The sequence below is a fragment of the Lepagella muris genome, assembly GCF_004793975.1.
Taxonomy (GTDB): domain Bacteria; phylum Bacteroidota; class Bacteroidia; order Bacteroidales; family Muribaculaceae; genus Lepagella; species Lepagella muris.
Genome location: NZ_SRYB01000037.1, coordinates 1 through 47862, shown reverse-complemented (window position 1 = coordinate 47862; position 47862 = coordinate 1). Strand labels below are relative to the sequence as shown.

Here is a 47862-nt window from a genome sequence, read left to right as displayed (position 1 = left end):
TGTCTTTTTGCAATCACATACGAAAAGAGACTGCCTAAACTTGTTAGACAGCCTCATTTTTGTGTGTGAGTTTTGTGGTGGGTCAGAGGAGACCGATGGAGTTGAGGAAGATGAGGAATATGGCGGCGGGGCAGAGCCAGCGGAGGCAGAGGAGGAGCGGACGGTAGAGGGGGAAACGGAATTTGCCGAAGTCGGTGAGCTGGTCGCGAAGGAATTTCTTATCGACCCACCAGCCGACGAAGAGTGAACAGATGAAGCCGCCAATGGGTAGGCAGATGTTGGAGGAGAGGTAGTCAAACAAGCTGAATATCGTCATCCCGAATATGGTGAAGTCGCTTAGAGGTCCGAAACTCATGGCGCATAGCACACCTCCCACAAGGGCGATGACTGATGAAAGTATCGTCGCATTCCGACGCGTCATGTGTTTCTCCTCACAGAAATACGTGATGGAGATCTCGCTCATGGAGACTGTGGAGGTCAGCGATGCGAGAAACAGCAGCAGGAAGAAGAGGGTAGACCATATCATACCACCCGGCAATTGGTTGAAGATGTAGGGAAGCACCTCAAACACGAGAGTCGGACCCGCCTCCGGCGACAGGTCGAATGAGAACACAGCCGGAAAGATAATCACTCCCGCGAGTATAGCCACCATAGAATCAAGTATTGCAGTGGTGGCTGCCGTCCTCCCCAGACGGTTACGGTCGTTGAAATATGATCCGTAGGTCATCATGCAACCAAGTCCAAGACTCAGCGAGAAGAATGCCTGTCCCATGGCACCAAGCAGCACGCTTGATGAAATCTTACTGAAATCAGGGGTGAAAAGGAAGTTGATGCCATCCGCGAAACCCGGCATGAAGAATGAATTGATGCAGAATGCCACCAGCAGCAGAAACAGAAGCGGCATCAGTATGTTGGAAGCTCGTTCGATCCCCTTGGTCACTCCGCATATCAGAATCATAAAATTAATGAAGAGAAATATGATGGTCCATATCATAGGACGCCACCCCGTCGTAAGGTCAACAAATTGTCCGTGTCCCGCCGTAGTGTTGGAGAAATCAAGCGACCCCGTGGCGGATGAGATGCAATACTCCACAGTCCATCCCGCCACGACGGAATAGAAACTCAGTATGAGTAGCGACGCCACGATGCCGAGCGGACCAGCCACGCGGGCAATCCTTCCCCCTCCAAGTTTTCGGTATGCCCCGAATATGTTGCTCCGTGTGCCGCGTCCCATGCAGAACTCTGCACAAAGCAGCGGCACGCCTATCAGAAACACAAATATCAGATAACAGATCATGAATGCACCTCCTCCGTGCACTCCAGCCTCGTATGGGAATCTCCAGATATTGCCGAGTCCTACGGCTGACCCTACCGTCGTGGCTATTGCCCCGAACCTTGTGGCAAACACTGCTCTCTCATTGATGTCGTTATGATTCATATTGTAAAAATATACTGTTTGATTAGAAGTCTGCAAAATTAGTGATTATTTATAAATATGAAATGCATAAATTATGAATATTCGCATACGGGGTTGTCATGAATAAAATTTTTAAGTAATTTTGGCATAATTTTGAGAATCTAACCTATAAATCTAATGAATCTTATGGATATTAGGAAAATTATACTGACGTTAGGAATCGCCTCTGTAATGTCGATTCCCGTGGGGGCAAAGACTCCCAAATATGCCGACGTCACCACTCATCAGGCGGGTGGCAACTACTATTGTTATCCTTGGCTTGACGAGGCTCCCCCGGCACAGACTCCGGCTCCGGCAGGCTATGAGCCGTTTCATCTCGAGCATTACGGGCGTCATGGAAGCCGATGGCATATCGGCTACAAGCTGTTTGACCGTTCGTATGAAATTCTTGATAAGGCGCGTGAGGCAGGCAAACTCACCCCACTCGGAGAGAAGACTTATCAGGCTATAAAGAAGATACGCGAGGATGCACAGGGACGCGACGGCGAGCTTTCCGACAAGGGGGCGTGGCAGCATCAGGGCATTGGGAAGAGAATGGTGGAGAACTATCCGCAGATATTCAATTCCAAGACTAATGTGGATGCCCGTTCTACGGTCGTGATACGTTCAATACTGTCGATGTTCAACGGACTTAACGGAATCCAGTCAATGGTGCCCGACATTAAGATAAAGACGGATGCAAGCTATGCCGACATGTGGTATCTCAACTATCAGGACACCGTGGCACGCAAGTTGCGCAACCATGCCGACTCCACAGTGGTCAAGGAGTTCAGCCGCCGCTACAAGGATAAAGGTGACTATCTTAAGCGCATCATAAATGATGAGAAATATGCCAAGGATAGCATAGGAAGCCGTCTGTATCATTCGTTTCTGACGGCTCTTCTCAACTGCCAGAGCCATTCCGACCAGCCGTGGCTCGTAGATGAGATATTCACTCCGGAGGAGGTGAAAAACAGATGGCTTCAGAAGAACGCGTCATGGCTCATGCAGGGGGGCAACTCTAAATATACCAACAACCGTATGCCGTTCACTCAGGCAAACCTTCTCAACAACATCATAGAGAGTGCCGACACGGCGATGACGTCAGCTACTCCGAGTGCCAACCTGCGCTATGGTCACGACACGATTGTCATGCCGCTGACCGCGCTGATGGAACTCGACAATTTCGGCGACGAGATCAACGACCTTGACGCGCTTGCCGATATGGGGTGGCATGACTATCTGGTGGTGCCGATGGCTGCCAACATACAGATGGTGTTCTACCGTCGTCCCGGTTCCACCGATCCTGACGATGTGCTGGTGAAAGTATTGCTCAATGAAAGGGAGACAACCCTTCCCATCGACAGGGGGCACGGACCATATTATAAATGGAAAGACGTGAGAAAATACTATAAGGATAAGATCGCGCCATACGTGACCGGTCCTCTTCCGCGCCACATAAAATAAATCCGATATGAAATAAAATCTGTATAAATATGCAATATCCGGAGTGTGCTTTATGCAAAAAGTATGCTCCGGCTTTTTTTTATTCCATTTTTTATCATATCCGCAATGATTTTTCAAGTGAAAACGTTAACTTTGCGAATTATTTCCACTACGGCAACACATAATGAAGTAATTTGAACTTATTTCAAGCACAGAATGCAAAAATATACCGTAGACCGCCAAATTTTTAGAAATGAACAGATACGATTTCAATACAGTCATTGACAGACGTGGCACGGATGCCGTCAAGACAGACGGACTGACCGATTTCTTCGGGCGGTCTGACCTGCTGGCTGCATGGGTGGCAGATATGGATTTCGCGACACCGGATTTCATAATCGATGCGTTGAGGGAGAGATTGAACCATCCTGTCTTGGGATATACCAGAGAGCCGGCAGACTATCGTCAGTCAATCATGGATTGGGAGCGCGAGCTCCACGGCTGGGAGATACGTCCGGAATGGCTGAGCTATATACCAGGAATTGTGAAGGGGATTGGCTTGGTGATCAACGTGTTTACAAAGCCGGGTGATGATGTCGTGATCATGCCGCCGGTCTACCATCCATTCCGTATCATACCGGAAAGCAACGGGAGAAACGTGGTGAAGATAGCGATGCTGACGGATGATGCCGGGCGTTATTATATTGACTACGATGCCCTTGAACGTCTCGATACGAAGGGGGGCATACTGCTGCTGGCTAATCCTCACAACCCGGCAGGACGTATATGGAGCCCCGAAGAGTTGCGCCGTCTTGCCGAGATATGCCGCAGGAAGAACCTGTTGGTGGTGTCTGACGAGATTCATGCCGATATGGCACTCAACGGCGCGACACACACTCCGTTTGCCACCGTGTCGGATGATGCCCTACACAACAGCATAACATTCTGTGCACCTTCCAAGACCTTCAACATCCCCGGAATCGTCAGCTCCTTCTCTGTGGTGCCCGACGATGAGATACGCAATCGTTTCTACGGCTGGCTTCAGGCAAGCGAACTGGAAGCGGCTCCGATGATGTCGTATATCGCCACTATCGCCGCCTACCGTCATGGAAAGGAGTGGCGGCGTGAGATGCTCGAATACGTGGTGGAGAATATGCGGACAGTGGCTGACTTCTGCGAGAGGAATCTGCCCGGCATACATGCACAGATTCCGGAGGCATCCTTCCTTATGTGGCTTGATTGCCGGGGACTGGGGTTGGATCATGACAGCCTGGTCGACCTGTTTGTCAACAAGGCACGTGTGGCTCTCAACGACGGCGCGATGTTTGGCGAGGAGGGCACCGGCTTCATGCGTTTGAACGTGGCTGCCCCGCGCAGTGTGATACTTCAGATTCTTGACCGTATAAAGGATGCGGTATGTGGGAATAACGACAGCTTATGAGAATAATTGATATAATCAACGACAGTCCCAATCCGGTGTTCTCCTTCGAGATATTGCCGCCGCTGAAGGGCAACAGCATATATAAGGTGTTTGACATTGTGGAGAAGCTGAAAAGATTCGATCCCAAGTTTGTCAATATCACGTCGCATCATAGCGAGTATATCTACAAGCCACTACCTGACGGCACCCACCGCCGGGTGAGCATCGTGAAGCGTCCGGGCACGGTGGCAATCGCCGCCGCCATACAGAACAGGTATGGACTGATACCGGTGCCGCACATCATCTGCAAGGGCTTCACCAAGGAGGAGACGGAGTATGCGTTGCTCGACCTGAATTTCCTCGGCATCAACAATCTTCTCGTGTTGAGAGGGGATGAGAAAGGGCAGGACTCCACGATGGGGCAGCCGAATATCTCACACGAACACGCCACCGACCTCCAGAAGCAGATAAATCTCTTCAATGAGGGTATCGGGTTGGAGGATATGAGGATTCAGGGCATTGAGACTCCGTTTTCGTATGGCATGGCGTGCTATCCGGAGAAACATGAGGAGGCTCCCAACATGGAATCCGACATATACTACATGAAGAAGAAGATGGAGAATGGCGCGGATTATTTCGTTACCCAGATGTTTTTCGACAATGAGAAATATTTCAGTTTCGTGGAGCGTTGTCGGGCAGCGGGAATCAACGTACCGATCATTCCGGGTTTGAAGCCTATCTCCAAGATGTCGCATCTCACGATGCTTCCGAAGGTGTTCCGCATAGACATACCGGAGGAGTTGGCATCGCGTATCCGTGAATGTAAGACCGACACCGAGGTGAAGCAGGTGGGTATAGAATGGGGCATACGTCAGAGCCGGGAACTGCTTGAGAAGGGTGCGCTCGGATTGCATTACTACACGATGAGCGTGTCTGACAGCGTGTCGAAGATAGTTGAGAACGTATATTAATCAACCGTTTCCAAGGTTGTTGCTCCCCATGATTAAAAATGGGGACTTAATCAGATAAGATATTGAAACAGGACCAATTCATACAATTACTCAAGGAACGGGTGCTCGTGCTTGACGGAGCCATGGGCACCATGATACAGCGTTGCGGATTCTCGGAGGAGGATTTCCGTGGCAAGCGTTTCGCCGCTCACGGATGTAAGCTCTCCGGATGCAATGATATACTTTGCCTGACTCAAGGCGACAGGATAAAGGATATTCACAAGGCATATCTTGATGCTGGCGCAGACATAATATCCACAAACTCTTTCAATGCAAACGACGTGTCGATGGCTGACTACGGTCTTCAGTCGTATGATGGGCTGATACGTGAGATCAACCGTAGGGCTGCCGAGTTGGCTGTGGAGGCGGCTTCGGAGTCCCCCTTGCGTAGCTGGGGAGGACGTGCCCTTGTGGCGGGTTCGATAGGACCGACTAACCGCACGGCGTCGATGAGTCCGGAGGTGGACGACCCTGCATATCGGAATGTAAGCTATGATGAGCTTTTCGATGCTTATTCCCGTCAGGTGGCGGGGTTGATAGAGGGTGGCGCGGATCTGCTTCTCTTTGAGACAGTGTTCGACACTCTCAACCTGAAAGCCGGTCTTGATGCCGCCGGGAGGATGATGGAGAGCATGGGACGCGATCTGCCGATAATGATTTCCGCTACCGTCTCCGACAGGTCGGGAAGAACTCTGTCAGGTCAGACTCTCGCCGCATTCGTCACTTCCGTGGCGGATTATACCCACGTGGTCAGCATGGGTCTGAACTGTAGCTTCGGTCCGTCGGATATTATACCGTATGTGAAGGAACTCGCATCGCTCACGTCGCATTTCATAAGCTCGCATCCCAATGCCGGGTTGCCGAATGCCATGGGTGAGTATGACGAGACTCCTGAAAAGTTTGCCGCCAGCATGGAGCGTATGCTCTCGTCCGGTATGCTTAACATAGCCGGAGGATGTTGCGGCACTACGCCTGCGCATATAGCGGCACTCGTGGAGAAACTCTCCGTCGCTGTCCCCCACAGGCAGACTCAGATAATGCCGGCACTCCGCATCTCTGGATTGGAGAGAGTGGAGGTGTTGCCGCAGAACAATTTCCTCAACGTGGGGGAACGCTGCAACGTGGCGGGTTCGCGTAAGTTCTTGCGCCTTATTAAGGAGAAGAAATATGAGGAGGCGATGTCGATAGCCCTGCGTCAGGTGGAGGACGGTGCGATGGTGATAGACGTCAATATGGATGATGCCATGCTCGATGCGCGCGAGGAGATGGTGCATTTCCTGCGCTACATAGCATCCGATCCGGATATTTCGAAAGTACCGGTGATGGTCGATTCCTCCGACTGGGATGTGGTGGAATCCGCCCTGAAGAATCTTCAGGGTAAAAGCATCGTCAATTCCATATCGCTCAAAGAGGGTGAGGAGCCGTTCGTTAAGAAAGGGCGTCGCATCCGTCAGCTCGGTGCAGCCGTGATTGTCATGGCTTTTGACGAGCAGGGTCAGGCAGATACATACGAGCGGAAGATAGAGATATGCCGACGTGCTTACGCCCTTCTGATGGAGAGATGCGGCTTCGCGCCTGACGACATTATCTTCGACGTCAACATAATGGCGGTAGCTACCGGAATCGAGGCTCATGACCGCTACGGCATCGACTTCATCGAGGCGGTCAGATGGATAAAGCAGAATCTCCCCGGGGCGCGCACGAGCGGCGGGGTGAGCAATCTTTCATTCTCATTCCGTGGCAAGAATGCGTTGCGTGAGGCGATGCACGCCGTTTTCCTGTATCATGCAATTGAGGCGGGTCTCGACATGGGAATCGTCAATCCGGCGTCTTCCGTCACATTCGAGGATGTGGAGCCTGGGTTGAGGTCATTGATAGAGGACGTGATACTCGCCCGACGCAAGGAGGCTCCGGCAGAGCTTGCCGATTATGCCGCCCATGAGAATGGGGGTGCGGCAGTGGCGGGAGACTCACATGAGCGCGACATGTCCCGTCCGGTAGCCGTGCGGCTGGAGAATGCCATAGTGAAGGGGAATCCTGAGTATCTGACGGAGGATCTTGACGAGGCTGTTGCCTCCGGATCTTCTGCCGTAGAGATAATAGAGGGTCCGCTGATGGATGGTATGAACCGTGTGGGTCAGCTTTTCGGCGAAGGTAAGATGTTTCTTCCGCAGGTAGTGAAGACTGCCCGCACAATGAAGATGGCGGTCGACCATCTGAAACCGCTCATGGAGGCTGCCGCAGCAGATGCCTCCTCCACGAAGGCGGGGAAGGTGGTGTTTGCCACCGTGAAGGGCGACGTCCACGACATAGGGAAGAATATCGTCTCGATTGTGCTTGCCTGCAATAATTATGAGGTGATCGATCTTGGAGTGATGGTCCCGGCAGAGAAAATAGTTGAGACAGCCTTGCGCGAACGTCCTGATCTTGTGTGCCTCTCCGGACTGATTACCCCGTCGCTTTCCGAGATGGTGAATGTGGCGCGGGCAATGGAGGAGGCTGGTCTCGACATACCGCTGCTCGTCGGTGGTGCCACCACGTCGCGCCTGCATACGGCATTGAAGATTTCTCCGGTCTATCATGCCCCGGTGGTGCACGTCACGGATGCAGCCCAGAATCCTATCGTAGCCTCTAAGTTGCTGAATCCTGAACAGAAGGGGGATTTCGTGACCACGCTTGAGAGGGAATATGAGGAGTTGAGAGAAGGGTATGGCAATAAGAGAGTGGAGATAGTTCCGCTTGCCGAGGCACGTCGTAATGGCATGAAGATTGATTGGGAAGGTTATCGTGCGCCTCAGCCTACAGTAGGGTTGGGCAATGCGGTGGTTCTGGATACGGATCTCGGGGAGGTGGCGGAGCTCATCAACTGGAAGATGTTTTTCCATAGCTGGCGCATCTCCCCCGATAGCGATGAGGCGCAGCGTCTGCTTCGCGATGCCCGCGAATTGCTCAATTCCTTGATTGAGGATAAGAGATTCGATGGCAAGGCGGCAGTGACATTCTATCCCGCATTTGCTGAAGGTGACGACGTGGAGATCGGTGGCGTGAGATTCCCCGTGCTGCGTCAGCAGCGCAAGGGATCAGACTATCTTTCATTGTCAGATTTCATTGCGCCGCGCGGTGTGGCAGAAGATATAGCGGGAGTGTTTGTAGCCACAGCCGGCAATATGCTGGCTGAAGAGGCATCCCGCTTGAAAGATGAGGGCGACTCCTACGGCAGTCTGCTCCGTCAGTCGCTTGCCGACAGGATAGCGGAGGCTACGAGCGAATGGCTGCATTGCAAGGTGAGACGTAAGCTATGGGGATATTCACCCGACGAGAAATGCTCCCCCGCGGAGATGCTGCGCGGGGATTACGTGGGGATTCGTCCCGCCATGGGTTATCCGATGCTTCCTGACCAACTGCTGAATCATTCCTTGGCAAGCCTGCTTCCGATGGATAGTGTAGGAGTGCATCTCACCGAGAATGGGGCAATGATTCCGTCAGCTACCGTGAGCGGAATATATATTTCCCATCCATCTTCACGTTATTTCATTGTGGGAGAACCGGGAGAGGATCAGCTTGCAGACTACGCACGCCGCCGCGGTATGGATTATGAAAGGGTGAGGGAGATATTAAGGATTTGATCCCCAACGGAATGAAAATAAAGGAACGATATATGCAGACAAAAGACAGACAGATAAAGAAGATCGCCATACAGGGCGTTGCCGGTTGCTTCCATGATGCGGCGGCACGTCAGTTTTTCGACGGTCAGGAGGTGGAGACGATACCATGCGACTCTTTCCCCGATCTTTTCGAGAAATTGGAGACGGATGCGTCGATGCTCGGCATCGTGGCGATAGAGAACACCATTGCCGGAAGCCTTCTCGCCAATCATGAATTGCTGCGCAAGAGCAACCATACGATCATAGGGGAACATTCCGTGAGGATAAGCCATGTGCTCTGTGCCCTTCCCGGAGAGACAATCGAATCGATAAGCGAGGTAAATTCGCATCCGATGGCACTTATGCAGTGTGAGCAATATCTACGCCGTCATCCCCACATGAGGATGGTGGAGAAATTTGACACCGCCGGAAGCGCAGAGGAGATAGCGCGAGAGAAACTTGCCGGACATGCCGCAGTGTGTGGAGAGTTTGCCGCCAATCTTTATGGACTTAATATCCTGGAGAAGGGTATAGAGACCAACAAGCGCAACTTCACCCGTTTCCTTATCCTTGCCGACCCACTCCTTGCCGGCGAGCTGAAACCTCGTGAGGAGCAGCTCAACAAGTCGAGCGTGGTGTTCACGCTCCCTCATTCCCACGGCGCACTCTCGAAAGTGCTGACAATCCTCTCTTTCTACGACGTCAACCTGACGAAGATACAGTCGCTCCCGGTAGTCGGGCGTGAATGGGAATATCGTTTCTACGTGGATCTCACCTTCTCATCCTACTTCCGCTATCGCCAGGCATTGCAGGCGGTGCGTCCGCTCACCAACGAGTTCCGCATCCTCGGGGAATATGAGGAGCGCGTAGGCATCAATTGATTCCGATAAATCAACAATAACACAGGTAAAAATGGAAAATAAAATATCACCCGCAGCAAGGGTGAACGAGATAAAGGAATATTGGTTTGCAGGCAAGATGCGCGAAGTGGCACGCATGAATGCCGAAGGGCTCGACGTCGTTTCGCTCGGCGTGGGTGGTCCTGACCGTATGCCTGCAATGGAGGTGGTGCAGACCCTTTGCGAGTCTGCCTCCAATCCCGCCAACCACACCTATCAGATAGCATCCGGACTCCCGGAATTGCGTCAGGCAATGAGCCGGTGGTATAAGCGTCATTACAACGTGGATCTTGACCCCGATTCAGAAGTGCTCCCGTTGATAGGATCAAAGGAGGGTGTGCTCCACGTGAGCCTTGCCTTCGTGAATCCGGGCGACAAGGTGCTCGTGCCCGATCCCGGCTACATGACCTATCGCGGTGTGAGCCGTATGCTTGGCGCGCAGGTGATAAGCTACGATCTTAAGGCTGACGAGGGGTGGATGCCCGATTTCGAGCAGCTGGAGAGGATCGCTTCCGAGGGTGGCGTGAAACTCATGTGGGTGAATTATCCCAATATGCCTACGGGTGCTTGTGCAAGCATGGAGCTTTTCGAGAAACTGGTGGATTTCGGGCGGCGTCATGGCATTGTCATCGTGCATGACAACCCCTACAGTTTTGTGCTAAACGATAATCCACAGAGCCTTCTCTCGGTGGAGGGCGCGAAAGATATTGCCATAGAACTTAATTCTTTGAGCAAGAGCCATAATATGTCGGGTTGGCGTATGGGTATGGTGGCGTCGAATGCGGAATTTGTAGGTTGGGTTAGGAAAATGAAATCCAATATCGATTCCGGTCAGTTCAAACCCGTCATGGAGGCGGCTATCAAGGCTCTCGATATTGACGACAGCTGGTATAAGGAGCTTAATCAAGTATATGCCGGACGTCGCAAGGTGGCGGAGAAGATCATGACTGCACTCAGATGCACGTTTGATCCCGCACAGCGCGGACTGTTCCTATGGGGAAAATTGCCGGAGGGTGCGCCCGACAGTGCCACATTCACCGACCGTGTGCTTCATGAGGCAAGGGTATTCATCGTGCCCGGTTTTATCTTCGGAAAGAATGGCGAAGGCTATATCCGCATATCGCTCTGTGCCACTGAAGAGAAGATGGAGGAGGCTCTCAGGCGTGTGAAGGAATTGAAATGAATGAAATGAAAAAAACTATATAATTATGAATTTTGAAGATTTAAAACCGATTGTGGAGGGTCTGGATCCCTCAAAGCCGCTTGTGATGGCAGGTCCTTGCAGTGCGGAGACAGAGGAGCAGACTCTCTCTACTGCACGCCAGCTTGCTATGGGCGGCATAAAGATTTTCCGTGCCGGAATCTGGAAACCACGCACCAAACCGGGTGGTTTCGAGGGTATAGGCAAGGAGGGTCTTGCGTGGCTCCAGAGAGTGAGGGAGGAGACAGGTATGCTTGTCGCTACAGAGGTGGCTATGCGTGCTCATGTGCTTGACGCTCTTGAGGCAGGCGTGGATATTCTGTGGGTGGGTGCGCGCACTTCCGCTAACCCGTTTGCCGTGCAGGAGATTGCCGACACTCTCAAGGAGGCAGGTGCAACCGACGTGGCTGTGCTGGTGAAGAATCCGGTGAACCCCGACCTTGAACTTTGGATCGGTGCCCTCGAACGTCTCTACAATGCCGGCATACGTCGTCTCGGTGCCATACATCGCGGTTTCTCTTTCTACGGTAAGAGCATCTACCGCAACCCGCCGCAGTGGCACATACCTATCGAGCTTCACCGCCGCATTCCGCATCTCCCAATCGTCATTGACCCCAGCCACATGGGTGGTAAGCGTGAATTGATCTCTTCTCTGTCGCAGCAGGCTCTCGACATGAAGTTTGCCGGACTTATGATAGAGAGCCATTGTTCACCCGATGATGCGTGGAGCGACAAGAATCAGCAGGTCACTCCCGAAGTGCTCAAAGTGATACTCGGCTCGTTGGTACACCGCAACACCGTGCAGGAGACCGAAAGCCTTCAGAATCTACGTGATAAGATCGACCGTATCGATACCGAACTTGTTGAGATGTACAAGAAGAGAATGGACATCGCGCGTGAGATCGGTAAATATAAGAAGGAACACTCAATGCCGGTAGTGCAGGAGACCCGTTACAACGACCTGATCAAGAGTCGCGTGGCAGCAGCCGTGGAGATGGGTATGTCGGCAGACTTCATGAAGACCATCCTTCAGGCAATCCACGAGGAGTCAGTACGTCAGCAGATAGAGGTGCTTAACCAGAACTGACGGGATACCACCTCTCCGTTCAAAGTCAAAATATTGGTTCAAGGCAAGCCGATGATTGCGCTAAGCGTAGTCATCGGCTATTTTTATGAAAATTCTCAAAGATGAAAAACAATCCAACAGAAAAGAAAAAATGTCTAAAAATAGGATTTAATTAAAAAAAATATTAAATTTGCATCGTGATACAACAAATGGCAATATAATAGAAAGTGGATTTGCTCCAAAACAATCCACATACCAAAGTAATGTGACGTATTCATGAACAGCAAAGTTTAATTGGTTTTGATGCCTGGCAATCCGTGAGGACGCAAGGCAAGGTGGAACGTTGATTCGATCCGCCTACAAGAAGACTCTAAAAAAGTCTTTCTCTTTCATAATGATCAATTTTTGGTTTAACATGCCTGACACTCCGTGAGGAGCGAAAGGCTTGTGTGGATAGTTGATTCATTATGTGCGTCATGCTCCGAAAGGAAGCTCGACGAGGTGGAATGTTGACTCGATCCGCCTGCATTTTCCAAAGAGAAAATTCGGCAATAATGCAAAACAACCAATAAACTATCAGAAATGAAAAAGTTATTACTGTTATTATGCGTATTTCTTTCGACAGCAGTTCGCGCACAAGAGTTTTATGAACCCTCAGACCTTGATGTCATGTGGCGTGTATGGGATGATGAGTGGACATTCAACTGGCTCATTGAGAACGGGAATAAAGTAGACGTGTCGGTCAATCCAGCACCCCGTTATTCACACTCTTCGGTTGTGGCACCAACAGAAGTATGTCTTAGTTTTGTAAAAAACAACAAATTCCTATGCCTTACCTTTTCTAAGTCAGAGGGTATCCGAATGTTCACAGAGAATCAGGTATATACCCTTGCCAACCATTTCTCTTCTATAAGCAGTTTAGTTCAGCAATATTGGTTCAATATTGACTTTGACCGCATTGTCTTCAACGAGGTGTTGGGATGGCTACTTATACCATGCGGATATTATGGATACACCGGTTACAATGCCATTGCAATCAATTTTGCAGACATGAGCGCAGTAAATGAAGTCAAATACTTACCGTCAGATGGAGATGTGGAATACTACAATCTTCAGGGTATGAAAATAGATGAAGAAAATGCAAAAGGTCAGATATTGATAAGAAAAGAGGGTGCAAAATCAACAAAGATAATGAGAAGGTAATTATCTTGTCCGGAATAACGTTTCAGGTGTTTCATGCGTTTCATCTGTTTCATCTGTTTCAAGAGAAACGCATGAAACACCTGAAACGGATCGGGATGATTACCGGGGCCTTGGATCCGGCATACTTCGTTCACTGCAAGATGGAGCCAAACTCAGTTTCAAGAATGATGAGGAGGGTAAGCAATTCACCGCAATCCTTTATCGTCCGAATCATGAAAAACTTGATACGATGAACCAGAAAAGAGCAACCGAACAGAAAACGGATGAATTGAACCAGAAAATGAACCAGAAAATTGATGAATTGACCCAGAAAACTACCCATAAAAGCACAACCGAACAGAAAACCGAACAGAAAACCGGCAGCGACCAGAAAACTGTGGGCGATCAGAAAATCTTAATGCTAAAATTAATCAAAGGCAATCCATTTATCAACAGAGATGAATTAGGTAAAAAATTCGGTATTCACCATAGTAGTGTTCAACGTCGTCTTGAATCACTGATGAAAGATGGTCTTATCCGTCGTGTTGGTCCGGATAAGGGTGGACGTTGGGAGGTAATAAATAATTGAGTATTTCAAACATAACATCCGGATAATCCATGCAATCCTTCTGCATGTTTAGATTTACTTTATTATTATTGCATAGTTAAGAACAATGTGCATGATGTCACAACATGATGTGCATAATGTATAGGTTTGCTTCTTTTTTATTATTTTTGCATTGTCAAACACAACATGCTCCAACGAGGATGAAGTGCAGGCACCGTTGTGATTTGCTTCTTTTTTATTATTTTTGCACTGTCAAACACAATCATGTAGTGTGATGTAATGTAATGTATCGGTTGTGATTTGCTTCTTTTTTATTATTTTTGCACTGTCAAACACAATACAATAACAATGTTGACGTACCCCAAAAGGTTGTGATTTGCTTCTTTTTTATTATTTTTGCACTGTCAAACACAATACGTATGGGAAATGGGTATCTGACTTCGGTGTTGTGATTTGCTTCTTTTTTATTATTTTTGCACTGTCAAACACAATCTCCAGTCATTTTGACATAATGTGAAAGGTGTTGTGATTTGCTTCTTTTTTATTATTTTTGCACTGTCAAACACAATAAAAACTTTGGCGAAAGCATCACCTTGAAAGTTGTGATTTGCTTCTTTTTTATTATTTTTGCACTGTCAAACACAATGCAGCCACCCTAAAGGATCTTGGCGCGTCCGTTGTGATTTGCTTCTTTTTTATTATTTTTGCACTGTCAAACACAATAAGGGTGGCAAGATATACGCAGATATGATTGTTGTGATTTGCTTCTTTTTTATTATTTTTGCACTGTCAAACACAATCCATCCGGATAGTAGCATGCAAGGTTCTCACGTTGTGATTTGCTTCTTTTTTATTATTTTTGCACTGTCAAACACAATCGGATATAATTATTAGCTAACATAATTATCCGTTGTGATTTGCTTCTTTTTTATTATTTTTGCACTGTCAAACACAATTATATGCCGACATGATTGATGCTGTAATAGTTGTGATTTGCTTCTTTTTTATTATTTTTGCACTGTCAAACACAATAAAAACTTTCGCCTCGTTTGGATGTTGGATGTTGTGATTTGCTTCTTTTTTATTATTTTTGCACTGTCAAACACAATGCATACTGCGAATGGTATCTCCTCACGCACGTTGTGATTTGCTTCTTTTTTATTATTTTTGCACTGTCAAACACAATCGAAAGTTTTTTGTATTCCGGACTGACACAGTTGTGATTTGCTTCTTTTTTATTATTTTTGCACTGTCAAACACAATACGACCTTCGGTAACAGGGTCAACTTTTACGTTGTGATTTGCTTCTTTTTTATTATTTTTGCACTGTCAAACACAATGTCGCCTATTTCGTGGGCGACACGGTAAGTGTTGTGATTTGCTTCTTTTTTATTATTTTTGCACTGTCAAACACAATACGCGATAGGATGTTTATATCAGCCATAGCGTTGTGATTTGCTTCTTTTTTATTATTTTTGCACTGTCAAACACAATGGATGCGGTGTATTACAAGACAATTACGCGGTTGTGATTTGCTTCTTTTTTATTATTTTTGCACTGTCAAACACAATTAATCTTGCACTTGATAAGGTGATGAGGCAGTTGTGATTTGCTTCTTTTTTATTATTTTTGCACTGTCAAACACAATGCTCCTTGGGAGAATTGTATACATTTTGGCGTTGTGATTTGCTTCTTTTTTATTATTTTTGCACTGTCAAACACAATTAACCGGATGTAAGCAATCCATCAGATACGGTTGTGATTTGCTTCTTTTTTATTATTTTTGCACTGTCAAACACAATCAATCTGTCCACGAGTGTAACGATGAATAAGTTGTGATTTGCTTCTTTTTTATTATTTTTGCACTGTCAAACACAATAGACTTCGTTTATCAAGATAAGATGAGCCGTTGTGATTTGCTTCTTTTTTATTATTTTTGCACTGTCAAACACAATATCTGATGTACCTCTTCCTCCTTTCACTCTGTTGTGATTTGCTTCTTTTTTATTATTTTTGCACTGTCAAACACAATGCATTAGAATCAAACCTGCGAGCGTCATTAGTTGTGATTTGCTTCTTTTTTATTATTTTTGCACTGTCAAACACAATTGATAGATCATGATACACCTCTCCGGGATTGTTGTGATTTGCTTCTTTTTTATTATTTTTGCACTGTCAAACACAATAGAAAACGGATACAAGGAATTGGGCGATGCGTTGTGATTTGCTTCTTTTTTATTATTTTTGCACTGTCAAACACAATGTATTCTATATAACTTGTTGTTAGATAGATGATTTTGAGATTTGATAGAAAATAAAAAAGAGTGGTTTCCAATCACTCTTTTTTATTTTTTTAGTCGGTTTTATATATCTGAATGTACAAATAGAATGGTTCAGAATAATTCCAATTGGATGGCATTTGTTTTAGGTGGAGTTTTAGTGGCTCCTTCAAATACTATTATGTCTCCAAATTGACGGTCGGTTATTGACATGATACAGATTTTTCCGGCTTCAGGTAAAAAGGATTTTACCCGGTTGATATGTACCTGACTATTTTCTTGGGAAGCGCATGGACGTACATATATTGACAATTGAAACATGGTGAATCCGTCAGACAGCAGTCTCTTTCTGAAATCAGAGTAATCTTTCCTCTGTTTCTTTGTCTCTACCGGCAGATCAAAAAATACTATCACCCACATGATCTTATATTGATTTAACCTTGTTGTTTGCATATTATTTCCGGATATAATATTTTCCGACTCTCTCCGTTGAAGCATTTTGACAATGAGGCTGATGTCATTGTGGCTGCAATCATCAACGGTCGTGTCAGTTTGCCAATCTTTACGTCAATAGTTGGAATGGTGAGTAGTTTCTTTTTTATTGCAGGTGTCAGTGATATATCGGTTCCATGTTCTCGGATGATTTCCATGACAACATTATCAACGTATGGACGATATGGTTCCATTATGTCATCTGCAAGGCAATAGGCATTATATCGGTTGTGATGGTGAATGCCCAATGTCGGCAACAGACCGCTGCCTACAAGTGCACGGGCTATTACTGCCCGAAGGATGGCATATCCATAGTTGAACAGGGCATTACAGTCATCAGCATCACGTTGTCGTGTGAAATGTGGATTCTCAATGAAGATATTTCTCCAGTAGAAGGCTGCCGCTCTCCCTTCCAAGTTGTCCGGGTCTCCACTTTTTACGTTGCGGCTCCATACAGCCATGCATTTGCTCTCTTTATTATTCCAGATCTTAAGCACTTCTCCTTGATTGGCAATCTTTGACATGACAGTCTGTTGCCACAATTGTTTTTTCAATGGGAGGGAGCATGAGATTTGAGCCAGGTAACGCTCGCTTTGTATGGTGTTGCCTGACAATGGGAGCAGCAAACCATTAGGCATGTGCCGGGAGTCGCAGGTGATGACCGCGACATTATTTTCAAGTAATGACGAAAGCAATGCCGAGGTCAGTGTCACCTGATGACTTTCGATAATCAGAATACCGATATCCTCAATCGGTCGTGTTATCGGTTGTTTCGGTTTTTCGGGGATGTCGGGCAATTCTATCACCAACTGATTAAGTTTCAGCGACAGATATGCCCGATTCCCGAAGAGGAGAGTCTGTTTTATCATTTTAAGATTTTTATTTGTCCAAGATTATCCACACTTACTGGTATAAGATTGCTTAAAGTTATAGCATTATATGAACGTATACGATATAATGCTTTCATCTCAGTATCCGGTCTTGCATTCTTTGCATCTACATTTGTCCATGTATGTAGCCTGAATCGATAGTCTCCAGTAGATAGGGTTTGTACACGGTAAAGATGTGCAGTCAGAGTCTTCATGTCGTTCATGTCAAGTGCATCCGACAATTGCTCCGGAGTAAGACCGAGCAGACACATGTCGCCTATCTTAAGGGAATATAGGAATCTGCTTCCAACGGGAGGAAGGGTATCGGCTACTTCCCTGACGTCATCAGATTCACGCATATCAATCAGTCTTGTCCATGCCTCATCCGGATCTTTGATTATGACCGGAAGTCCTATGAGTTTGCGTTTCATACCTGTCCATGCCGACACAATAACTTCCGTCACTTTCCCATCCTTTTCATAGAATGCCACATGATGGTTGTTGCCACTGCTTGCAAATGCCACAGCTTTCCCGGTCGAATCCTTACGGATAGGTACAAGATTGTCGTTTGAAAATATCCTTACCCTCTTTACCGGATGTCTCACATCGTTACCGATATATATAGGATTCTCTTCAAAACTTTGTTGATATTTCTTTATGTCATTCTTGCATTCAGCTAATCTGTCCAGTGCAGCTTCCCGTATGCTCTTATCTACGATTCTCTGTATGCCTGGAGCAGTCAGCGCGCTGAGATCGGCACGAGTTACGAAGGTCTCCTTATAGCAATCAATTGAGGTTATCTCTTTCTCCTTTCCATTCTTGGCAATGATCAAGGGGGATCTTTTCAGAGCCTTCAATGCTTTCTTGAAGTCACCGTCTGCCTCCTGAATACGATTTATGACAAGATTACGGATATCGTCATCTGCTATCAGTTCCGGATTGGAGAAGGCATATTTCAGATCTTTTCCATTGTCTTGAAGTTTTATTTTTCCGAATACTGTTTCCTGATGAAGTGCACCACGCGGCACAAGAATGTTATCCTGCACAAGTTTTCTCTTTCCATTCCTGTAGATATATCTTTTACCGGGAGTGGAAAGTTTCTTGCCCGATTTGATAGAGACCGCTATGCTGTCAATAGTATCTGCTGCTATGTTCACAGGGAAATGGGGGAGAAGTTCTGCCCATTTTTCAAGCAGATGGAATTTCTCCTTAAACTCATTACTCTGTCCCTGGATGTCGGCATACATCTTGTCACGTTGCGTATTCAGGTTGCTGAGTCGCTGTATGTAGCCTTGACGGGTCAGGGCTATAACCAGTGCATCTACGGCATGATGCCTGTGGTCAAGGCGTTTGCTCCAATCCTTTATGCGCAATTCCTTGTGTGTCTGCCCTTCATGCTCATAAGATACTTCCTCCACGAGGTCAGCCTGTTCGTAGCGTTTGATGTTGAGATTATGGAGTATATTGTCATAACCCCATGTATGGCGGAGAAAATCTGTGACGGATCCGGATGTGGCATATACATTCCGGCACACCTCAAAAAGAATCTCGCGTGCTTTCTTGGCAATATATTGGCTTTGACGAAGATCTCGGTCAAGGAAATCCTGCGGAATCTCAGACTGCGACATCATGAAGCGGTCGTGTTTTGTACGTGAAATTTTCTTTTCCTTCAACAGAGTGTCGATGTTGGCTACATATCGGTTGAAATCCGCCTCGCTTTTTCCCGACATATAGTCGTAGGCTGTACGGTTGTTTTTCTCCTTATTGCAATGGCTGCAACTGCAAGCCTTGTTGGTCATGCTGTCGTCAAAGAGGATGGATCTCGGCACGATGTGCTCGATTTCACCCCCATGACCACCGAGAAATTCTCCTAAGCTCAGTGTCTTACCACAATATATGCATCTGTGTCCGCTCTCCTCCCACAGACGGTATTTCTGTATGTTCCTGCGAGAAGCCACCAGACCCTGTTCCTTGATCTTTATGGCAATCGCAGCATTTTCCCGTTCACGTTTTGCAATATTGGAAGTGGTCTCTGCCCGCTGATCCTTGCTCTGCTTGAGTTCGCGTGCAAGTTCCACCCTTATCTCGTCAATCTCACCATATTTCTCAATGAGTGCATTTACGATATTTATCATCTGATTGAGAATCTTCTCAACCACGGGTTGTCTCAACTCACCCTTTTCAATATTATCGATATGCTTTTTCAGCACACGACGCTCATTCTCTTCCTTTGTGAGGCTATCGGAATGATTGACTCCGACGAAAGTGCAGGCTTCGCTATAGAGATATCCATCCTTCAGATAGGGTAGCAGTTTCCTCATGAATTTGGCAGATCTGTTGGAATAGCCGGGCTTTACAAAATCTATCTTGTAAAGTCGGTCGATCACCTCTTTATCCGTGATGCCGAATTGTTTCTCAATAGCTTTTGACAATTCCTCCTTCGAGGATGAAGAATAGACGGTATGCCACAAGCGATAAAGTGGTTCATCCTGATATTGGGGATATATTTCTCCATCGTTTTTGCCGGTGGCGGAGTTGCGTCGGTTCATTTTTACACGAGAGATGATTTCTCCGGTATCCTGATCCACGATATCGGTGTTCTCATATTCTATGTTGAAACGTAGAATGTCAGGCATGGATTCCGCCAAATCTCCCAACGCCTCTTTTAGCTGGGTGTATGTGCGGTTCCCTTCAAGTCCGTTTTTCGGTGCGCCTTCCCATCTGAATCCGTCGCTTGCCTTAAGCCCTAAAATCTTCAGCAGTTGGGTTTGGGTCAATTTCTCATTTGTATTCAGGAAATTGAATATCCTTGTGCGTTCCTCCTGATTCGGGATATATTCATATTGTAAAAGTCGGAAATCCTTTGATTGCGACATTTCCTCATCAAATAATCCCGGTTGAGAGTCCTTGCGTACCCTTTTCTTGTTGGAAAAATTTTTCAATCGGATGTTGTTGACGGTTTCCCACAGGCGAGTTTCCTGCGCAATCGGGGATGTGCGTGGTGCCACTTTCGGACCGGTGATTACCTCCTTCCCGTTTGTTTTGTTGATGAATTTAAGACTTTCAAACTCGCAGACGCTCACAAGACGCTTACATGATTTCAACGGACGTTGATAGAATATGATGTCGTGTAGCTTTTTGACAGTGGCATCGTTGAGTATTTCCGGATAAAATTCCCCCTGCACTTCCATGATACGATAGAATTCCTCTTCGTATGCTTTTCGGGGGAGTACGTATCCTTTAATACGGTAATCATACACGTTTTTTCCGGCTGAACTTGTGGTTTCCGATTCTTTGAGTTTTGTAGCAAAGAATTGTCCGGGGGTCATCCCGTTGAGATCGGAATACCGTTGGTTGACATCGGTAACGTAAGATTTCTGAGAGGAGTCGGAATCGTCGGATTTTGAATGACGATAGCCTCTGCGTTGGTTCAGCATCAGCAGGACTCTTCCTATCTCTGCGAGGGAAAGACGTTTGCCGGTGGTGGCTGCATCCGCGCGGAGTTGCCATGTCTGCAATGGTGATAGAGTCAGCAGGCTATTGTCGCTGCTGATCATCCCTAATTTTGCCAATTCCAGAGATAGGATTTTTCTGCGCATCTGATATCTGTCAAGACCTTTGCGGGCGGTGCGCATGAAAGTGCGTTGGCTGCAAACAGTTTCACCTTTCCCTTTGCAGAAATTGTCGGATTCTGTTGGAGATATGCTTAATATGCGGCTTCCTATTGCATGAATCAGCAGGGGATGGTTTTCCTCATCAATCTCAATAAGACACCATCCTACGGATCCTATGCCAAGATCAAGTCCAAGAATTTTCATAAGTGATTATGATGTTAGGTGGTTATACAATTTTTTAATGATATACTTAATATGATAATTGGGTAATTTTTTTGAAGATTGCGTCGGTTATACAACTTCGTAAAATAATTTCCAAAGATAATAATCTTTTTGTTATTTTAGACAATAAATGCTTTCTTAAATCACATTAAATAATGTTAAAATTAAGAAATGGTATTGTAATATGAAAATTATTATTTAAATTTGCAACGCAAATAATAAAGAAGCAAATCACAATAAGGATTTTATCCGTTGTGAAAACATTTGGAGAGGAGGCACTCTGTGCTTTCTCTCGTCTTTTTTATTACCTATTTATCGTGTTCTGTATCGGTTTGTATCGCTTGTTTCACCCGATACAAACCGATACAAACCGATACAAGCGATACAAGATTTGTGTTTGATTTCAATTCAAGTATGATATAACGTACTCTGCATTTCCCATGCAGCTATATTTTTTCTCATCATGAAGTTGATGAAATCTCCCATCAATTCATGGGAACTTCCCCTTGCTACATCAGTAAGTCGAATTTCGGTTTCGAGCGAAGTGTCATGTTTACCTGAGCCTTCAGCAATGTTTGCGCGGATGGAGCGGGCTGTCACAAAAATAGAGATTAAAATTCAATTGCGCAAAATTTTTACTCAGATTTTCTTCAGACTTGTATCGGTCAGAAAAAACGGCAACCGGATATATAAATCCGATTGCCGTTAATTAGTTATACGTTTGTTTTAACACTATAACTTTGGAGTATGTTTCAATTCACGCAACCGTATAGGTTGCGACATCATATCCTTTAACGTAAGGTCACAATGCATTATTGTTTGTTATAGGAGATATCACATCTGTCTGATTTAAATTTTATTAACTCATTTCTGCCTGATTTAGGCAGTTGTGTCGGTTATTTTTGCGAAAAATTTTTTAATCGTAAAAAATCTGTTGGAAACAGAGAGTTTTGTATAAAATTTAGTTTCTAATGATTTTTTTATAATTTTACCAAGTGAAGTTTAAACAACTTCTATTTAAAATCTGCCGTCATGAAGACATCTGATGAAAATATTGTCATATCGCATCTATTCCAAAAAACGGATAATGCTGATTGGGTTATTCAGTCGAATGATAATCATGCAGAGGGTGTGGCTGATTTGGCTGCCGACTTTTGCAGTTGCTTCGGATTCTCAAATTGGGGTCGTCTTTTGGGTCTCATGCACGACAGGGGGAAGGAGAGTGTGGATTTCCAAAGATATATCCGTGTAAAATCCGGATATGATACTCATGCCGGGATATGGAAGGATAAAAGTCATAGCCATTTGGGGGCAAAACTTTTGTGGGATAAATATAGAGGACTCGGAACGATTCTTGCAAATTGCATTGCGGGTCATCATCGTGGACTTTATGACCTTAATGAATTGGAATTAAAGATGGAAACTCCTTATCCTAATGGGTTGAATAACTCGCTTCCATCTGTAAATATAGAGCGTCCGAGATTTTCCATGGTAAAGTTGGATATACCTCACCTGACCCGTATGCTTTTCTCTTCATTGGTTGATGCCGATTATCTTGACACGGAGCGTTTCATGGATCCCTCCGCTTTTAATAAAAGAGGGGATTTCGATGATCTTGCAACTCTTAAATCAAGGCTTGAAAAATATATTGAGAAATTTAAGGAAGCTCCATCATCTCCCTTGAATGAGCTGCGTAGTAAAATTCAGGAATATTGTCTGTCTGCATCATCTCAATCTCCCGGCTTCTTTAATTTGGCTGTGCCTACCGGTGGTGGAAAGACTATCGCATCCATGATATGGGCTATCAATCATGCCCTGAAACATGGAAAAAGACGTATAATCTTAGGCATACCGTTTACGAGTATCATTACTCAGACTGCCCAGACATTCCGGGAAATTTTTGGTGAGAAGAACGTAATAGAGCATCATAGTGCAATTGCCGAACAGAATATCTCACGGGAGAATAAATTGGCTACCGAAAATTGGGATGCCCCGATAATCGTTACTACAAATGTACAGTTGTTTGAATCCGTATTCTCAAATTGTCCGTCAGATTGCAGGAAACTACATTCTGTCTGCGATAGCGTTGTGATTCTGGATGAGGTTCAATCCTTACCGCTGACTTTACTGCAACCCATTGTGGATTCTATGCGTTCGTATGCGAAAATGTTTGGTGTATCTTTCCTGTTCTGTACCGCAAGCCAGCCTATTCTCGACGGTAATAACAAGGGGTTGGGCACAGCATACTTTAAAGGTTTATCAGATGACCAGATACGTTCGTTGATCCCATCTGATTTCTCGTTGCATGATAAGCTGCGTAGGGTAGAGATTAAGATATCGAAAGATAATGAAACGATAGAGGATATATCCCGTCGGATTTCTTCTGAAAAGAAAGCTCTCTGTATTGTCAACACAAGAAGAATTGCAAACCTCATATTCCGTAATCTGCCGGACGACTGTAAGAAAATACATCTTTCAAAGATGATGTGTCCGCTTCATCTCAGAACCAAGATCAATGAGATGAAACGAATCTTGAAAGATACCCCTGACTGCGGATTGAGAGTGGTATCCACCCAATTGATTGAGGCTAGGGTTGACATTGATTTCCCGGTGGTGTTCCGACAGCTATCCGGATTGGATTCAATACTTCAGGCTGCCGGAAGATGCAATCGTGAAGGGAATCTGGAATCAGGTAAAACTTTTGTATTCCAATTGGAAGGTGAAAGAACTCCCGGATTAATTGGAATAGGTATTGATTCTATGCGCCAAATGATTTCATGTTATCCGGATTCGGATTGGTTTGCTCCAGAGACAATGTATCAATATTATAAGATATTGTATTCCAAGACAAATACTTTTGATAAAAACGATATTACCGGAATGTCGATACGTGATGATATTTCATACGAGGTAATATCCCAAAATTTTCATCTTATAGATAACGATGGAATTCCAGTTATTATAAATTATGGAGAATCTCCAAAGTTGATTGATAAGTTAAAACGATTTGGACCCTCTCGAATGCTTAACCGGCAACTCGGTCAGTATAGTGTAAATATAGGAAAATATTTATTTGATCGTATGCTTAAGGAAGGTCTTATCACAGAGCCTGTCAAAGGATTTTACTATATTCCATTGAAAGATCAATATGATGAAGAGACTGGATTGAAAGTGGATAATGAATATCTTGAACAAATTTTTACAATCTAAAATATTATAATATAATGATATATATAGATAAGGAATATGGACTTGAGGTGTGGGGCGATCTTGCGTGCTTCACTCGCCCCGAGTTGAAAGTTGAGAGGGTGAGTTATGACGTAATAACCCCCTCTGCGGCACGCAACATTTTCCAATCAATATTTTGGAAACCGGCAATACAATGGAGAATCACGCGTATTGAAGTGCTTAATCCGATAAAGCATTTCTCAATCAGACGGAATGAAGTCGGTGCCATCGGTGGTGGAAAGGCTGATGCCCCACCAATAATCGCTGCTGATAAACGTCAGCAGAAAAACAGTCTGATGCTGCGTGATGTCCGTTACAGGATCTATGCCGTAATGGAGTACGTTCCGGTAAGGGATCGTAAAGGTGAGCATAAGCATGCTCCGGATGCAAATGAGAATCCTGCCAAATATCAATCCATGTTTGAACGGAGAGCGTCAAAGGGGCAATGCTTCAATATGCCGTATCTCGGCACGAGGGAATGTTCTGCGTATTTTAGTCTTCTCCCTGACAATAGTAAAAATGGGGAGGATTTACTTCAGGAATCAATCGACTTCGGCATAATGCTTTATGACCTTGATTTCTCCAATCCATCCAACATCATTCCGATGTTTTATCGTGCAAAAATGAATAATGGTGTCATTGAGGTGCCACCAATCACAAGTAATGAGATTTTGAGATGATTCTGAAAGCATTATACGATTATTATCAAAGTCAATCGGAATCACTTCCGTCATTCGGCTCTGAATTTAAAGAGATCGAATATGTCATAGTGATTGATGAGAAGGGTGAGTTCAAACGTTTTGAATCCAAGCGGATAGATAAGAGACGTTGTGCCCAATTCATTGTTGCTAAAGCTGTAGGTCGCACAAGTGGGGCTAAAAGCAATATATTATGGGACAACGGTAAATATGTACTTGGACTTGAAGATAGTCATACGGAGTATAATAATCTGTTTATCGAGAAAATAAAGGAGGTTGCTGTTCATAACCCTGACGACATATCGATAAATGGCATGCTCTCATTCTACGATAGGTCAAAGGAAAGTAGGGTAGTGGCATTTGAAAAGGATCCTCTCTTTGCAGAAATAAAAGGGAATTTAGGTGCTAATTTCGCCTTCCAGTTGGAGGGGGATGATGTGCTGATTGCAGAGAAGAGGTATCTATTTACCCCTCTTGTGGAGATTTCTGACGATACAGCCCCGACAGGTGTTTGCCTTATAACGGGAGAGAAGGGACCGCTTGTGCGTCTCACGTCGGCTACTCCGATAGCCGGGTGTACTTCGACGGCTGCACTCGTAGGAATGCAGATTAATTCAGGATATGACTCGTATGGCAAGGAGCAGGCATACAATGCTCCGATATCTGTTAAGGCTGAGTTTGCATATACCTCCGCCCTTAAGAAATTGCTTGACAAGGAATCTAAAAATAAGGTAAAGATTGGTAGCCGTACATATATATTTTGGGGTAAATCTGAATCAAATAAATCATTGCAGTCGACAGAAAAGGATAATTCAATCGACGAAGATGATGACCCGAATGAGAAAGTGGGGAGGGTTTCAAAATTATTCAAAGGTATATGGTCGGGAGAAATAAAAACTCCTTTGACCGATAACTTTTATATTTTGTCGCTTGCTCCGAATACAGGACGAATATCTGTTGTCAACTGGAGTACTCGGACCTTGAATGATTTTGCCGATAAAATATTGGAGCATTTCAAAGATATGGAGATTGTCAGAAATTTTGATTTGGACAAACCATACGTCGGTATATATCCAATTCTGGAAACGGCTGCTATTGGTGGAAAAATTTCTAATTTACCGCAAAATCTATCGGATGCGTTGCTCGATTCCGTCATCAATGGCACACCATATCCCGTTAGATTGTACGCAAGCGTATTGGATAGAATCCGTGCTGATCTACCTAAGCATTATGTTTATCCGGTACGTGCTGCCATATTAAAGGCATATCTTAATAGAAAATATAAAAATAATAAAAATATGGAAAAAATAACCATCATGCTCGACAAGACATATAATAATATTGGCTATCTATGTGGACGTCTTGCGGCTGTATTGCAAAAATTTCAGGAAGATGCGGATGGTACTTCAATCCGTACTAAATACCTTTGTGCTGCCTCCATAACGCCATCGGTAGTATTCCCTGACATGATTAGATTGTATCTACATTATAGTGAAAAACTATCTAATGAAAAATTAAGAAGATATTATGAGAAGATTGTTTGGGAGATATATAACCAAATAATTCCGACCGGATTCCCAACTAAACTTGATTTTGAAGATCAGGGTAGATTCTTTATTGGATATTACCATCAAAGAATTGATCTATTCACAAAAAAGGAAGATAAAACAGTAAAAACAGAATAAAAAATGGAAACTCTAAAAAGAAGAATTGATTTCATCTACATGTTTGACGTGCAGGATGGAAATCCTAATGGTGATCCTGATGCCGGCAATCTACCTCGTGTGGATTTTGAAACAGATAAAGGATTGGTGACCGACGTCTGTATTAAAAGAAAGATACGCAACTATGTGGATGTCGTTAAGTCGGGCATTGAGGGATATGATATTTTTATACGGGAAGGTGCTGTCCTTAATACTGTCGTTGATAAAATTTATGAGACTCCTGCCGTAAAAAATGCGGATAAGAATCAGAAGAAAGTATCTGTAAAAAATGCGTTGTGTGAGAAATATTATGATATTCGCACATTCGGAGCAGTGATTGCTTCAAAGGAGAAACAAGGACAGGTGAGAGGTCCGGTTCAACTTACATTTGCCCGTTCTGTTGATTCGGTCAGGGTATATGACCATACAATCACTTGTATGTCCGTTACGAAAGCGGATAAAGAGAAAGAGCATTCCATGGGTCGTAAGGCTACCGTGCCATACGGACTATACGTAGCACACGGCTTCATATCTGCAAATCTTGCCAAGCAGACGGGATTCTCTGAAGAGGATTTGGAATTGTTCTGGAATGCCCTTGAAAATATGTTTGATCTTGACCGTTCTGCGGCAAGGGGGCTAATGGCTGCACGCAAACTTATAATATTTGAGCATGAAACTGAACTTGGCAATGCACGAGCCGATAAATTGTTTGACACGGTGACGGTCAGCAAGAAGAATGAAGTGACAATTCCGAGAAGTTTCCTTGACTACGATGTGACCATTGACCGTTCCGCCCTGCCGGAGGGTGTAAAGGTGTATGAGCGCATCTGATATTTCACTGGATCAAACTCATCCTGAATTATTGTAAAACATGTATTCAGAGGAAGAATTATTACCATTGTCCGGGATACAACACTTCGTGTTTTGTCCCAGACAATGGGCTCTTATCCATTTCTTAATCACGTATGATGTTGAGACTACGACCACTGAAGGACAACGTAGACTCACAAAAGTAGCAAAATGTTGTAAGAACTATGGACAGCGTGTTCAGAATTCAGTTTTTGAATGTTTGCTTACTGAAAAAGATTTAATAACCCTTCGTTCGGCACTATCCTCTATAATAAATAAAGAGACTGATTCCATAAGAATATATCGTTTGGGGAACTATTACAAGACGAAAATAGAACAGATTGGAAAAGAAACATCATTTGATATTGAAGGAACTCTAATCATATAAAGACGTTTGATCATATAAGATATCTAAGCAACTTTAATTACTTTTAGTAATAAGATAAGTTGCGAACCAATAGCATTTCAAAAAACTCAATGTTTCCGCACTTATTGAAAATCAGCCAATAATCAATAATATTGAAAAATATATTTAAAATTTGTAATAAAATTATTAACTTCGCATATTATATCACTTAACTCATTAATTATCAAAAATCCCAACAAGGTAGGTCGCACCCCGCGTGGGTGCGTGAATTGAAACATCCCACGTCAGACCGAATTGCTGCACAAGTGTGGTCGCACCCCGCGTGGGTGCGTGAATTGAAACGGCATAGAAATCCCGACTGGCGCAGTTGACAACCAGTCGCACCCCGCGTGGGTGCGTGAATTGAAACCAGTTGTTGAGGTTGCCGTCGTTGAGGTTCTGTTTTTTTATCTTTCGTTGGTTGGTGGGTTGTTTCTCTTGTCCCTTTTGGGATTATGGGCTTTGGTCTATGGGATTTTGAGGGATGGCGGCTTATCGAACCTTTGGTCCGATCACTTAACTTGACACAAAAAAACTTTGGCTGAGGTTTTGTCGGTGCGTTTTTAGCGGTTATGGATGAATTTGAGGATGAGACGAAAGAAATTTGTTGGGATGTCGGATTTTTCGTAACTTTGTATGCGGACTGTTGTCTGGTCCGGTTTTATTTAATATCTTCATCATGAAAAAATCTTTGTTTGCCGGTATATTTGGTCTGGCGGCTCTTTGTGCCGGAGCTACTGATCTCTTTTTCTATTCTCCCGAAAATGGCAACGGGGGATTACGTTTCGCTGTCAGTGATGACGGTAAGAATTGGCGCAGCATCGGTAATGGCTTTGACTTCGTGAGGTCTGATTTCGGATCTTGGGGGAGCGGCAAGAAGATGTGGTCGCCGCAATTGTTCCCCACATCTTCCGGTTGGTCGTGTCTCTTCCGTGTGAATCCGGAGGGTACTGCAATAGGTTGGGCGCAGTCACCTGATCTTATCAACTGGAAACCTCAGGAGTATATGCTTGCTGCCGATACCGCTAAACTCACTTTCCGCTCGAATGTGGGTTTCGTGCCGTCGGTGATAGATCTCGATGGGAAGAAGGTGTCTGGTTTCTCAATGAAGACTGATGAGAAGACTGTTAAGTCGCTTGAAGACCATGCGGCGGAGAGAGGTAGACTTGCTGCCCTTTATTCCGAACATTGCGATAAGGATGGGGAACGTTTTGCCGGACTGCAACCGCTGAAGGCGAGTGTGACAGCTTCCGGAGACTCTAAGGAGATCAGTCCGCTGCTGATGGGTATCTTCTTTGAGGATATAAATTATGCTGCTGACGGTGGTTTGTATGCCGAACTGGTGCAGAACCGCGATTTTGAGTATGCACCGGGTGAGAACGGGCATGAGAAGAATTGGGGACCGAAGTATGCATGGAATGTGGAGGGGGATAAGATTGATTTCTCCATATCCACTGATGAACCGCTGCATCCCAATAATCCGCATTACGCACGTCTTGACGTGAAAGGTGGTATCGCCACGATGATTAATAATGGCGGCAATGCTTTTGTCAATTCCGGTTTTGACGGGATAACTGTGAAGAGGGGTGAGCCGTATCGTTTCCGCATGAAGGCACGCAGCAGCAAGAAGATGCCGATGGAGATCGCGCTTGTGTCGGATCATGGCAGGAAGATTGCTTCCGGCAAACTTACGGTTAAGCAGTCAAAGGATTGGCAGGATTATGAGCTTATTATAAATCCGGATGAACATTGTGCTAACGCCACGTTGAGAATCGTGCCTAAGAATACGGGGGTGCTTGACCTCGATATGGTCAGCCTTTTCCCGATGAATACGTTTAAGGGGCGTGAGAATGGACTGCGTGCGGATCTTGCGCAGACGCTTGCCGACCTGAAACCGCGTTTCGTGAGGTTCCCAGGCGGATGCGTTGCGCATGGCAATGGTCTTGACAATATGTACGACTGGAAAGGCTCGATCGGTAAACTGGAGGAGAGGAAACCGTTGTCAAACCTCTGGGGTTATCATCAGACCCGTGGTCTTGGCTATCATGAATATTTCCAGTTCTGCGAGGATATAGGCGCAGAGCCGTTGCCGGTGGTGGCAGCCGCGGTGCCTTGCCAAAATTCATGGAACAAATCGCAATACAGCCATGATGCCATCACGGAACATGGTCAGCAGGGTGGTCTGCCGATGGATATGCTCGACGGTTACATTCAGGATATACTCGACCTTATAGAGTATGCCAACGGTCCGGCTTCATCGGAATGGGGTGCGAAACGTGCCGCAGCGGGTCATCCGGAGCCTTTCAATCTTAAATATATCGGTATCGGCAACGAGGATATGATCACGTCAGTATTCAAGGAGCGTTTCAACAAGATAAATGCTGCCGTGAAGAAGGCTCATCCGGAGATCACGGTCATCGGCACTGTCGGTCCGTTCTATGAGGGTGCCGACTATGAGGAGGGTTGGCGTCTTGCCCGCGAACAGAAGGTGGATATGGTAGACGAGCATTATTACGTGGATCCCGCATGGCTGATATATAATCAGGATTATTATGATGACTACGACCGCAACGGCACGAAGGTGTATCTCGGCGAGTGGGCGGCTCATCTCCCCGGACGTCCTTCGAATATGGAGACAGCCTTGGCTGAGGCTCTTTATCTGACGTCGGTGGAGCGCAACGGTGATGTGGTGACAATGAGTTCATACGCTCCGCTCCTTGCGAAGGATAACCATACCCAATGGAAACCTGACCTCATCTATTTCAATAATAGTGAGATTCGTCCGACTACTGATTACGAGACAATGCGCCTGTATGGTGAGAATGCCGGTAATAAATATCTCGACACAAAACTTAATGTAGAGACAGATAACGATAAGGCAAAGGCAAGAATCGGTGCGTCAGTTGTGAAGGATGATGCAAGCGGCGACATAATCGTCAAGCTGGTCAACATGCTTCCGGTAGAGACTACAATGGTGGTTGACCTGAAGAAGTTCTATCCAGAGGGACAGAAGGAGATAAATTCTGTGCGTACAGTGATGAGCGGTAAGCCTGCGGATGAGAAGGCATCTGTAAAGACCGACCGCGTGACGCTGGCATCTCCATTCTTCACCATGCCTTTGGCTCCATATTCCTTTACTGTGCTTAGGCTGAAATGATATAATCTGCTGAGAAGGCAGCGGATTGGATAATAAGAGCGGCTCACGCGGAAGATTCCCGTCAGTGAGCCGCTATTTTATTTTAGGCGATCTCTGTAGTTGGCTATCTTTGTAGTAATGTAGTCTTTGCCTTTGGAGTTCGGGTTATGCGAGATTCCTGTACAATGCCTTTCCGCAGTAGCTGTAAAGGTTATTGTCGTTGCCGAGCAGGTCGTCCGCCAGACGGGTCGCAAACGGGAGATAGCGTAGCAGGCGGAAGGAGAGTATGTCCGCCTCCTCCACGGTCAGTACGGATGTGGCAAGGGAGTGGGCTTTTTCATAATCTATCTCTTCCGCAGGATATAGATAGCATGCCAGCAGACGCGATTCCCTTACGTTTGTGTCATTCCAGAGAGTGTCAGCAAGCCCGACAGATTTGTCATATCTGCGTGCAATCTCAGCAAGCTGGGGGAGCTGAAGACCGAAGATTATGCCGTAGGGCATACCCGCTTTCCGTAGGGTGTCGGATACGATTCCGTTTCTGAACGCCAGAAAGGAATGTTTGATTTCCTTGATATTCTCAGATGTAGTCATTTATTATGTTTTCAGATGTGTGGATTATGCAAAAAATAGATGCGTTGAAGATGCAAAAATAGTTATAGTTGGTGGATGTTCAAAATATTTTATAAATTTGTAGCGTAAATGGAAAATAGTCTTTTGAAATTACTCTTATGAATATAATATGTCTCGATGCGGAATTTGCAGACAATGAGGAGCTGCTTGAACTTTCTCTTTTCGGACTTGATGGGAAAGAGATATACCATTGTTATTATCGCCCGGAGATGATAGATGACTGGCGCACAGATATCCATCACATTACTCCGGAGATGGTGGCTGACAAGCAGCCGTTCTCGGAGGTAAAGGGGGAGGTGCAGTGTTTGCTTGACGACGCATACGCTCTGACAGGTTTTGCCGTTGACAATGACCTGCGGGTTCTGACCCGTTCGGGCATCTCCGGTCTTGATGATAAGCGGGTGATAGATGTCAAGGATATGTATTGGTATCAGAAGGGGAGAGCGGAAGAGATGAGTCCGTTTGCCGTGCCGTCGCTGATAGTGTGTGCGAATGCGCTCGGACTTGACTTCTCGGAGGCAACGGCACATTCTGCGAGTGCCGACACAGAGGCTACGCTGAAATGCTTCAATCTTCTCCTCAATTCCTACATCGAGGGTAAAGGTAAGTCGGATGCGGCGGAAGAGGATGTAGACGCGTTCATCAATGATATAAACGATGCACGTGCCCTCTTTGTGCAGGATAGCGCACGCGGCTATGTGAAGGTCGGCAAGTACAAGGAATATCATAAGGTGTATTTCGGCAAGTCGTCAGATTCCGGAGAACGCACATTGTTGTTTGAAGTGGAGGTTGCTGACCGTTACAAAGCGGAATACGAGTTGCGCAAACTTCTGAAGAAAAAGGAGGTGCCCGGCAAGCACAACCTCTACAAACTGACCCCGAAACAGCTTGACGACATCCGCCGCTACAAAAACGAATACAACGCCGAAGATTCCGCCTGGTGCAAGAAGATACTCCGCAACCTCTCCCGCCTCACCCTTATGTGATTAAATGTTAATGTTTGTTAATATTATATAGTTTTTTTGATAATTAAAAGATGTTGTTTAATTTTGTCAATAAATTGTGATATATTTTTATATTTATTTGGAAGCGACTTCGTTTTTCATTTGGTTTGAAACTTTGAAATCTAATATTCAAGACATTGGATAAATATGATATCGTTTTAATGTGAATAATTCTCAATGTATTTCAGACAATTGGCATGACAAAGTAGGCCTACGCTTCTTTAAAGTGTAACCTTAGGCTGCATGAGGCTTGGCGGCAATTGGAAAAAATGTTACCCAAGGATTATAGATTATACATATCATCCCATATATCGGATTCTCGTTTTATGTCATTGCCGGAGAAGTTGGCTTCTTATGTGTTGCATGAAGTGTATGCCGATGCGAAGGATGGCAATTTTGCATTGATGGGGGTTGGGGAAGATTCTTTCTCAATATATAAAGTTGTTGTTGAAAAATCCACCGGAGGTTCCGGAAAGGATATTTCCAGACTAAAGATTGTATCAGCGGAATCATATCTTCATGATTTGAAAAATTTTTGGTCAGAACCGCAGAATGAGTTATTGAGAAATAAGGATGGTCTGTTCTTCAGAAAAGAGGATGGGTCTCTTTATATGTTTGACGACTCAATGTTTGAGCAATATACCAGGCCTGATTTTTTGTCAGCCCTTGACAGATGTTTCCGTGAAATCCCGGAAATGAAGGAATATCCGGTGTATGTATATGATGCCGGATGTCATGAAAAATATTCAAAGATTCCGGCAGTGCAGTTCCTTTTGCAAAAGAGGTTTAAGAATGTGATTGAATTGCCCGATGATGCTTTTTCAGGCGGAGTCAAATCATTGTTCAGAAGAGTCATTATTCCACCGGATGCTTTTAAAAAACGGGTGGCAATCAATCCGTCGGTGTCTCTTGCAGATTTGATATTCTCGACAAAGGATAATGCTCCGCTTGTTGCATTTCCTATGACAGAAGAGGTGCTTTCTGCTGATTTGGTTGATGGCGTCTCATGGAATCAGATCTGTCAGGGAAAAGTGATTCCTGATTTTGAGATAGATGGAATTGGAGTGACACATTTCACTCTTAAGGCAGATATCGACGGCTATCAGAATATATATCTTAATGTATATGGTATGGCTGATGATAAGAAACCATTGTGGAGAGGTATTGTTAGAAATGCCATGAATGTGGTGTTGAATAAGGTTGATGATGTACAAGCTGCGCAGCCTCTTGACATTCCATCGGAAAGGGGGTCACATACAACCACAAAACCTGATGTTAAGCCTGCTAATGGTAAGTCGGTGAATAGCAAGCCAGCTAACAGGAGGGATAATCGAACTGAAAATTCAGGCAGAAGAGTGGTGGAATCAACAGGCGTGACGATAATCCCGGATTTTGAGGGTGAGTTCCGTATTGTAAAAGATAGAACCGGTTACAGCTTTAAAAATCTGTTTGAATCAAAATTACAGGGGGCTGAGACAATAGTGTTGGAACATTCCTATCTGTATAAATGGTATCAGATTTATTGGATTGAGGAACTGATAAAACTGATTCTACGTATAGATGATTGCAAGAGATTTATATTGATAACGAATGTTGCCGGTTCCGTAAAAGAGGAGGATGGTTCTTACAGCCGATTTGTCAAGCGGTGGGAAAAATCATTTAAGACGAGAGGTAAGGAGTTTGTTGTGGTTGATATGCCGAAATGTCATGACAGGATATTGTATTCCGGTTCGGATTGGCGTATAAGATTTGGATATGGACTTGATTTCAGAGCCGCACCGACTCATAACCAACGAGAAATTGATATTGAGGAAGAAAAAATGCCTGCAACGCGAGATACTTACATAGATTTCCATAAATTCAATTTCAAGGAATATGATTTTAAGACGGTTTATGCAAACTTTCCTGACATTTGATAGATCTGAAACAGATAGATATGAAAGACTTGAATGAAATATTAGAGAGTGAATCTCTTTCTGATTTCCGGATGGATTTCGATCGCCAGATCTCAGACCTTGAGAATCACCCTAACGGAATGAAACGCTACATAATGCTGTGCCTGATGGCAGAAATGACACTTGCCCGTATTGAGAATGCAGATACCTCCAATTTTGTGGAGAAACTGCAGAAGCAGATTGATGCTCTCAATGAGAAACATGGTCAGATGAGGGAGATGCTACAGGCACATGCTAATGAGAATGTAAGAATATGTGATCAGTTTGATTCTTATCTAGCCATACTTGACAATATCCGACGAGATATAGAGTCGCGTCTTGCTGACTATGACCGTGAGATAGCCGGGATTGTCAGGATGAGGGATTCTCTATCGGTTAATCAGGCGAGAAAAAGTGGGAATGTAATGTCTTGATTTAAGGGAATGGGATATCTTAATCTTTTGAACGCATGCAGAACCGGCACCCGTGCACTCGGTCCCGGATTGAGATATGTGATATGGGTGCAGGGTTGTCCGTTCTCTTGCCCCGGATGCATAACTCCGGAAGGTCGTGAAATTGAAGCCAAATTGATGACCACTTCAGAATCTGTGGCAGAGGATATTCTTTCCCGTCCTTATATTGACGGATTGACTGTCAGTGGGGGTGAACCATTTCTTCAATCAGCTTCACTTTCCGATTTGATAAGGAGGATAAGAACCGTCAGACCGAATTTTAATGTCATAATTTTTACAGGTTATAGGCTTGAACATTTGACGTGGCATGATGCCGAGGATTTATTATCATTGGCAGACGTGGTGATTGACGGGCAATACAGGGAGGATCTTGACGATGGGATAGGGTTGAGGGGATCAAGCAATCAGAGAATATTGTTTCTCTCTGACCGACTGACTTCTTATAAGGATGAGATGGAGAAAGGATGCCGCCGACGGGATATAGAGATACGTGGCGCGGAAACCTTATTTATCGGAATACCTGATAAGAAGGGGCATTGAATATTTACATATAGATTAAAAGGATTAAAAAGATTAAAAAGATTAAAAAGATTAAAAAGATTTTAAAAATTCAAATAAACTGATCTTTTGAATCTTTGAAATCTATATGCTGGATTTTATTAACATAAAAATTTATAGACATCATGAGCGTATATATACAGGGATCATTTGTCCCCAGTTGGAGAGAATTTGTAAACAGGACTAATGCCATGGAGGCTGATTTTGAACGTCAGCTCAGAAATGAACGTCAGCGTGCCCGTCAGGATGCGGAGGTGCAGGCAAGACGTGAAGCGGAGAGGGTACGTCAGCAGATTAACTCACGTATTGATTCCGCCATCAGTGGAGTCAACCAGAATATTCGTCGTATTGATGAGGAAAACCGCAGACGGATGCGTCGTCTTTCCGATGAGGTGTTTGAGGCAGTAGGTGATCTCCGTCAGGATCTTGAAAGGGGATTGAAACATGTCAACAATAGGATTGATTTTGTCAACGAACGTATAAACACGGTTGTGGATCAGGTCAACAGCAGATTTGATGCACAGGATAGCCGTATGGATAACATTGAATCGAATGTAAGAGGGCTTTATGATTATATATCCGACCGTCAGCAACGCGGAAGGCAGGCTGCTGAGGATGCACGTACAATGGCGAGGGAATATATGAGTAAATATCCGATAAGAAAATATGTGCCGGATGCGGCTCAGGATATAGATAATGCATTGCGCAACCTTCCGACAATACCGGAGGATGCGATTGCTCCGGCACTTCAGATCATAATAAGTCTTCAGAATGCAGCCCGACGTGCCGTGGCTCTTGAAGCGGCACATCTGAAGATGAAGGAATATACGGATGCCGTCATTGAGTCAGTTCTCAAAGTTGTTAATGACAACCGCAGTTTTTCATATAATGATAATGGTGAGCCTGTGGATATTGAATCTGACTTTTGGAGCAGAGGACGTTATTCGGAAATTCTCAATGAGATTCAACGTCTTAAATCTGAGATGAATGGAGATCCCGACAATGAAAGGCTTCAACAGATATGCGTGAAAGCTCGTGCTCTTGATGAAGAGGCAGGAGCATTGCGTAAGGCTGCCATAAAGAAAGCGATGGAGAGTGAGGAGAGGATAGCTTTGGCTGAGAATCTGGTGTCAGCATATATAAGGCAAGGGTATCAGGTGAAACTAAATCCGCGTACTCACCATGATGAGATAGGATATATGGGTGGAGATGAGGAGAGCGATTGGCGCGAGGGCGTATATGCCATTGTTCAAGGTCCCGTCGGTGAGGAGATAACAGTAATGGTTAATCCGGTGGAGGGTAGCGATGGCAACCAAATCCTGTTCCATCGTAACGACACTCGTCCAATTACCGAACGGGAATATATTGAATCAATCCGCAGAATATGCGATATCACTCGCAAAGCCGGATATGATGTTGGCGATGTTAAGGCTCCTGCAAATTGCGATGGTAAACGTATGCTGGAACTATCTGACGGTTCAAATATATCTAAAAAAGGTACAGCTAAGAAAGTGCGTGGAATCTGATTTATAACATTGTCGGTCTATGGCAAGTGAGAAACCAAAATATACAGTCAGACGTATCGATGATTTTGATATTGGGCGAAGACCGTTCCTTTCGGGAATTTACGGTAGGAATCTTGATGATCTTTTCATTGATACCGACCTTCATCGTTGCAATATCAAGGAGATATTATACCGCTCATTCAAGGCACAGGGCTATCGGGTAGTATTCTACAATAATAATTCCCGGTTTAATTTTTATAGCTACTGTGAGGATGATCTTGCAGAATTGTTCATGTTGCAAAATCGAAATGGGGGCAATGGAAATGATGCCGGTACACGTAGTGATGGGGATGGAGAATCTGCATCTGCCAGTAATGGCGGATTCCGTTATCATGCAGATGTGGCAAGTCCGTTTGGACATCGGCGTAAAATGTCGCGTGGGGCATCTTCTGCTGCCGGAGCATCCACAAGCAATCCGGTGGGTTCCTCTGCTCAGAATAATGTCAGGGGAGGGGAATCAGAGGGTTCTCATTACGACCAGATACAGTTTATTTCGTCTGTGCATAATCCTGCATATACATACTATCGCATCGGGCATGATACAGATCCATTTGGAATAATATCAAATTTCGTATATCAGAAGCCAAACGTGAAGGTGGTAGTGGTTTTTGATAATGCAGATGTAGATGTTTTTCAGAATGAGGATAGTATTCTTACAAAGTTAAAGTCCATACGTCATGAATATAATGCCTATAAGTATCAGCTTAAAATCGTGGCGATATATGGCTCTGAGTTCGGCTCGATATTTGACAGCAGGGGTTTCTTCTGCAATCAATATTTTCAGGATGCTATTGTAGGCACTACGGATAAGGATAAGCGTCCGGAGAAGAATGTGCCTATACATATCTACAATATCCCGTCGCCCGACTGCATGGAATTCCGGAATATGCTTAACCGCTACAGGCTCATGAAGGGGTATGACGGTATTTTTGATAATGGCGGTATTGAGAAACTTGCGCTTGCCATGAGCCAGAAAATGAATGAGGGTAAGGATGTGGTGGAGTTTGATTATGAACGGATTTCGGACTATGACAAACTTAGTCGTGAGGATTATATTAAAATTATCAGGAAGATGAACACTACAAATGCACGCGAACGGCTCTCGAAACTTGCCGGCACTGAAAGATTGGTGGCGCAGTTTAATGAATTGCTTGAGCAATACCGGGAATCTAAGGATAACCCCAATATCCGTTTCCGTCCTCACATGGCGTTCATGGGAAATCCGGGAACAGGAAAGACTACTGTTGCACGTCTGTTTGCAGATATTCTGCGGGAAGAGGGTGTGCTTGACCGGGGACATCTCGTTGTGGCTACTGTCGGCGATATGATTGCCGAATATGTAGGTCAGACGCGAGTTAAGACCCAGGCTTTATGCGACAGAGCAAAAGGGGGAGTGCTCTTTATTGATGAGGCGTATGGACTGATGAGCGGTAAGAATAGTCATGGGGATGCCGATTTTGGTGCAGAGGCTATAGAGGTGCTGATCCAATTCATGGAGAATAATGATGATTCGCTTGTAATCCTTGCCGGATATAAGGATGAGATAGAGGATCTGATAAATAATGGCAACGCCGGTTTCCAAAGCCGCATACAGCAGGTGGGTCGTTTCCTGTTTGAGGATTATTCTCCGGATGTATTGTATCTCATTTTCAGAAAGCAGTTTGCCGGGGAGGAATTTTCTCCGGAATTTGATCAAGAGATAAGGAAACTCATCTCGGTGCTATATGGCAGAAGAAACTTCCGTTGGGGTAATGCCCGCGAGATGGAAAATCTGGCAAATGAGGTGCGTCGTCGTCATAAACTGAATCATTCCGGAGTTGTATATGAAAAGGAGGATATACCGGTCGATAAACGACGTTATCTCTCGTCGGAGGTTGATATTGATGCAATTCTTGGTGACATCAACAAGATGCGCGGATTGGCAGACGTGAAGGAGAAACTTAGTGATATTCTCAATGAGGCGGCTGCTGAACGCCGTATGGCGGAGGCTCTTGGTGTGACACGTATGGAACGCAAGGATCTGAATTTCCTTTTCTTGGGAAATCCGGGAACCGGAAAGACTACCGTGGCTTTCAAGCTCGCCAATATACTTCATGAATGTGGACTCCTTGAAAAATGCGAGATAAAGGAGGCAAAAATCGGAGAGATTGTGTCGGCTCAGGTGGGTATGACTGCCAAGAATGTTGACCAACTTTTCAGAGATCATGGAGGTAAAGTGATTTTCATTGATGAGGCGTATGAATTGGCACGTCAGGGACAGGAGGCGATAACACCATTGACTTCTATTCTTACAGATGACAGATATAAGGGAACACAGGCATTTGTGTTGGCTGGATATACCGATGATATGAACCGTTTCTTGAGTCAGAATGTAGGTCTTAAAAGTCGCTTCACGCATGTGTTGAATTTTGAGGACTATTCCAATTCCGATCTTGTGGAGATTCTCAAAGATAAGATGAGCGGTGAGATTGTGCCATTGCATTTCAGCGATCCGGAATTGTGTGAATTGCTTGCGGCAGATTGGTTTCAGCGTGTGCGTGACAGTGTGCCAAAGAGGGAGTTTGGCAATGCCCGTCTATGTGGAGAGAAGGGTCTGCTCAATGAATTGAAGAAACGCAGGAGCTGGAGAATAAATTCTACGCGAAGCGGTGACAGGGAATTTCTTACTTCTATTATTCCTGAGGATTTCTCAAATTATGAGTCTTATATGAATCGGCTGGGTATGAATAGATTGGGCATGAATGGAAGAGAAGGGACTATTGAAGATAATCGGGAAGATAATCGAGAAAATACTGTAAGTAGCGTTTCTGATAACCCGATATCTGCAAATGGTAGGATTCCTTCGGTTGTAGAATCGGAAATATCGGCTGACAGGCGCGTAAGTAGTCCCGCACATTTTAAAAATTCTGTCGGACTTATATCCGGAGACAGAAGTTCAGGCACCGGATTTATCATTTCGTTGACAGAGAGGTTTGTGCTGACAGCATCACATGTGATAGAGGATAATCCGAATCTTTCATTTGTGATGTATCGGGGTAGAGACGTTCGTTCTGCTACCGTTATATGGAATAGCCCTCGGCTTGACATAGCGTTATTACGGCTTGATTCTCTTCCTGAAGAGGCGCAGTGGTTTGAACTGGATACATCCGGCACACGTGTGATGGAGACTACCCCGATTATACATTGTGGTTATCTGCAAGGCACGTCAATATCGACAACGTTCAATACTTGCACCTCTACGATAACGGCAGTGGAGGAATTGCGTCAATATGCCGACAGGGAATTTGAGGCATATATGTCGGATATAAATTCAGATCATGGATGTTCCGGAGGTCCGGTTATGAGGGCTGATGATTTTAAAGTTATCGGTCTGTTGCAAGGTGCTTTCACAGAGGTAAATGCCAAACTGATTGTGGATATCCGGCAATTTCTGGATGTATGGGAAAATATGAATAACGAAACAAGATAGACACATAGATAGAAATATGGCAAAAATTATATGCAAGGTGTGTGGAAAGGAGATGAGCGGCAATCAATGCGAGGAATGTGGTTGGGTGCTTGTGCGTCTGCCGCAAAACGCACCATCGTCATTGAGGGATCTATATGACCGTCAGACTTCAAAAATGAAGGAATTGCGGGATAAGGATGTGCAGAATCAACAGAGAATAGCATCTCTTCAAAATGAGATTCAGCAGAAGCGGAATGAGATATCCGGCAAGGAGGATGAGTTGCGTAAGGTGCGTACAGATGATGCAGCTTCCCGTAGGAAAGCAGAGCAACTTGAGTCAGCGAATGAGACTCAGAGAAGAGAACATGACCGGGAATTGAGGCAAGTTAGATCGGAGAATGAACGCCTGCAGAGAGAGATTGAGCGTGCTGCGAAAGATGCAGCAGCGGCACAAAGGCAACTCTCCGGAGCGCAATTGCGGATTGAGGAGAATGGTGGCAGGTTCACGTTATTCGACACATCCGGTCAGGTTCGTAGGTCGAATGGTTCGTTGATTGGGAAGAGTGGAATTGAACTTTATGATGGATATGTATTCAGTATCGGTAAGGCACAGTTTACGGTGAATGTGCCGGATTTTGATTTTGATAATTTAAATTTATAAACATAAAATATAAAACGAAAATATTATGGCATATAAACAATTATGGGGATCAAAAACTCCCGGACATATTGTATATCTTATTGACCTTTCCGGCTCAATGGAGAATAAGATAGATTATACGATTGACGTGCTGAATACAGTGTTCCGTACTATTGTGGCGAGATGCACAAAGGGCAGGGTGGTCATGGAGCGTGTTTCGGTAACTATTATAGGTTATAATAGCACTGTGAAAACTATATGGAATAACCAAAGTGTCAGTGAAATTGCCACTTTGGTTTTGGATAAAAGACGCAGCGGAATGCCATTGTTTGATAAAACTGAAGAATTTAAACCAGAGTATCAAACATTTATGGCAAAGGCATTTGATGCTGCAAGAGTGGATATAGAGAGATGGATTGCGGAAAGAAGAAAGGCTGGCACAGCAATACCGGCACCGATAGTGATCAACATTACGGATGGCTCTCCATACGAGGGTGCGGGTAAGACATGGCAGGAGGTGTTTGCCGCAACAGAAAAATCAGCAAAGGCCCTAATGGATATATCGACTCCGGATGGGAATGTGAGGGTTTTTAATATCCATCATGATCCTTCTAAAACAGATTCCACAGTGATATTCCCTTCCGAAAGGCCATCCGATCCAGTAGGTCAGTTCATGTATAATGCAAGTTCTGAGATGGATGATGATACTGTCGGTCAGACAAGGGTAACATTTGGCTCAAAAAAGGGGGCGCATTATATGGTTTCAAATATTAAGGAACCTGGTAAACTGGTTAGTCTGATAGAATTTGGATCAACACAAGGGTTGGATAATGGTAGTAATGCCGATGGAAGTTATATCTAAATATTTCACTACCCATAAACGTGGGGAGAATGTAGAGGATAATCAGGATAGCATCAGTGTGGATGATACAATCCACAGATATGCTTTGAGTGATGGTGTCTCAAATTCGTTTCTTCCTCATATAATATCAGGGTTATTGACAAAATTATTTGTTGAGAAGGGTATGGAGGAGCCATTCCCTTCTCAACAAATCCCTGACCGTTTTCAAGAGGAGAGAAGCGTATATCTTGACAGCCTGGATGATTTCGGTAGAATGATACAGGAGTGTGCAGAGGAGGAGTTTGTTACCGGTTCTGCCACTTTCGCAGGGGTGGAGGTAATCGGGGATGCGATTACTTGGAGAGTGATTGGTGACAGTTGTATATTTCTGATATATGATGATGGTTCGTATGATTGCCTAACAAGCGATCCCGTGAATCATGATGCTGACGGGCGGTTGACTGTGGCATTTGGCAACCATCCATCTCAAATTTTCTCGAATGGTAAAATGGTCGGGAAAATACAGGAGGGATGTTGCAAGGTGCGTCCCAAAAGGATTGTGATTATGAGTGATGCAATGAGTGCATGGTTTGTGGATCGTCTAAATGAGAAAGATGATGCAATTAATCAGTTGTATTCACTTGCAGATGATGATGAATTTGAGAATTTTGTTCAGAAGGAATACGATGCCGGTCGTTTGAAAGATGACGATGAGAGTGTGATTATATTGGATCTGATAGAGAAAGCGCAACAATCGGAACAAGAGTCTCAGTCTGAGGAGTCGGTACCGGAAGTTCAGCCTGAAGAGCCAGAGGAATCTGAATCGAAAGTTAAACCTGAAGAGCCGGAGGAATCTGCACCGGAAGTTAAGCCGGAAGAGCCAGAGGAGTCTGCACCGGAAGTTAAGCCTAAAGAGCCGGAGGAGTCGGTACCGGAAGTTAAGCCTGAAGAGCCGGAGGAGTCTGCACCGGAAGTTAAGCCTGAAGAGCCGGAGGAGTCTGCACCGGAAGTTGAACCGGAAGATCCAAAGGAATCGGTACCGGAAGTTAAGCCTGAAGAGCCGGAGGAGTCTGCACTGGAAGTTGAACCTGAAGAGCCGGAGGAGTCTGCACCGGAAGTTGAACCTGAAGAGCCAAAGGAATCGGGACCGGAAGTTAAGCCTGAAGAGCCGGAGGAGTCTGCACCAGAAGTTGAACCTGAAGAGCCAAAGGAATCGGAACCGGAAGTACATTCGGAACAGAAATGTTGCATAGAAACGATCTGGAGAAAAAAATTGTATCGGCAACTATTAAGATGTGGATTGATTAGATGTTGGTATTTAAAAATCTTAGAAAGTAAGAGATGAAAAGTATAGAAATTCCTAAAATAGAGGATGCAATAGGGAAACCGGGCAGAATATTGCCTAAATCGCTTGATGGCTATAGTCCAATTGATGGAGCTTATACATTGTATGAGCAATATGCAGGTAGTTTCTGTATTGTCTATCCATTGAAACATGTGCGTAAATCCATACCCGATAAATGTCTGCGAGTGTGGTACAACATTGTTGATATTAATTTGGTAAAGACGGTATCTAATTATTTTAAAAGTCGGCGATGCCCATACGTTATGAATTATGAATATTATGATGAGGCGTTAAGGCTTGACTCTGGAGAAAAGATACCGGGTGTTGTCATGGATTGGGTGCATGGAAAGACATTACATTCTTATGTGAAGGATAACCGTAATAATTCAGCAGCAATAACAAAGGTTGCATCCCAGTTTTTGGAGATGGCAAAGTCAATGAAAAGCCTTGGTATTTCTCATGGTGATCTATCCGGAGATAATATCATGGTTAGGAATGATGGAACTCTAATGCTGATTGACTATGATTCATTTTTTGTTCCGGGAATGGCAAGTAATGTTTTGCAAACCACTATGGGCACAGCAGGCTATCAGCATCCGCGTAGGTCGTCAAGTAGATATTTGACGAATTGGTTGGATAACTTTTCACAACAGGTGATTTATCTTTCGTTGCTTTGCTATGCTAAGAATGGAAGACTTGCTCAGGAGGATTCCGGTTATATTGGTGATAAGGAATTACTGTTTCAAGGAATGGATTTGATGACAGATTCTGCATTTATATCTTCAAAAGGTTATAAAGTTTGCAATGGGATAAAAGATAGCAAGATTCAGAGCCTTCTTGCAGAGTTGAGAAAGTCAATAGGCGCGCGATTGGATCTTGTAAAGTCAATTGCAGATATTGAAATAGAGAAACCTGCTGTTAGGCTTGTCCCTTATTGTATAAAGTGTGGATATAAGTTTCCGAATCCGTCGCATAAGTTCTGTATAATGTGTGGTGCAGAACGTCTTCAGTTTGGGTAGAAATATGTGATAAGAATTAAGATAATAATTAAGATAAGAATATGAAGTGTAAGAAATGTGGTTTTGAGAATCCGGAAGAAGCCAAATTTTGTGCTAATTGCGGAGGGGAAATAGAGCAGGATTGGATTTCACGAGCGATGATAAGTCGTAATGATCCATGTCCGTGTGGAAGTGGAAGAAAATATAAAAACTGTCATGGCAGAGGTTTGTAAACATTGTTTTTAAATATGAATAAGACTTGTAAAAATTGTGGTTGTATAAATCCGCAATCAGCTAATTATTGTGCAAACTGTGGAGAAATCCTATCTCAAGGAGAAGGATATTCTGTAGATTCTGATAAAGTGGAAAATAGTGGATATAATGTTAACTTAATATCCGCAGAGGGTCCTGCGAAATTGCAGATAATAAAAATGATAAAATATTTAACAGGATTAGAATTAAAAGATTCAATCTCGATCGCAAATAATTGTTTGACACATAGCGATGGATTAACAATGTTTTATAATGTTGATTATTCAAAAGCTATGAAATTAAAGAGCGATTTTGAAAATCTTGGTGCTAAAGTGAAGATAATTCCAATTAATGTAAACTCTTGACTTTTCTGAACAATGATAACGTGTGAAAAATGTGGATTTGAAAATCCTGAAGGTTCAAAATATTGTGCTCATTGTGGTGAATCGCTATATATGTCATTGGAAAGAAATTATGAGTATTGGTGTACTCGTACTCCAGGGTATATAGTATATCTAATTGATCTATCAGATGGGATGAAAGAGAAGATTGATGACTTGATAGATGCATTGGAAAGAACATTTATGAGAATGATTTCAATTTGTGTGCAAGGAACTCGAATTAAGGAGCGAGTGGCTATGACAGTAATAGGGTATAATACGTCAGTGAAAGTTATCTGGAAAGATATGCGGATGGAAGATTTGGCAAAAAAACTTATTGAGAGAAGAAAAAGAAAGATTCCGATATTTGATAAGAATGCAGAATTTAAGACAGAATACGATTGTGTTATGTCGGAGGGTTTGGATGCTGCAAAAAGGGATATTCGGGATATGATTCAGAGTAAAAATAAGAGAGGTATGGGTGAGGATATTTTGACACCAATTGTAGTACACATAACAAATGGTTCGTTATCGGATTCATATTATAGCTCATATCAAGATAATTTGGATTCAATACTTAATTCAGCAAGAAATCTTATAAATGGTGGACCATCTGGACGTCGTGTTAAGTTATTTAATATCAAATATGGAAAATTTAATGACAACGAGGAAGAGATAATATTCCCTTCCCAAAGACCCAATAGACCAGTAGATCGTGTATTGTATGATATTAGTACGCCAATGAGTGATATTGATATTAAAGAATTAGGTTATTCTCCTATTGAAGTATCAAAAGGTGCAAGATTTGCGGCTTTAAATGTATCTAAGGGGGCAACTCTTGAATGGTTGCTTAATAGTATTAAATAATACGTTATACGACGATTAGTGTATTGTAATAAGACATAAAATTATAGGTTTAGGAATCAAGTAATATTAAATTATAGATATTATGTGGGAGTGTGGTAGTTGTGGTTGTAAGAATCCTGATGAGGGTAATTATTGCGCGAATTGCGGTAATGTGCGAATCGGCAAGTATGGGATTAAATTATACCAAATAGTCGTTAATAAGAGTCAATATGATCAGTTGGTATCTTCAAAGAATAATTTGAGTCGTGAAAACATGAGACTTAAAAAGGAGCTTGAGGGAACTGTTGGATATAAGGTCAAGAAGATATGGAAAAATTTGAAGGGAAATGATTCAACATCTGAGACAATAGGCGGTATATTTGTAGTAATTGTAATTATTGCAATTGTAGGGTGGCTTGGAAGTTTCATATTTACATGGTGTATGACCAAGAAACTTGCAGTTCAAGAGGTGAATGGTAAGTATGGAATAGGATATAATAATGAGGAATTGCTGGTAAAGGCTATGTATGATTCAATTTCATCTAAACCGATAGGGAATCATTGGAAACTTTATGACAAGAAAAAAAACTTGATTGGAGTAGCTTATGTAACAGATTCTGTTCAGAGAGTGGTTGAACCGGCTTATACTGATGTGAGAAAAGTAGGTAATGATGTTGCTATACTTGGGAAACAGGATGAAAATGGCTCAGAATACAACTTATTTGTGCAAGGTATTCTTAAAAATAAACAGCCATATAAGAAAATTGAGTATCCTAGTTATTCAATTGATGATGCAAAAGTGTTTGTTGCAGAGAAGAAGGATAAAAAGGAAGTGCTACTTGATAAATATGGGAATGTTATATCTCCAGATTATGACTATTTTAGGATAAAAGGTGATAGTGTGATTCTTGCTAAAAAAACATCTGATAAATATCCGTATATTCGGTATGAACTATATGATTATGATGGTGCTAAATTGAAGATTGGAGAAATTTGTGATATATCTAGTTTTTCTGATAAAGTGGCATGGGCAATGTTATCGGAATCAGATTATAGGAATGATGTTTATTCTGTGATTGACAACAAAGGGAATGTTTTATTTAAAAGAAAATCTAAGTATCGTGGTGTGGAAAATTTTTCAGAAGGCATAGGTTGGTGGAAGTCGCAGAGTGGTTCGACAGATAAATGGACGGCAGTAGATAAAAGCGGAAAGGACCTTTTTGAAATAGAAGCTAAAAATTTAATAGTATATCCATATACAATGGGAGTGGCACCGGTGGAAAAGGGCAGTTCCTATAAAGATAGTAAGCTCGGATTTGTAGATAAGCAAGGAAAGACGATTATCCCGTTTGTCTATACAAAAGCATCATCGTATTTGCTTTATTTCGATAAGGACAGCCTTATGTTAGTTTCAAAAGATGGAGTGAAGGGAAAACTGCATAGGAATGGAACATTCACTCCAAATAAGTGATGAGAAGATTAGGCAGCGTTTAAGAAATAAATTGAAGTTGTCTAAACTTATTTTGAGATGTTAAAAATTCGGTAAAATAAATAAAA

General features: G+C 44.0%; 34 protein-coding genes and 1 CRISPR repeat array. Of the genes, 29 read left to right on the top strand and 5 right to left on the bottom strand.

Features of this window, described 5'->3' with window-relative positions; genetic code table 11:
• Positions 1-82: 82 nt before the first annotated feature.
• Entirely contained in the window at positions 83-1438 is a 1356-nt protein-coding gene (locus E5331_RS17675) for a sodium-dependent transporter (protein ID WP_275441288.1), read from the bottom strand.
• A 165-nt stretch (positions 1439-1603) separates the two neighbouring features.
• Between E5331_RS17675 and E5331_RS17670 the strand changes: the two genes are divergently transcribed.
• From E5331_RS17670 to E5331_RS17630, 9 genes are all read left to right on the top strand, one after another.
• Positions 1604-2923 carry a histidine-type phosphatase gene (locus E5331_RS17670; RefSeq protein ID WP_135986055.1) on the top strand — a complete coding sequence of 440 codons (1320 nt, stop codon included), beginning with the start codon at positions 1604-1606 and terminating at the stop codon, positions 2921-2923.
• A gap of 232 nt (positions 2924-3155) precedes the next feature.
• Entirely contained in the window at positions 3156-4343 is a 1188-nt protein-coding gene (locus E5331_RS17665; RefSeq protein ID WP_123481218.1) for a MalY/PatB family protein, read from the top strand.
• Positions 4340-5293: a methylenetetrahydrofolate reductase [NAD(P)H] gene (metF, locus tag E5331_RS17660; RefSeq protein ID WP_123481219.1), complete on the top strand. Its 954-nt coding sequence runs from the start codon at positions 4340-4342 to the stop codon at positions 5291-5293. The genes E5331_RS17665 and metF overlap by 4 nt, the downstream gene beginning before the upstream one ends.
• Before the next feature lie 62 nt (positions 5294-5355).
• Positions 5356-8958: a methionine synthase gene (gene metH, locus E5331_RS17655; RefSeq protein ID WP_123481220.1), complete on the top strand. Its 3603-nt coding sequence runs from the start codon at positions 5356-5358 to the stop codon at positions 8956-8958.
• 53 nt (positions 8959-9011) lie between these two features.
• Positions 9012-9857 (top strand): prephenate dehydratase, encoded by an 846-nt coding sequence (locus E5331_RS17650; RefSeq protein ID WP_123481463.1) that lies wholly within the window; start codon positions 9012-9014, stop codon positions 9855-9857.
• 31 nt (positions 9858-9888) lie between these two features.
• Entirely contained in the window at positions 9889-11058 is a 1170-nt protein-coding gene (locus tag E5331_RS17645) for an aminotransferase class I/II-fold pyridoxal phosphate-dependent enzyme (RefSeq protein WP_123481221.1), read from the top strand.
• Between the two features lie 25 nt (positions 11059-11083).
• The gene (locus tag E5331_RS17640) at positions 11084-12163 is read left to right on the top strand and encodes a bifunctional 3-deoxy-7-phosphoheptulonate synthase/chorismate mutase type II (RefSeq protein ID WP_123481222.1); all 1080 of its coding nucleotides are present in this window, start codon (positions 11084-11086) and stop codon (positions 12161-12163) included.
• A gap of 561 nt (positions 12164-12724) precedes the next feature.
• A complete protein-coding gene (locus E5331_RS17635) occupies positions 12725-13345 on the top strand; it encodes a hypothetical protein (protein WP_135986053.1) in 621 nt (206 codons plus the stop codon).
• Positions 13346-13574: 229 nt separating this feature from the next.
• Positions 13575-13913: a MarR family transcriptional regulator gene (locus E5331_RS17630; RefSeq protein WP_123481225.1), complete on the top strand. Its 339-nt coding sequence runs from the start codon at positions 13575-13577 to the stop codon at positions 13911-13913.
• 118 nt (positions 13914-14031) lie between these two features.
• A CRISPR array of direct repeats spans positions 14032-16155; the repeat unit is 47 nt; unit sequence GTTGTGATTTGCTTCTTTTTTATTATTTTTGCACTGTCAAACACAAT.
• A gap of 130 nt (positions 16156-16285) precedes the next feature.
• Here the strand turns inward: E5331_RS17630 and cas2 (E5331_RS17625) are convergent.
• Genes cas2 (E5331_RS17625) through cas9 form a run of 3 tightly spaced genes read right to left on the bottom strand, consistent with a single transcriptional unit; the run spans position 16286 to position 21350 of the window.
• A complete protein-coding gene (gene cas2, locus E5331_RS17625; protein WP_123481226.1) occupies positions 16286-16624 on the bottom strand; it encodes a CRISPR-associated endonuclease Cas2 in 339 nt (112 codons plus the stop codon).
• Positions 16606-17532 (bottom strand): type II CRISPR-associated endonuclease Cas1, encoded by a 927-nt coding sequence (cas1, locus tag E5331_RS17620; RefSeq protein ID WP_123481227.1) that lies wholly within the window; start codon positions 17530-17532, stop codon positions 16606-16608. The genes cas2 (E5331_RS17625) and cas1 overlap by 19 nt, the downstream gene beginning before the upstream one ends.
• On the bottom strand, positions 17529-21350 hold the full coding sequence (gene cas9, locus E5331_RS17615; protein ID WP_123481228.1) for a type II CRISPR RNA-guided endonuclease Cas9: 3822 nt from the start codon (positions 21348-21350) through the stop codon (positions 17529-17531). The genes cas1 and cas9 overlap by 4 nt, the downstream gene beginning before the upstream one ends.
• Before the next feature lie 1050 nt (positions 21351-22400).
• On the opposite strand from cas9, the gene cas3 reads away from it, so the two are divergent.
• The 6 genes from cas3 (at position 22401) to E5331_RS17585 (ending at position 31409) form a co-directional block, all read left to right on the top strand.
• Positions 22401-24578, top strand: coding sequence for a CRISPR-associated helicase Cas3' (gene cas3, locus E5331_RS17610; protein WP_123481229.1), 2178 nt, complete (start codon positions 22401-22403; stop codon positions 24576-24578).
• 14 nt (positions 24579-24592) lie between these two features.
• Entirely contained in the window at positions 24593-25276 is a 684-nt protein-coding gene (gene cas5c, locus E5331_RS17605) for a type I-C CRISPR-associated protein Cas5c (RefSeq protein ID WP_123481230.1), read from the top strand.
• Positions 25273-26979 carry a type I-C CRISPR-associated protein Cas8c/Csd1 gene (gene cas8c, locus E5331_RS17600; protein WP_123481231.1) on the top strand — a complete coding sequence of 569 codons (1707 nt, stop codon included), beginning with the start codon at positions 25273-25275 and terminating at the stop codon, positions 26977-26979. The genes cas5c and cas8c overlap by 4 nt, the downstream gene beginning before the upstream one ends.
• A gap of 3 nt (positions 26980-26982) precedes the next feature.
• Positions 26983-27828 carry a type I-C CRISPR-associated protein Cas7/Csd2 gene (gene cas7c, locus E5331_RS17595; RefSeq protein ID WP_123481232.1) on the top strand — a complete coding sequence of 282 codons (846 nt, stop codon included), beginning with the start codon at positions 26983-26985 and terminating at the stop codon, positions 27826-27828.
• 40 nt (positions 27829-27868) lie between these two features.
• Positions 27869-28234 carry a CRISPR-associated endonuclease Cas2 gene (cas2, locus tag E5331_RS17590; RefSeq protein WP_420813849.1) on the top strand — a complete coding sequence of 122 codons (366 nt, stop codon included), beginning with the start codon at positions 27869-27871 and terminating at the stop codon, positions 28232-28234.
• A gap of 697 nt (positions 28235-28931) precedes the next feature.
• Complete coding sequence (locus E5331_RS17585) at positions 28932-31409, top strand: alpha-L-arabinofuranosidase C-terminal domain-containing protein (protein ID WP_123481233.1); 2478 nt, start codon at positions 28932-28934, stop codon at positions 31407-31409.
• 144 nt (positions 31410-31553) lie between these two features.
• Here the strand turns inward: E5331_RS17585 and E5331_RS17580 are convergent, their stop codons facing one another.
• The gene (locus tag E5331_RS17580) at positions 31554-31982 is read right to left on the bottom strand and encodes a DNA alkylation repair protein (RefSeq protein WP_135986051.1); all 429 of its coding nucleotides are present in this window, start codon (positions 31980-31982) and stop codon (positions 31554-31556) included.
• A 137-nt stretch (positions 31983-32119) separates the two neighbouring features.
• Between E5331_RS17580 and E5331_RS17575 the strand changes: the two genes are divergently transcribed.
• From E5331_RS17575 to E5331_RS17510, 14 genes are all read left to right on the top strand, one after another.
• Positions 32120-33007, top strand: coding sequence for a 3'-5' exonuclease (locus tag E5331_RS17575; RefSeq protein ID WP_135986049.1), 888 nt, complete (start codon positions 32120-32122; stop codon positions 33005-33007).
• Positions 33008-33294: 287 nt separating this feature from the next.
• Positions 33295-34941, top strand: a complete 1647-nt coding sequence (locus tag E5331_RS17570) for an MIT C-terminal domain-containing protein (protein ID WP_135986047.1) — start codon at positions 33295-33297, stop codon at positions 34939-34941.
• Between the two features lie 20 nt (positions 34942-34961).
• Positions 34962-35393 (top strand): hypothetical protein, encoded by a 432-nt coding sequence (locus E5331_RS17565; protein WP_135986045.1) that lies wholly within the window; start codon positions 34962-34964, stop codon positions 35391-35393.
• A 9-nt stretch (positions 35394-35402) separates the two neighbouring features.
• The gene (locus E5331_RS17560) at positions 35403-35972 is read left to right on the top strand and encodes a 4Fe-4S single cluster domain-containing protein (protein ID WP_135986043.1); all 570 of its coding nucleotides are present in this window, start codon (positions 35403-35405) and stop codon (positions 35970-35972) included.
• Positions 35973-36115: 143 nt separating this feature from the next.
• Entirely contained in the window at positions 36116-37516 is a 1401-nt protein-coding gene (locus tag E5331_RS17555) for a hypothetical protein (protein WP_135986041.1), read from the top strand.
• 19 nt (positions 37517-37535) lie between these two features.
• A complete protein-coding gene (locus E5331_RS17550; protein ID WP_135986039.1) occupies positions 37536-41024 on the top strand; it encodes an AAA family ATPase in 3489 nt (1162 codons plus the stop codon).
• A 16-nt stretch (positions 41025-41040) separates the two neighbouring features.
• Positions 41041-41664: a hypothetical protein gene (locus E5331_RS17545; protein WP_135986037.1), complete on the top strand. Its 624-nt coding sequence runs from the start codon at positions 41041-41043 to the stop codon at positions 41662-41664.
• A gap of 25 nt (positions 41665-41689) precedes the next feature.
• Positions 41690-42505, top strand: coding sequence for a vWA domain-containing protein (locus tag E5331_RS17540; protein WP_135986035.1), 816 nt, complete (start codon positions 41690-41692; stop codon positions 42503-42505).
• Positions 42489-43829, top strand: coding sequence for a PP2C family serine/threonine-protein phosphatase (locus tag E5331_RS20820; RefSeq protein ID WP_275441287.1), 1341 nt, complete (start codon positions 42489-42491; stop codon positions 43827-43829). The genes E5331_RS17540 and E5331_RS20820 overlap by 17 nt, the downstream gene beginning before the upstream one ends.
• Positions 43826-44848: a protein kinase domain-containing protein gene (locus E5331_RS17530; RefSeq protein WP_135986033.1), complete on the top strand. Its 1023-nt coding sequence runs from the start codon at positions 43826-43828 to the stop codon at positions 44846-44848. Before E5331_RS20820 ends, E5331_RS17530 begins: the two co-directional genes overlap by 4 nt.
• 41 nt (positions 44849-44889) lie before the next feature.
• Positions 44890-45060, top strand: coding sequence for a YecA family protein (locus E5331_RS21030; protein ID WP_135986031.1), 171 nt, complete (start codon positions 44890-44892; stop codon positions 45058-45060).
• Between the two features lie 15 nt (positions 45061-45075).
• Positions 45076-45444 carry a ribosomal protein L7/L12 gene (locus E5331_RS17520; RefSeq protein ID WP_135986029.1) on the top strand — a complete coding sequence of 123 codons (369 nt, stop codon included), beginning with the start codon at positions 45076-45078 and terminating at the stop codon, positions 45442-45444.
• Between the two features lie 12 nt (positions 45445-45456).
• Entirely contained in the window at positions 45457-46326 is an 870-nt protein-coding gene (locus tag E5331_RS17515) for a zinc-ribbon domain-containing protein (RefSeq protein ID WP_135986027.1), read from the top strand.
• A 253-nt stretch (positions 46327-46579) separates the two neighbouring features.
• Positions 46580-47776 carry a WG repeat-containing protein gene (locus E5331_RS17510; RefSeq protein WP_168355288.1) on the top strand — a complete coding sequence of 399 codons (1197 nt, stop codon included), beginning with the start codon at positions 46580-46582 and terminating at the stop codon, positions 47774-47776.
• The last annotated feature ends 86 nt before the right edge of the window (positions 47777-47862 follow it).

Bases quoted from the DNA above. Each gene is read 5' to 3' on its own strand.
- E5331_RS17555 (WP_135986041.1), top strand. From the start codon at position 36,116: ATGAGCGTATATATACAGGGATCATTTGTCCCCAGTTGGAGAGAATTT.
- E5331_RS17515 (WP_135986027.1), top strand. From the start codon at position 45,457: ATGATAACGTGTGAAAAATGTGGATTTGAAAATCCTGAAGGTTCAAAA.
- E5331_RS17670 (WP_135986055.1), top strand. From the start codon at position 1,604: ATGGATATTAGGAAAATTATACTGACGTTAGGAATCGCCTCTGTAATG.
- metF (WP_123481219.1), top strand. From the start codon at position 4,340: ATGAGAATAATTGATATAATCAACGACAGTCCCAATCCGGTGTTCTCC.
- E5331_RS17630 (WP_123481225.1), top strand. From the start codon at position 13,575: ATGAACCAGAAAAGAGCAACCGAACAGAAAACGGATGAATTGAACCAG.
- cas2 (WP_123481226.1), bottom strand. From the start codon at position 16,624: ATGCAAACAACAAGGTTAAATCAATATAAGATCATGTGGGTGATAGTA.
- E5331_RS21030 (WP_135986031.1), top strand. From the start codon at position 44,890: ATGAAGTGTAAGAAATGTGGTTTTGAGAATCCGGAAGAAGCCAAATTT.
- E5331_RS20820 (WP_275441287.1), top strand. From the start codon at position 42,489: ATGGAAGTTATATCTAAATATTTCACTACCCATAAACGTGGGGAGAAT.
- E5331_RS17530 (WP_135986033.1), top strand. From the start codon at position 43,826: ATGAAAAGTATAGAAATTCCTAAAATAGAGGATGCAATAGGGAAACCG.
- E5331_RS17585 (WP_123481233.1), top strand. From the start codon at position 28,932: ATGAAAAAATCTTTGTTTGCCGGTATATTTGGTCTGGCGGCTCTTTGT.
- E5331_RS17565 (WP_135986045.1), top strand. From the start codon at position 34,962: ATGAAAGACTTGAATGAAATATTAGAGAGTGAATCTCTTTCTGATTTC.
- E5331_RS17665 (WP_123481218.1), top strand. From the start codon at position 3,156: ATGAACAGATACGATTTCAATACAGTCATTGACAGACGTGGCACGGAT.
- E5331_RS17540 (WP_135986035.1), top strand. From the start codon at position 41,690: ATGGCATATAAACAATTATGGGGATCAAAAACTCCCGGACATATTGTA.
- E5331_RS17645 (WP_123481221.1), top strand. From the start codon at position 9,889: ATGGAAAATAAAATATCACCCGCAGCAAGGGTGAACGAGATAAAGGAA.
- cas7c (WP_123481232.1), top strand. From the start codon at position 26,983: ATGGAAACTCTAAAAAGAAGAATTGATTTCATCTACATGTTTGACGTG.
- E5331_RS17545 (WP_135986037.1), top strand. From the start codon at position 41,041: ATGGCAAAAATTATATGCAAGGTGTGTGGAAAGGAGATGAGCGGCAAT.
- cas3 (WP_123481229.1), top strand. From the start codon at position 22,401: ATGAAGACATCTGATGAAAATATTGTCATATCGCATCTATTCCAAAAA.
- cas2 (WP_420813849.1), top strand. From the start codon at position 27,869: ATGTATTCAGAGGAAGAATTATTACCATTGTCCGGGATACAACACTTC.
- E5331_RS17570 (WP_135986047.1), top strand. From the start codon at position 33,295: ATGTTACCCAAGGATTATAGATTATACATATCATCCCATATATCGGAT.
- E5331_RS17560 (WP_135986043.1), top strand. From the start codon at position 35,403: ATGGGATATCTTAATCTTTTGAACGCATGCAGAACCGGCACCCGTGCA.
- E5331_RS17575 (WP_135986049.1), top strand. From the start codon at position 32,120: ATGAATATAATATGTCTCGATGCGGAATTTGCAGACAATGAGGAGCTG.
- E5331_RS17520 (WP_135986029.1), top strand. From the start codon at position 45,076: ATGAATAAGACTTGTAAAAATTGTGGTTGTATAAATCCGCAATCAGCT.
- E5331_RS17635 (WP_135986053.1), top strand. From the start codon at position 12,725: ATGAAAAAGTTATTACTGTTATTATGCGTATTTCTTTCGACAGCAGTT.
- cas5c (WP_123481230.1), top strand. From the start codon at position 24,593: ATGATATATATAGATAAGGAATATGGACTTGAGGTGTGGGGCGATCTT.
- cas1 (WP_123481227.1), bottom strand. From the start codon at position 17,532: ATGATAAAACAGACTCTCCTCTTCGGGAATCGGGCATATCTGTCGCTG.
- E5331_RS17675 (WP_275441288.1), bottom strand. From the start codon at position 1,438: ATGAATCATAACGACATCAATGAGAGAGCAGTGTTTGCCACAAGGTTC.
- cas8c (WP_123481231.1), top strand. From the start codon at position 25,273: ATGATTCTGAAAGCATTATACGATTATTATCAAAGTCAATCGGAATCA.
- E5331_RS17640 (WP_123481222.1), top strand. From the start codon at position 11,084: ATGAATTTTGAAGATTTAAAACCGATTGTGGAGGGTCTGGATCCCTCA.
- E5331_RS17580 (WP_135986051.1), bottom strand. From the start codon at position 31,982: ATGACTACATCTGAGAATATCAAGGAAATCAAACATTCCTTTCTGGCG.
- cas9 (WP_123481228.1), bottom strand. From the start codon at position 21,350: ATGAAAATTCTTGGACTTGATCTTGGCATAGGATCCGTAGGATGGTGT.
- E5331_RS17510 (WP_168355288.1), top strand. From the start codon at position 46,580: ATGAGACTTAAAAAGGAGCTTGAGGGAACTGTTGGATATAAGGTCAAG.
- E5331_RS17550 (WP_135986039.1), top strand. From the start codon at position 37,536: ATGGCAAGTGAGAAACCAAAATATACAGTCAGACGTATCGATGATTTT.